The organism is Proteiniborus sp. MB09-C3 (assembly GCF_030263895.1).
Classification (GTDB): Bacteria; Bacillota; Clostridia; order Tissierellales; family Proteiniboraceae; genus Proteiniborus.
On the sequence record NZ_CP127161.1, the window covers coordinates 2247642 to 2305312 of the forward strand.

General features: G+C 31.5%; 63 protein-coding genes (2 of these 63 cut by a window edge). 57 read left to right on the forward strand and 6 right to left on the reverse strand.

Annotated elements, in window-relative coordinates:
- Nucleotides 1–344 carry the 3' portion of a hypothetical protein gene (locus QO263_RS10815; RefSeq protein ID WP_285621119.1) on the forward strand. Its footprint begins 76 nt before the window's first position, so 344 of the gene's 420 nt are visible here — the last part of the coding sequence; its start codon lies beyond the left edge, outside the window; its stop codon occupies nucleotides 342–344.
- A gap of 384 nt (nucleotides 345–728) precedes the next feature.
- Entirely contained in the window at nucleotides 729–1541 is an 813-nt protein-coding gene (locus QO263_RS10820) for an alpha/beta fold hydrolase (protein WP_285621121.1), read from the forward strand.
- Nucleotides 1542–1702: 161 nt separating this feature from the next.
- Here QO263_RS10820 and QO263_RS10825 read toward each other — a convergent pair whose 3' ends face one another.
- Nucleotides 1703–1855, reverse strand: coding sequence for an aspartyl-phosphate phosphatase Spo0E family protein (locus QO263_RS10825; protein ID WP_285621123.1), 153 nt, complete (start codon nucleotides 1853–1855; stop codon nucleotides 1703–1705).
- Between the two features lie 392 nt (nucleotides 1856–2247).
- Nucleotides 2248–2760: a superoxide dismutase family protein gene (locus QO263_RS10830; protein ID WP_285629279.1), complete on the reverse strand. Its 513-nt coding sequence runs from the start codon at nucleotides 2758–2760 to the stop codon at nucleotides 2248–2250.
- 206 nt (nucleotides 2761–2966) lie between these two features.
- On the opposite strand from QO263_RS10830, the gene QO263_RS10835 reads away from it, so the two are divergent.
- The 4 genes from QO263_RS10835 to QO263_RS10850 all read left to right on the forward strand — a co-directional run bounded on the left by QO263_RS10835 (nucleotide 2967) and on the right by QO263_RS10850 (nucleotide 5329).
- Complete coding sequence (locus QO263_RS10835; protein WP_285621125.1) at nucleotides 2967–3242, forward strand: hypothetical protein; 276 nt, start codon at nucleotides 2967–2969, stop codon at nucleotides 3240–3242.
- Nucleotides 3243–3311: 69 nt separating this feature from the next.
- Nucleotides 3312–3713: a bacteriohemerythrin gene (locus QO263_RS10840; RefSeq protein ID WP_285621126.1), complete on the forward strand. Its 402-nt coding sequence runs from the start codon at nucleotides 3312–3314 to the stop codon at nucleotides 3711–3713.
- Between the two features lie 11 nt (nucleotides 3714–3724).
- Complete coding sequence (locus QO263_RS10845) at nucleotides 3725–4075, forward strand: hypothetical protein (protein ID WP_285621128.1); 351 nt, start codon at nucleotides 3725–3727, stop codon at nucleotides 4073–4075.
- 12 nt (nucleotides 4076–4087) lie between these two features.
- Nucleotides 4088–5329: an aminopeptidase P family protein gene (locus QO263_RS10850; protein ID WP_285621130.1), complete on the forward strand. Its 1242-nt coding sequence runs from the start codon at nucleotides 4088–4090 to the stop codon at nucleotides 5327–5329.
- Between the two features lie 39 nt (nucleotides 5330–5368).
- Here the strand turns inward: QO263_RS10850 and QO263_RS10855 are convergent, their stop codons facing one another.
- Complete coding sequence (locus tag QO263_RS10855) at nucleotides 5369–6571, reverse strand: alanyl-tRNA editing protein (protein WP_285621132.1); 1203 nt, start codon at nucleotides 6569–6571, stop codon at nucleotides 5369–5371.
- A 17-nt stretch (nucleotides 6572–6588) separates the two neighbouring features.
- Nucleotides 6589–7611, reverse strand: coding sequence for a hypothetical protein (locus QO263_RS10860; RefSeq protein WP_285621134.1), 1023 nt, complete (start codon nucleotides 7609–7611; stop codon nucleotides 6589–6591).
- 164 nt (nucleotides 7612–7775) lie between these two features.
- Between QO263_RS10860 and QO263_RS10865 the strand changes: the two genes are divergently transcribed.
- Nucleotides 7776–8462 (forward strand): Crp/Fnr family transcriptional regulator, encoded by a 687-nt coding sequence (locus tag QO263_RS10865; RefSeq protein WP_285621138.1) that lies wholly within the window; start codon nucleotides 7776–7778, stop codon nucleotides 8460–8462.
- Between the two features lie 132 nt (nucleotides 8463–8594).
- Nucleotides 8595–9164: a hypothetical protein gene (locus QO263_RS10870; RefSeq protein ID WP_285621140.1), complete on the forward strand. Its 570-nt coding sequence runs from the start codon at nucleotides 8595–8597 to the stop codon at nucleotides 9162–9164.
- Nucleotides 9165–9326: 162 nt separating this feature from the next.
- On the opposite strand, the gene QO263_RS10875 is transcribed toward QO263_RS10870, so the two are convergent.
- A complete protein-coding gene (locus QO263_RS10875; protein WP_285621142.1) occupies nucleotides 9327–9737 on the reverse strand; it encodes a hypothetical protein in 411 nt (136 codons plus the stop codon).
- A gap of 291 nt (nucleotides 9738–10028) precedes the next feature.
- On the opposite strand from QO263_RS10875, the gene QO263_RS10880 reads away from it, so the two are divergent.
- The 15 genes from QO263_RS10880 (at nucleotide 10029) to QO263_RS10950 (ending at nucleotide 25105) form a co-directional block, all read left to right on the forward strand.
- Nucleotides 10029–10217 carry a DUF4177 domain-containing protein gene (locus QO263_RS10880; RefSeq protein ID WP_285621144.1) on the forward strand — a complete coding sequence of 63 codons (189 nt, stop codon included), beginning with the start codon at nucleotides 10029–10031 and terminating at the stop codon, nucleotides 10215–10217.
- A gap of 25 nt (nucleotides 10218–10242) precedes the next feature.
- Nucleotides 10243–11193, forward strand: coding sequence for an AAA family ATPase (locus tag QO263_RS10885; RefSeq protein WP_285621146.1), 951 nt, complete (start codon nucleotides 10243–10245; stop codon nucleotides 11191–11193).
- 22 nt (nucleotides 11194–11215) lie between these two features.
- A complete protein-coding gene (locus QO263_RS10890) occupies nucleotides 11216–12349 on the forward strand; it encodes a DUF58 domain-containing protein (RefSeq protein ID WP_285621148.1) in 1134 nt (377 codons plus the stop codon).
- A gap of 18 nt (nucleotides 12350–12367) precedes the next feature.
- Nucleotides 12368–13744: a DUF4129 domain-containing protein gene (locus QO263_RS10895; RefSeq protein WP_285621150.1), complete on the forward strand. Its 1377-nt coding sequence runs from the start codon at nucleotides 12368–12370 to the stop codon at nucleotides 13742–13744.
- 95 nt (nucleotides 13745–13839) lie between these two features.
- On the forward strand, nucleotides 13840–14643 hold the full coding sequence (locus QO263_RS10900; RefSeq protein ID WP_285621153.1) for an ECF transporter S component: 804 nt from the start codon (nucleotides 13840–13842) through the stop codon (nucleotides 14641–14643).
- A 143-nt stretch (nucleotides 14644–14786) separates the two neighbouring features.
- Nucleotides 14787–15260 (forward strand): IS200/IS605 family transposase, encoded by a 474-nt coding sequence (gene tnpA, locus QO263_RS10905; RefSeq protein ID WP_285621037.1) that lies wholly within the window; start codon nucleotides 14787–14789, stop codon nucleotides 15258–15260.
- A gap of 410 nt (nucleotides 15261–15670) precedes the next feature.
- A complete protein-coding gene (arcA, locus tag QO263_RS10910) occupies nucleotides 15671–16945 on the forward strand; it encodes an arginine deiminase (protein ID WP_285629281.1) in 1275 nt (424 codons plus the stop codon).
- 23 nt (nucleotides 16946–16968) lie between these two features.
- A complete protein-coding gene (gene argF / locus QO263_RS10915; RefSeq protein ID WP_285621155.1) occupies nucleotides 16969–17964 on the forward strand; it encodes an ornithine carbamoyltransferase in 996 nt (331 codons plus the stop codon).
- 117 nt (nucleotides 17965–18081) lie between these two features.
- A complete protein-coding gene (locus QO263_RS10920) occupies nucleotides 18082–20565 on the forward strand; it encodes a DNA internalization-related competence protein ComEC/Rec2 (RefSeq protein ID WP_285621158.1) in 2484 nt (827 codons plus the stop codon).
- Between the two features lie 51 nt (nucleotides 20566–20616).
- Nucleotides 20617–21651, forward strand: coding sequence for a DNA polymerase III subunit delta (gene holA / locus QO263_RS10925; RefSeq protein WP_285621161.1), 1035 nt, complete (start codon nucleotides 20617–20619; stop codon nucleotides 21649–21651).
- A gap of 24 nt (nucleotides 21652–21675) precedes the next feature.
- The gene (locus QO263_RS10930; RefSeq protein WP_285621163.1) at nucleotides 21676–22539 is read left to right on the forward strand and encodes a sensor histidine kinase; all 864 of its coding nucleotides are present in this window, start codon (nucleotides 21676–21678) and stop codon (nucleotides 22537–22539) included.
- Between the two features lie 119 nt (nucleotides 22540–22658).
- On the forward strand, nucleotides 22659–23177 hold the full coding sequence (locus tag QO263_RS10935; RefSeq protein ID WP_285621165.1) for an NfeD family protein: 519 nt from the start codon (nucleotides 22659–22661) through the stop codon (nucleotides 23175–23177).
- Nucleotides 23178–23188: 11 nt separating this feature from the next.
- Nucleotides 23189–24169, forward strand: a complete 981-nt coding sequence (gene floA, locus QO263_RS10940; RefSeq protein ID WP_285621167.1) for a flotillin-like protein FloA — start codon at nucleotides 23189–23191, stop codon at nucleotides 24167–24169.
- Nucleotides 24170–24192: 23 nt separating this feature from the next.
- A complete protein-coding gene (locus QO263_RS10945; RefSeq protein WP_285621170.1) occupies nucleotides 24193–24387 on the forward strand; it encodes a YqfB family membrane protein in 195 nt (64 codons plus the stop codon).
- Nucleotides 24359–25105 (forward strand): LytR/AlgR family response regulator transcription factor, encoded by a 747-nt coding sequence (locus QO263_RS10950; RefSeq protein ID WP_285621172.1) that lies wholly within the window; start codon nucleotides 24359–24361, stop codon nucleotides 25103–25105. Before QO263_RS10945 ends, QO263_RS10950 begins: the two co-directional genes overlap by 29 nt.
- Before the next feature lie 52 nt (nucleotides 25106–25157).
- On the opposite strand, the gene rpsT is transcribed toward QO263_RS10950, so the two are convergent.
- On the reverse strand, nucleotides 25158–25421 hold the full coding sequence (gene rpsT, locus QO263_RS10955) for a 30S ribosomal protein S20 (protein WP_285621173.1): 264 nt from the start codon (nucleotides 25419–25421) through the stop codon (nucleotides 25158–25160).
- 214 nt (nucleotides 25422–25635) lie between these two features.
- Here rpsT and gpr point away from each other — a divergent pair, with 214 nt between their 5' ends.
- The 34 genes from gpr to dnaG all read left to right on the forward strand — a co-directional run.
- Nucleotides 25636–26610 (forward strand): GPR endopeptidase, encoded by a 975-nt coding sequence (gpr, locus tag QO263_RS10960; protein ID WP_285621175.1) that lies wholly within the window; start codon nucleotides 25636–25638, stop codon nucleotides 26608–26610.
- A 219-nt stretch (nucleotides 26611–26829) separates the two neighbouring features.
- Nucleotides 26830–28122 carry a stage II sporulation protein P gene (gene spoIIP, locus QO263_RS10965; protein ID WP_285621178.1) on the forward strand — a complete coding sequence of 431 codons (1293 nt, stop codon included), beginning with the start codon at nucleotides 26830–26832 and terminating at the stop codon, nucleotides 28120–28122.
- A 79-nt stretch (nucleotides 28123–28201) separates the two neighbouring features.
- Entirely contained in the window at nucleotides 28202–28753 is a 552-nt protein-coding gene (lepB, locus tag QO263_RS10970) for a signal peptidase I (RefSeq protein WP_285621182.1), read from the forward strand.
- Nucleotides 28754–28855: 102 nt separating this feature from the next.
- Nucleotides 28856–29137, forward strand: coding sequence for a sporulation-related protein NgaS (locus tag QO263_RS10975; protein WP_285621185.1), 282 nt, complete (start codon nucleotides 28856–28858; stop codon nucleotides 29135–29137).
- A gap of 86 nt (nucleotides 29138–29223) precedes the next feature.
- On the forward strand, nucleotides 29224–31032 hold the full coding sequence (lepA, locus tag QO263_RS10980; RefSeq protein WP_285621187.1) for a translation elongation factor 4: 1809 nt from the start codon (nucleotides 29224–29226) through the stop codon (nucleotides 31030–31032).
- Nucleotides 31033–31092: 60 nt separating this feature from the next.
- A complete protein-coding gene (gene hemW, locus QO263_RS10985) occupies nucleotides 31093–32229 on the forward strand; it encodes a radical SAM family heme chaperone HemW (RefSeq protein WP_285621192.1) in 1137 nt (378 codons plus the stop codon).
- 117 nt (nucleotides 32230–32346) lie between these two features.
- Nucleotides 32347–33381 carry a heat-inducible transcriptional repressor HrcA gene (gene hrcA / locus QO263_RS10990; RefSeq protein ID WP_285621194.1) on the forward strand — a complete coding sequence of 345 codons (1035 nt, stop codon included), beginning with the start codon at nucleotides 32347–32349 and terminating at the stop codon, nucleotides 33379–33381.
- Nucleotides 33382–33466: 85 nt separating this feature from the next.
- Nucleotides 33467–34027 carry a nucleotide exchange factor GrpE gene (gene grpE, locus QO263_RS10995; protein ID WP_285621196.1) on the forward strand — a complete coding sequence of 187 codons (561 nt, stop codon included), beginning with the start codon at nucleotides 33467–33469 and terminating at the stop codon, nucleotides 34025–34027.
- Nucleotides 34028–34054: 27 nt separating this feature from the next.
- Nucleotides 34055–35875: a molecular chaperone DnaK gene (gene dnaK / locus QO263_RS11000; protein ID WP_285621198.1), complete on the forward strand. Its 1821-nt coding sequence runs from the start codon at nucleotides 34055–34057 to the stop codon at nucleotides 35873–35875.
- Between the two features lie 124 nt (nucleotides 35876–35999).
- Nucleotides 36000–37133, forward strand: a complete 1134-nt coding sequence (gene dnaJ / locus QO263_RS11005) for a molecular chaperone DnaJ (RefSeq protein ID WP_285621201.1) — start codon at nucleotides 36000–36002, stop codon at nucleotides 37131–37133.
- Nucleotides 37134–37265: 132 nt separating this feature from the next.
- Nucleotides 37266–38207, forward strand: a complete 942-nt coding sequence (gene prmA, locus QO263_RS11010; protein WP_285621204.1) for a 50S ribosomal protein L11 methyltransferase — start codon at nucleotides 37266–37268, stop codon at nucleotides 38205–38207.
- Nucleotides 38208–38212: 5 nt separating this feature from the next.
- Entirely contained in the window at nucleotides 38213–38959 is a 747-nt protein-coding gene (locus QO263_RS11015; RefSeq protein WP_285621206.1) for a 16S rRNA (uracil(1498)-N(3))-methyltransferase, read from the forward strand.
- On the forward strand, nucleotides 38959–40263 hold the full coding sequence (mtaB, locus tag QO263_RS11020) for a tRNA (N(6)-L-threonylcarbamoyladenosine(37)-C(2))-methylthiotransferase MtaB (protein WP_285621208.1): 1305 nt from the start codon (nucleotides 38959–38961) through the stop codon (nucleotides 40261–40263). The genes QO263_RS11015 and mtaB overlap by 1 nt, the downstream gene beginning before the upstream one ends.
- A gap of 81 nt (nucleotides 40264–40344) precedes the next feature.
- Nucleotides 40345–40689, forward strand: a complete 345-nt coding sequence (locus QO263_RS11025; RefSeq protein ID WP_285621210.1) for a histidine triad nucleotide-binding protein — start codon at nucleotides 40345–40347, stop codon at nucleotides 40687–40689.
- A gap of 113 nt (nucleotides 40690–40802) precedes the next feature.
- Nucleotides 40803–40985 carry a 30S ribosomal protein S21 gene (gene rpsU / locus QO263_RS11030; RefSeq protein WP_285621211.1) on the forward strand — a complete coding sequence of 61 codons (183 nt, stop codon included), beginning with the start codon at nucleotides 40803–40805 and terminating at the stop codon, nucleotides 40983–40985.
- Nucleotides 40986–40998: 13 nt separating this feature from the next.
- The gene (locus QO263_RS11035; RefSeq protein ID WP_285621215.1) at nucleotides 40999–41442 is read left to right on the forward strand and encodes a GatB/YqeY domain-containing protein; all 444 of its coding nucleotides are present in this window, start codon (nucleotides 40999–41001) and stop codon (nucleotides 41440–41442) included.
- Nucleotides 41443–41634: 192 nt separating this feature from the next.
- Complete coding sequence (gene yqfC, locus QO263_RS11040; protein WP_285621217.1) at nucleotides 41635–41910, forward strand: sporulation protein YqfC; 276 nt, start codon at nucleotides 41635–41637, stop codon at nucleotides 41908–41910.
- A 14-nt stretch (nucleotides 41911–41924) separates the two neighbouring features.
- Nucleotides 41925–43109, forward strand: a complete 1185-nt coding sequence (gene yqfD / locus QO263_RS11045; RefSeq protein WP_285621218.1) for a sporulation protein YqfD — start codon at nucleotides 41925–41927, stop codon at nucleotides 43107–43109.
- Between the two features lie 21 nt (nucleotides 43110–43130).
- Nucleotides 43131–44108: a PhoH family protein gene (locus tag QO263_RS11050; RefSeq protein ID WP_285621219.1), complete on the forward strand. Its 978-nt coding sequence runs from the start codon at nucleotides 43131–43133 to the stop codon at nucleotides 44106–44108.
- 22 nt (nucleotides 44109–44130) lie between these two features.
- The gene (locus QO263_RS11055) at nucleotides 44131–46227 is read left to right on the forward strand and encodes an HD family phosphohydrolase (protein ID WP_285621221.1); all 2097 of its coding nucleotides are present in this window, start codon (nucleotides 44131–44133) and stop codon (nucleotides 46225–46227) included.
- A complete protein-coding gene (ybeY, locus tag QO263_RS11060; RefSeq protein ID WP_285621224.1) occupies nucleotides 46228–46683 on the forward strand; it encodes an rRNA maturation RNase YbeY in 456 nt (151 codons plus the stop codon).
- Nucleotides 46684–46702: 19 nt separating this feature from the next.
- Nucleotides 46703–47401: a diacylglycerol kinase gene (locus QO263_RS11065; RefSeq protein WP_285621227.1), complete on the forward strand. Its 699-nt coding sequence runs from the start codon at nucleotides 46703–46705 to the stop codon at nucleotides 47399–47401.
- A gap of 20 nt (nucleotides 47402–47421) precedes the next feature.
- On the forward strand, nucleotides 47422–48681 hold the full coding sequence (locus QO263_RS11070) for a hemolysin family protein (protein ID WP_285621230.1): 1260 nt from the start codon (nucleotides 47422–47424) through the stop codon (nucleotides 48679–48681).
- 30 nt (nucleotides 48682–48711) lie between these two features.
- Entirely contained in the window at nucleotides 48712–49785 is a 1074-nt protein-coding gene (locus QO263_RS11075) for a DUF3048 domain-containing protein (protein WP_285621232.1), read from the forward strand.
- 14 nt (nucleotides 49786–49799) lie between these two features.
- Complete coding sequence (locus QO263_RS11080) at nucleotides 49800–50195, forward strand: cytidine deaminase (RefSeq protein ID WP_285621235.1); 396 nt, start codon at nucleotides 49800–49802, stop codon at nucleotides 50193–50195.
- A 14-nt stretch (nucleotides 50196–50209) separates the two neighbouring features.
- On the forward strand, nucleotides 50210–51100 hold the full coding sequence (gene era, locus QO263_RS11085; RefSeq protein ID WP_502928664.1) for a GTPase Era: 891 nt from the start codon (nucleotides 50210–50212) through the stop codon (nucleotides 51098–51100).
- 113 nt (nucleotides 51101–51213) lie between these two features.
- Complete coding sequence (locus QO263_RS11090; protein WP_285621240.1) at nucleotides 51214–51354, forward strand: YqzL family protein; 141 nt, start codon at nucleotides 51214–51216, stop codon at nucleotides 51352–51354.
- A gap of 25 nt (nucleotides 51355–51379) precedes the next feature.
- Entirely contained in the window at nucleotides 51380–52123 is a 744-nt protein-coding gene (recO, locus tag QO263_RS11095; RefSeq protein ID WP_285621242.1) for a DNA repair protein RecO, read from the forward strand.
- Between the two features lie 13 nt (nucleotides 52124–52136).
- A complete protein-coding gene (locus tag QO263_RS11100) occupies nucleotides 52137–52631 on the forward strand; it encodes a DUF4342 domain-containing protein (protein ID WP_285621245.1) in 495 nt (164 codons plus the stop codon).
- A gap of 266 nt (nucleotides 52632–52897) precedes the next feature.
- A complete protein-coding gene (locus tag QO263_RS11105; protein ID WP_285621247.1) occupies nucleotides 52898–54289 on the forward strand; it encodes a glycine--tRNA ligase in 1392 nt (463 codons plus the stop codon).
- Between the two features lie 212 nt (nucleotides 54290–54501).
- Nucleotides 54502–55134, forward strand: coding sequence for a transcriptional regulator CcpN (ccpN, locus tag QO263_RS11110; protein WP_502928715.1), 633 nt, complete (start codon nucleotides 54502–54504; stop codon nucleotides 55132–55134).
- Between the two features lie 10 nt (nucleotides 55135–55144).
- A complete protein-coding gene (locus QO263_RS11115; protein ID WP_285621252.1) occupies nucleotides 55145–55960 on the forward strand; it encodes a pyruvate, water dikinase regulatory protein in 816 nt (271 codons plus the stop codon).
- Between the two features lie 292 nt (nucleotides 55961–56252).
- Complete coding sequence (locus tag QO263_RS11120; RefSeq protein WP_285621253.1) at nucleotides 56253–57266, forward strand: deoxyguanosinetriphosphate triphosphohydrolase; 1014 nt, start codon at nucleotides 56253–56255, stop codon at nucleotides 57264–57266.
- 146 nt (nucleotides 57267–57412) lie between these two features.
- A protein-coding gene (gene dnaG / locus QO263_RS11125; protein ID WP_285621256.1) for a DNA primase crosses the window boundary here: on the forward strand, nucleotides 57413–57671 show its 5' end (the start). 1574 nt of this gene lie beyond the right edge of the window; only the first 259 of its 1833 coding nucleotides appear in the window; it begins with the start codon at nucleotides 57413–57415; its stop codon lies off the right edge, out of view.

Here is a 57671-nt window from a genome sequence, read left to right on the forward strand (position 1 = left end):
CCATTATTGATCCCTATGGAACTCTGTATGGTGCGCCAATTGAAATATTAAAAAGAGGGCCTTTTACGAATTTTCTAATCCCTGGCTTGTTCTTATTTTTTGTTATTGGTATAGGGCATTTAGTTGCATTTATATTTGTCAGAAATAAATTAAAGTACCATGTTTATATTAGTGGTGGCCTAGGCTGTATACTAATGGCTTGGATAGCGATTCAATGCTATGTTTTGCAATCAATTCAATATTTACACATAATTTTCTTTCTCATAGGTCTAATTGAAAGTTTAATAGCTTTGTCTATGCTTATAAAATTAAGGTTATTTCCTTTTTCAAAAAGTTCTATGTGAGATAATAGTGTATAAGTGGCTTGTAAAGATTACTTCATGAAGTAATCTTTATTATTTTGCCATAATATCATAACTAATCTTATCATAAATGATAATAATTAAATAATAATTTTATCATCAAAATATAGGAGCTAATATAATAAATAAAAAACAAAAATTCACTTTAAATTATCTAGTTCTGATATAAAGTTTGAAAATAAGCTTAATAAGTACATAAGATGTATTAATCACTGACTATTTGTAGCTCATCACTTAAATATTTGGGAAGTAATCTGAATTATTAAAAGAAAATGGAGTGAATATAAAATGAAGATAAATATTAATAAATTGGTGTCTGAGTGAATAATATGTCAATATAGCCATTTAATTATTGGAGGTATATTGATGGGATACTATATTAGAGTAGAACCAAATGTAAAAGTTTATGTAGAGGATCTTAATCAGGAGGGTAACAAGACCATTGTATTTTTACACGGATGGCCTGGAAGTCATAAATTATTTGAATATCAGTTTAATGAACTTCCTAAGAGTGGATACAGATGCATTGGAATAGATCAGAGAGGCTTTGGCCAGTCAGATAAACCATGGAGAGGCTATGATTACAATAGATTAGCTGATGATGTAAGATGTGTAGTTGAGGCACTCAAGCTACATGATTTTATACTAGCAGGTCATTCAACAGGAGGAGCAATTTCTATTAGATATATGTCTAGACATAATGGATTTGGCGTATCTAAACTTGCTCTCTTTGCAGCGGCAGCTCCTAGTCTTATTAAACGTCCTGATTTTCCATATGGCTTAGATAAAGAAGTTGTAATCAAAATTATTGAAGGAACATATTCAGATCGTCCTAAAATGTTGAGAGACTTTGGTGATATATTTTTCTTTCAGTATATAACTGAACCATTTTCTTATTGGTTTTTGCAATTGGGTTTACAAGCTGCAGGATGGTCAACTGCTGCTATTGCAAATACTTGGTTACGTGAAGAACTATTTTATGATTTAAAAACAATAAATGTTCCAACATTGATTATCCATGGTATTCATGACAAGGTTGTTCCGTTTCAATTAGGTGAAGTACAAAATCAATATATTAAAAATTCTAAACTCTTACCATTTCAATATAGCGGTCACGGAGCCTTCTATGACCAACGAGAAAAATTTAATAAAGAACTGATGAATTTTATTGATGAATAAAATTATTGAGAGATGCAATTTGCCAAGGATATAAAAAACAATAAATCATAAAACATCGTATTATTCAGAAGTGAATTTTATGATATACATTGTTATTAAATCCATTAAAAAGTTACAGAGCTGACTCTGTAACTTTTTAATTACTAATATGCAAATAAAAATTACAATTTGTTTCTAATAAATTCATTATATTTAGTAATAGCAGCATTAAGAATTTGACTTGCAGCTATTACATCAGGATCCTGCAGATTACTTCCTTTTTCTTCGATTAATTTCATTAAGTTTTCTCTAAGCTTTTCAATGTCGTTTAACAAATCATTTAACTCAGTTATTTAGATAACCTCCTTTATATAATAGGCTATCTAAATAGTAGATAATTTATACACTAAAATTAGAATTCATGATGAATAAACAAATCGGGGTAGAAACCCCGATTTGTTTGTTAATTCCAAAAACCACAGTTGCAGAATATTAATACTAGTATTAAAAAGAAGAATAGTAGTGAAGCGTCAAGACCACCCCAACCACATTGTTGTTTTTCTACCATAACAATACTACCTCCCATTTCTTTTAACTTAATTAATGATAGGATTTCCTGGTTGTAATATATAATATGAAATTTTTATCAGAGTGTTAATGTTCTTCTATGAACAATATAAAATTACTTGAGCTGCACCTGTATGTTTTGCAGCTCATTTTTTAAATTTTAGAAGTATTTTGGTTGTATAACACCGCAAGCTAGTTTTTTACCTGAATTTCCTGCTGGCTGAGAGCGGTAATCATCTGGATTCTGATGTATTATTATGGATTTTCCAATTACATCCCAAGGTTTAAATCTATTAGTGAAAAACTCCATTTCTGCATAACCATCATTAGAAAACAATACTGGAAAATCACCTGCATGATTTCCATGAGGCTGATTATCAGGATTCCAGTGATTGCCAGCAGATTTAAATGGGTCATTTGGATCGCCTATTTCACATACACCATTTTCATGTATATGAAAACCGTGGGGACCTATAGGCGAATTACCATTTCTAGCAGGTTCGTACTTAGGAAGGCCAGATACCTTAACCTTGACTTTCGTTCCACCGTTTTCTTCTTCAAAAGATACAACACCTTGTATTTGCGGAGCAAAGGGTCCACCACGTATATATGCAACTGCTTTTGTATTATTTCTATATCCATAGTAATAGTCATAGTTTATATAAGGATTCATATATGGATAATACATCATTTCATTATAATACATAATTCTTACTCCTTTCTTTATTTATTTGTATAATATATACTTATGTTTTCACTTATCTTAGGGTGATTTAATATCTTTTAGACCTGTTGAAGGAAAAACAATCTAAATGTTGAATAATAGAAATAGCAAAAATATTTTAATTAAAATATGAATTGTTCCAAGGAGTGTTCTATGTGGTAATTATAGAAATGCTTTATTATGCTACTTTGGTTCTATGCTTTTTTCTTATTCTTGATGTTGTCTTAACCATATTAAATACAAAATTTAAACTAGAATGGAAGATTGCCAAGATTACAAATACAATTTTTCTTGCTCTACTTTTTCTATCTGTAAATAGATTATTAGGAAAACTTCCTAATAATAATCTCTACGATTATCTGCTAGTCATTTTTAATGGTGGTTTATTTATAGTTGGTAGCATCGTTTCTAAAAATATTATGAAAGATTAAATCCAAAATTTGCTTTTATCTATTAAAAGCGTGGTATAATCTAGTAAAGGATTAAAGGAGGAAGGATATATGATTTTTAAGTGGAAAGATAACTTTAGCATTGGAATTGAGGAAATTGACAAACAACATAAAAGATTATTTGAGATTGGAGGGGAAATATATAATTTAGCAATTTTAAAAGATGGACAAGACCATTATGATGAAATTATTAGGCTATTAAATAGCTTAAAGGATTATACAGTATATCACTTTGGATTTGAAGAAAATTTGATGAAAAAGTATAATTACGAGGATATTGAGAAGCATAAAGGGCAGCATGATAAGTTTATCGAAAAATTGAATGAAATAGAGACTCAAGATATAGATTCCAGACAAAAAAAGGTTGTTCTAGATATTTTAGATTTTGTAATCAACTGGATATCTAGTCATATACTAGGGTCAGACTTTAAGTACAAGGATATTATTAAATAAAGGATGAGTTTATGGATTTAAAACAATTTGGCTTTAATTTTGAAAGTGATTTTAATGTAAGGGTATTAAGAGAAGATGATATAGACATTGACCTTATAATTCCTTTAGATAATAAAGCACTAGATTTGTACTTTGATGAAATGCCAAATTATATGGGAAAAAGAATTCAATGTCCTATGATTAAAAATATAATAATAAGATTTAGTAAGCTTAAAGACAATTCATTATGTACAATTCATTTTCTAAGAAGCATTGACTTACATTCATCTGTAATAAATTTTGAAATTGATTACAGACATATAAAGCTTGAAATTAAGGATTTAAAATATTCTGCTACATTAAAAATTTTAAAAAATAAATAGGAGGGTGAATTTATGAATAAGGAACTTTACATAACTACTAGAAAAAAAATAATGGATAATGTGGAAGATAACTCTTTGCTTGTTTTATTTTCTGGTACAGCTCCACATAAATCTGCTGATGCAGATTATGATTTTATTGTAAATAAAAACTTTTTTTACATGGTAGGAATTGAAAGAGAAAAATTTATATTGTTAATTGAAAAAAGAAACAAAAAATTGAAGGAAACGTTATTTATAGATAAAGTAACACCACTGGAGGAAAAATGGACTGGCTTTAGGATGAAAGAAGACGAGGCTAAATCAATATCTGGAATAGAGAGTATTGAACCATTAGGGTATTTTAACGACTATTTAAATAGTATATTGTTTAATAATGACTATTCAAACCTTTACTTAGATTTAGAAAGACGTGGATGGGATTCGGATGAAACCAAAGCATTAAAATTAGCAAAGAACATTAGAGATAAATACCCACATATCAATATAAATAATTCATATAGCATAATAGCAAAATCTAGAATGGTAAAAACAACAGAAGAAATTGAAATGATTAAAAAGGCAATAGATATTACAAATCAAGGGATAAAAAGGATGATGGAAAAATCAAAGCCAGGAATGATGGAATACCAGCTTGAAGCCTATTTTGACTTTGAATTAAAGACACTAGGAGCAAAAAGACATTCATTTAATACAATTGCTGCTTCAGGAGAAAATGCAATCGTATTGCATTATGGAGAAAACAATTGTGAAATGAAGGACGGAGACCTTATCCTATTTGATTTAGGTGCTGAATATAATAATTACTGTGCAGATATCTCTAGAACTTTTCCAGTCAACGGAAGATTTACAGAAAGACAAAAAGAAATATATAATATAGTGCTAAAATCCCAGCTTGAGACAATTAAAGCGGTTAAACCAGGTCTTCCTTTTAAAGAGCTAAATAATGTTACCAAAAAGGTTTTGATTGAAGAGTGTAAAAAGAATGGACTTATTAAAGAAGATGAAGAAATTATTAAGTATTATTATCATGGAGTAAGTCATTACTTAGGACTAGATACTCATGATGTAGGAGGTCGCGAAGTAAATCTAGAGCCAGGAATGGTGCTTACTATAGAGCCAGGATTGTATATTGAAGAGGAAGGAATAGGAATTAGAATAGAGGATAATGTAGTAGTGACAGAAGATGGATGTGAAAATCTATCAAAGGATATTATAAAATCGGTTGAGGAAATAGAAGCTTTTATGAATAAATAAAGAGAAGTTTTCACTTCTCTTTATTTATATATAGATATTTCAAATCCTTTTTTCCAATAGTTCTAGGCTTTTTTCAATAAGAGAAGTAATATTAGCTGTATTTGTCCCTCCACCTTGTACAAGCTCAGGAGTTCCTCCTCCTTTTCCATTAATAATGCTGATCACGGAGTCAAATATTTCTTTCATATTGATGTCAAGGTTTTCTGATCTACCCATTAATATATGACATTTATTTTGGTTTTCTACAATACAAAGTATACAAACAGTATTAGAGTAAGCTAATATGTGTGATATTGCATATTTAGCCATTTTAAGGTCAAAACCATATAATATTTTGTGTACTATTTTCACATTATTTTTCGTATAACTTTCACTAATCAGATCACTAATTTGATATTTTAATAATTCCGTCTTAATATCTGATAATTCTTTCTCCAATAGTTTACAATCATCATATAACTTTTTTACTGCATTATATGTGTCTATATCCTTAGAAGATAGTAGAGTTGAAATATTGTTAATGTGGTAATTTTTTAGCGTATAATCTTTTAAAGCTCTATAACCACATACAAACTCAATTCTGGTATTGCCCTTATACCTTTCCCACTTTCTTATTTTAACTATTCCTACTTCTCCAATATTCCTGACATGGGTTCCAGCACAAGGGGTAATATCAACATTTTCTATCTCCACAATTCTGATATTCTTGTCCACTGTTGGAAGCTTTCTAAGGGGAATAGAAGGGATATCCTTGTTTTCTATAGGATAAGTTTTTACTGGAAAATTACTATATATTATTTCATTGGCAAATCTTTCGATTTTTTCTACGTCATTCTCCGAAAGTGTTGGTATAGCCACATCAATATATACATAATCACGTCCTATGTGCATTCCAATAGTATTTGCATTATATAATTTATAGATGACTGCAGAAAGTAAATGCTGTCCAGTATGCTGCTGCATATGGTCAAAGCGAGTATCCCAATCAATGGCCATATTGACTATATTAGAATGTATGTTATCTTCTAGGACGTGAATGATCTCATCATTTTCCTCGTATACATCAATAACCTTAAAATCATTTATGGTAGCCTTATCCATAGGCTGACCTCCAGATAAATGAGGATATATTATAGTTCTATTTAATGTAATATAGAATTTGCTATTAGAATATTCTTTTTTAATAATTTTTGCTGTAAGTTCCTTCAAATAGGGATTTTCTAGATATATTTTTTCTGTCATGTAATCATCCTTCCTTTTCATAAGGTAGAAAAATCCTTAATTATCATAATGTCGTCATTTTTAATATAAAATATTCTTTTATTCTTATCTATCACTTTATAGTATTTTCCTGTTAAATTCAATAGGTAATCTACAGTTTGAGTTGTATCTTCTAAGATTCCTACCTCGGTATTTTGTGAGATAATTTTGCCTTCAGACATAATAAATGAATTGTAGGGTTCACTCCAAACTAATTTGACATCAAAGCTATTTTGTCCTATCAGTTTATAATCAGAGGAGGCAGAGAAACTAGAAGAGTCTAGGGATTCATACTTTGACAAGGTTTTTGATACATTTATTATAATATTTTCTTTTTCTAAGTTTATGTTATCAACAACACTACTATCTGTGATTTTATACCATTTAGGTTCAGGAGTCTCTGGATCGCTCCATTTTTCGAAATAATATGCTGTGTAATCTATAGATTGGCGAAATACCTCTATAAATTCACCGTCAGTTTCTGAAAATACTCTTACAAAATTATCTATGAAGTATGCTCCGATCATTTCATCAAGAATTTCTTCAGTTACTATAAAAGATTTTTTTGAAGATTCAATTCTAATAGCAGATACATTCTTTATATTGCATAGATCTTTAATAATGTTTGAAAGTATATATCTGTCCTCATATAGACGATATATACCTATTACACCTTGATCCTTAGATAAATTGACAGATATGATTAGGTCCTCTACATTATCATGGATTATATCGAAGGGATATAAATATATATCTATGAATTCTATGTAATTTAACCAATTTTCATATCCTAAATCCTTAAGAACTATTTTTTTAATTGAATTAGTCGATAATTCTTTTATATCACTATTTTCAGAAAAAAAATTATCTACCAATTTTTTACTGAGTATGTTATTAAACACCCCAATTTGATTAAAAACCAAATCATCGGTTACAGATGAGTAGTAAATCTTGAAGGTAAATAAACATGCAATGAATAACACTAATATTATTGGCAACAAATGATTTTTATTTTTTATCATAATTACACCGCCTTATCAAAACACTAGTAATAGCTTTATATAATTACTATTTTTTCAAATATATATTTATTCGAGCAATAATTAAATAATTTATTTATGCTTTGTTTTTTAGTATAATGGGTTAAAGCTAATGGATGAAATAGAAAATATGAATAGGTGATAATATGTCCATAATTGAATATTTAAAAAAGATACCTTTATTTGAAGGCATGAATTATGAAGAATTACAAAAGCTTGAGAAAATAACAAAAGAAAGATCATATAAAAAAGGAAGTACAATCATTATTGAGGGTGAAAAAAGTGAAAATGTATTTATAATTAAAACCGGTAAAGTAAAGATATTTAAAACTAGTAATGATGGAAGAGAAATAATTTTAGATATAAAGGGTAAATCAAAAATATTTGCTGAAGTTACGCTTTTTGATGGTGGGAAAAACCCAGCTACTGTTGTAGCTATTGAGAGTAGTGTTATTTTAAGTATCAGCAATGAGGATTTAGAAAATATAATTAGAGAAAATCCAGATATGGCATTGAATATAATAAAGGTATTAAATAAAAGATTAAAGGATGCTCAATCAAGAATTAAAAACATGGCAATTAATGATACCTATGTTAGGACTGCTCAAGCTCTTCTTAAGCTAATAGATAAATATGGTACGGAGATAGAGGATGGAGCTATGGAATTAACTTTAAATCTTACTAGAGAAGAGCTGGCTGGATTGGTGGGGACATCTAGAGAGACTGTAAGTAGGGCAATAAGTCAATTTAGTAAAGAAAAGGCTATAAAAATAATTGGACGAAGGATAATTATTCTTGATAAAAATAAACTAAGTAAATGGTTGAATCAATAATCCATATATTGGAGTGTTAAATCAACTAGCAGATATATTAGTTTATCTTTATTCTCTTTTTAGCGTATAATGAATATATAGCGTTATTAAACAACCTAGTATTTATAACATAAAAGGAGGTGCTTTCATTATATGCTAAAAGACATAGTTACAGATTTTAAAGAATTCATTGATTTCTTTGCAATGAAGTATAAATACGATAATAGAGGGATTCTGAAAAAATTCAAACTAAGAAGTGGTCTGAATAAGCAACTAAGTGAAGAGGAGTGGTATGAACTATTTATTATTAAATCGGCTTTGAATCATTGTGCAAAGTTTTTACTAATAAAGTATTATGAGGATAATGAGAAAATAGCTAGTAAAATAAATAAAAAAGGCTTAGATAAATGGAGAAATCTAGTATCTAATATAGAGCAACAGTTGGGTATATTATATGAGATTGCAGAAAAAGACTGTGGAAGGATAGATTGTTTAAAATTTGCATTTAATGAAAGTGAATTTGATTTATATAAAATTGATGACGAACTAGCAACTTATATTATTGATAAATCTATTAATTATGATTTAAGTGGATATCCTGATAATATAATATATCAAATATTTACGCCTTTATATTATGATGAAAAAAGAACAAGTATGAATCTACAATTATTTTACAAGCCTGCTAATGCAATAGAATATGTATTATCCCTAAATGCTTAAAAAGAAAACCTTCATGGAAGGAGCACTGAAAAAGTCTTTTTTGTCATACTGAGTCCTAGCAAAGAATCTGTTAAATATTGAAAACATACATCTTTAGCTAAGGTGCAGAGTGACATGTAGAATTCAAACTTTTTCAGTGATCTCCATTTAAAGGTTTTCTTCTTAATAGTCATCCTCATATAAATCATCTTCACCATAATCTTCATCTTCTTCGTATAATTCCTCATCTTCAAAATCTTCATCATAGTCTTCACTTAGGTAGTTTATATAAGTGCTTTCAATGGAATCATCATTTTCGCCACTTTGAATTTTATCAATTTTGTCCCTAATATAGTTACTAATATCGTATAGGGCTTCATTATCAAATATTTCTGCGACTTCATCTAAAACTTCAACTATTACATCTACAATATTAGATAAACCAAATATGAAATCTTCTTCATCCTCAAACTCTTTTTCTGAAGTAATATTAGATATAATATCTAATGCTACTTCAACATTATCGAAGCTACTATAATAAATTTCATCATAGAGCTTGTTTAATTCATTCAATTCGATTTTTAATCTACTCATAAAAAACCTCCTATAAATTTAATAGCTACAAAAAAATGTAAAAATAATAAATTTTTTGTAATACACTTACTTAAAACTTGAAATAATATTAAGGTCTTTTTAAAATAAGTATGAAGGAAAAATTAAATAAATGACAAAATGAACTGCTATTAAATTCTAAATATAATAAATTTTACTCAAAAGAAAGGAAGATTTCAACAATTATCATGATACAAAATACGAGGTAATTCCCTATAAATCATGATTTTTAACAACTTTTCTATGTTATAATACAGTGGGAGGTAGTATTTTATGAAGAAATTTGAGTATAAAATAGAAAATATAAAAGCCTTTGGTGTAACATCATTAGTATTGACGAAAGAGCATGAAAAGAAGTTTAATGCATTAGGAGCAGAAGGATGGGAGCTAGTAAGCTTAAAGTCACTAAACAATCCAAGAAATTTAATTGTGGTGTTCAAAAGGGAAATAATAGAAGGCTAAGTATAATTGAAAATGGGGGAATAGTATGGATACTAATGAAATTAAGGAAATTGCTTTAAGAGTTAAAGACAATATTCAAAAAGTAATAGTAGGGAAAGATGATGTTATTGACCTAATGCTTACTTCTATAATATGCTCGGGTCATGTATTGCTAGAGGATGTACCAGGCTTAGGTAAAACAATGCTGGCAAAATCCTTGGCGAGATCTATAAATTGCGATTTTAAAAGAATACAATTTACTCCTGATTTATTGCCATCAGATATTTTAGGCATTAACTATTACAATCAAAAAACAGGTGAATTTCAATTAAAAGAAGGCCCTATAATGAGCCAAATTGTTTTAGCAGATGAAATCAACAGAGCTACACCACGAACTCAATCCAGCCTATTGGAAGCCATGGAGGAGCATCAAGTTAGCATAGATGGAATAACATACAAACTAAAGGAGCCTTTCTTTGTAATAGCTACTCAGAACCCAATAGAAATTTCAGGTACATTTCCCCTTCCAGAAGCGCAGCTAGATAGATTTTTTATGAAGTTGTCTATGGGATACCCTAAAATTGAAGAAGAGTTTGAGATATTAATAAGATTTAAAGAGAGTAATCCAATAAATGAAATTGAAGCCGTAGTTTCCTCTGATGAGCTTAGGAAGGCTAGAGAGCATTATTCAAATGTTTATGTAGATGATGATATAATAGAGTATATTTTAAAAATAGTTAATGCTACACGTGTAAATGATGAAATAGAGCTTGGAATAAGTCCACGGGGTAGTTTAGCCTTATTTAAAGCTTCACAAGCATATGCAGCTATAAATGGTAGAGATTATGTATTACCAGATGATGTAAAATTTCTTATTAAACCTATTTTTGTCCATAGACTTATATTGAATTCTAATTCACAGATTAAAGGTAGAAATACAGATGATGTGTTAGATCAAATCATTTATAAAATCAATACTCCTGTAGAGAAAATTTGAAGCCATTAGGGGTTGAATTATTATGGGTATAGTTATAACTATATTTTTACTCCTTGTGACTATGTTCTATATTTCAAATAGATGGGAAAACATAGCGTTAAGGAAACTAGAATATAAGAGATATCTTGATAAGGAAAGAGTTTTTGTTGGAGAGCCAGTTAGATTGACAACTGAAATAACAAACGACAAGCTTTTAATACTTCCTTGGATAGAGATAAATGCTGATATTCCTAAAGAAATTGATTTCAAAGATCAAAGAGTAATGGAGTATAATAGCAAAAGTGAAAAAATATATAAAGTAGTAACATCATTGATAAGTTATCAGAGAATTAAAAAACACAATATTATTTATTGTACAAAACGAGGATATTATTCATTTCGAGATATAGAAATGTCAGTAGGAGACTTGTTTGGTTTTGCTACTGCCGTAAAAGAAATTCACTATCCTATGAAGCTCATTGTATATCCAGAAGTCAAACCGCTTAATATGCTAATAATGCCATTTAAGAGTATACAAGGCCAAGTATCAGTTAGACGCTGGATAATCCCAGATAATATAGCTGTAATTGGAGCAAGGGAATATACGCCCTATGATAGCTTTAATACTATTGATTGGAAGGCTACAGCTAGAACAAATAAATTTCATGTGAAAAGGCTTGATTATACAGCCGATCTCTCTGCTATTATATTTTTGAATGTGCAGACTAGCGACATTTACTGGCAGAATGTAAATACTGATTTGATAGAAAAAGGAATAGACGTTGCAGCATCAATTACAGATAGAGCAATTGATGAAAAAGTAGATATAGGATATTCGTCAAATGCGTTTTTCTATGGGGATAAAAACGATATTTTTATTAAGCCTAAAAACGGAAGAAATCAAAAAATGTTTATTTTTGATGCATTAGCAAAAACATCTTATTTACCTGTAGATAGCTTTGATGTGTTTCTAAATGAGAGTATAAGATTTATAGATAAAAATAATGTAATAATACTGATTACAGCTCATATTTCTAGTGATTTAGTAGGAACAATAAAGAAGCTAACAAAAATTGACTATTGTATAAAGCTTATACTACTAGATAATAAAATAAGGATAGAAGGATTGCCTAAAGAAGTAGAAGTTATCTATAGCTATGAATTTAATAATAATTAAAGGCAAGAAGGTGAGCAAATGTGCACTAGGCTTAACAATATATTTAATATAATAATCAAAGGAATATCAGAAACTGCAATAGTCTCTATTTCTGGTATAATTTTTATTTTTCTTTTTGCAGAAGTTGATAGCCATATATTAATCAATAGAATTATGCTCCTATCCTTAGCAAACTATCTATGTGCCTATGCTTTATATTACTATATTTTTAAGGGAATTAATTTAAATAATAAAAAAAAGTACACTTTTATACTTATTGCCATATTTATATCTCTAGTCAGCAGTTACATTACATCAATGGAATTTAAGGTTGTTACTTTTATTATATACTTGATTATATGGTATAAAAGTATAGTGAGCATTACCGATGAGAGAGACTTTCAATCAGCAAAGAAAGTATTTATGGTAAGTCTATTGTTTTATTTGTTTATTATTTTGATATTAAGCTTACTGAATGGAGAAAATGCTACTATACAAAATTTAAAAGTTTTTTTCTCTATATATGTTGGAGCAACTCTGTCTTATTTTGCTACAGCTAATCTCGAAAAGGCCTACAATAAGAAAAATTCAAATTCTCTAAATAAGGCGAAAAATATTAAAATAATTAACCTAATTTCCAATCTGTTAGTCTTGTCATTTTTAGTGTCTACATTAACAGGCTTTTTTGGAATTTTAGAAAAGATAGTATTTAGTAATATAGCTAATTATTTTGGAATTATAATTCAAAAAATCATAGAAATTATACTTTATCCTATAGTCATTCTTACAACGAAGCTTGCAGAGTTAATATTCAGTAGAACTGATTTTTCTATTCTAGAGCAACTGAATAAAGGCAATACTCCTGAAGATATAGAAGAGATAGTCAATGAAACTTTATCTCCAAAATCTCAGGCTATTATAGAAACTGTGTTTAGCATTGCAAAATGGGGAATTGTTATTTTAATCATTTTCATAGTATCCTTTTATATTATAAAGGCTATAAGTAACAGAGCTTTATCAAAAAATGAGGAAGATGATGAAGAAGAAAAGGAATTTATTTTGTCATCAAAGGATATTGAAAGAAGAATGAAAAAATCTCTTAAAAAGCTAGCAAATGTTGTTTCTGCGTTGTTTTCAAAATCAAAATCTAACAGCTTAGAACTTCCTAGGATAAGGCGCATTTATATAGATACAATTTTAACCCTTAAAGAAAAAGGATATGGATTTAAAAAACATTACACCCCAAATGAGTATCTTTCAACTCTAGTGGAATCAAAATATATAAATGCTGGAATTAACGATTTAACTAAGTTTTATAATGATTGTAGATATGGTGGAAAGGAAATAACAGAAGAAGAAATTGAAGAATGCATAAGAATTAAAAGTAATATCTATGAAATCAGCAAAGAAAAATGAATCGATACAATTGCAAAACAACTCCCTTGATAACCGATACACTTGTGCTATAATTAAAGTATCAGAATAATAATTCGGGTTAGGGAGGTATAGGAATGGAAAAATTTAATGTGAAAAGACTTACCTATGGGGGATTGATGACTGCATTAGTATTTGCAACTACAGCTATAATTCCACAAATCCCAATACCATTTACAGAAGGATACATACACACTGGGGACAGCATGATATTTGTTACTTCAATATTATTAGGGTGGAAGTATGGTCTATTTGCAGGTGGTGTAGGTTCAGCCATGGCAGACTTGTTTTTAGGATATGCCCATTGGGCGGTTCCTACTTTAATAATAAAGGGAATCATGGGAGCCATTGTTGGCCTTATGGCACAGGATATAAAAAGCAATAAGGTCAGAACATTTAGAAGTATTGTTGGATATATCATTGGGATAGGATGGGTAGGTCTAGCTATATATTTTAAAATAACATTGTCTAATATATCATATAATCTTCAAAGCTCTGAATTAGCTAGTCTCCTTGTTGAAAAACTTAAGTTAAGTGGAGCTGAGCAATTGCATACATTGATAAATAGCGTTCAATTATCGCTGATAATTGCCATTATAATCATTCCAATATTAATGATTGCATTATCTATTGCCCTTAGAAAAAAAGATAAGGAATTATTCAGTATGAATAGCTTGATGGGAATGACACTAGCAGGTCTTTGGATGGTAGTTGGTTATTATGTGGCAGGCGGTATATTAAAAGGCAATATGATAATCCCTATATTTAGTGTTCCTGCTAATATAATTCAATTTATTGGTGGAGTAGTCATTGCCTTTCCAATCATATTAGCATTAAAAAAAGCAAAGGTAACTAAAAAACTAAGCTCTAGGTTAACCTAGAGCTTAGTTTTTTTGTATCATGAAAACCCCTGGTTCTACCAGGGGTTCCAAAAAGCTTTAGCTATGAGTAGATTTTAAAAACCTCCTTTGTTAAAATTAATTCAGGTTCGCCAACCGAATTAAGAACAAAGGAGGTATCCGAAATGGATAAAAATAGTTTAGCACATACTAAATGGAATTGCAAATATCACATAGTATTTGCACCAAAATATAGAAGACAAGTGATATATGGAAAAATTAAAAATGATATAGGAAAAATTTTAAGGAAGTTGTGTGAACAAAAAGGAGTGGAAATATTAGAAGCGACGGCTTGTACTGATCATATACATATGGTGGTAGCTATACCGCCTAAATATAGTGTGTCAAGTATAATGGGATATTTAAAGGGGAAAAGTTCGCTAATGATATTTGATAGACATGCGAATCTAAAATATAAGTATGGAAATAGACACTTTTGGTGCAGAGGATATTATGTAGACACAGTAGGACGTAATGAAAAAGCGATTAGAGAATATGTAAAAAATCAACTACAAGAAGATATAGCAAATGATCAAATAAGTCTACTAGAATATGTAGACCCGTTTACGGGTGAGCAAGTAAAGAAAGGCAAAAAGTAATGGATTAGCTGCTTTAGCAGCAGCCTGAGAAATAAAGCAGTTGGCGAACCATTCAATGAGCCTTAAGGCTCAAGCGAGTAACATGCCCTTATAGGGCTGAACAAACTACCCGCTGAGCGGGTAGTTTTGATTAAGATTTTTTAATAAGTCAGAAGATTTATAATAAATAGAAAGTTTATTTTTTTTCTTGCATATTTATTTAGAAATTAAAGCAAACTAAAGGAAAACATTTTCCCGGGTATGATGATACCAATAATAGGTATGTAGACTCTCCAAGTCAATCTGCCCAAAACTGAATATATATGCAAATATTGAATATTTATAGGAACTTATAAGCTTGACAAAATTATATATGTATTAATATAATCAACTTAAGTGAGAATAGAGTGATTTACAAAATTACGAAAATTATGCATAACACCTGTATAAAAAGGGGAGATACTATTGTGGAAGACAAGAAAAAAATGCTTAATGTGTATTCGGAAATTGGAAAGTTAGAAGCTGTTTTATTACATCGTCCAGGTAAAGAGCTTGAGAATCTTGTTCCAGATTATCTTGAGAGGTTATTATTTGATGACATTCCTTTTTTAGACTTAGCTAGAAGAGAGCATGATAATTTTGCAGAAATATTACGTGGAAATGGTGTAGAAGTATTATATCTTGAAGAACTTGCTACTGAATCTATAGATAATCCTGACGTAAGAAATGACTTTATAGAAAAGTTTTTAGATGAGGGAAATGTAGTAGGCTTAGGAACAAGAGAAGTCCTTAAAGATTATTTTGAAAGATTTAGCAACAAGGAGTTAATAGATAAACTCATGGCGGGGGTTAGAAAAGATGAAATTCCAAAATTAATTAATAAATCCTTAATGGATTTAACTGACAGTAATTATCCTTTCGTATTGGATCCAATGCCAAACCTTTATTTTACTCGAGATCCCTTTGCAACCATAGGTCATGGAATAACGCTTAACCATATGAAAACAAATGTTAGAAATAGGGAAACTATTTTTGCTAAATACATTTTTGAAAATCATCCTAGATTTAAAAATCCAAACCTACATATATGGTTTAATAGAAAAGAAGCTTTTTCGCTTGAAGGAGGGGATATCCTGGTATTGAGCCCTAAAGTCATAGCAATAGGTATTTCTGCTAGAACGGATGCAGCAGCAATAGAAAGGTTTTCTGAAAGAATTTTATATTCAGATGAAAGCTTCGAAACAATTCTTGCATTTGACATTCCAAAGAAAAGAGCTTTTATGCATCTTGATACTGTATTTACTATGGTTGATCACGGTAAATTTACTATCCATCCTGAAGCTGAAGATAATCTAACCATTTATTCAATTACAAAAAGCAATAGATTCCATGGCGAACTTTATATTGAAAAAGAAGAGCTGCCATTAGAACAAACACTACAAAAATATCTGGAGGTTGACGAAGTTGCCTTAATTCGTTGTGCTGGCGGTAATGCTATAGATGCGGCACGAGAACAATGGAATGATGGTTCCAATACTTTAGCCATAGCACCAGGAGAAGTGATAGTATATGCTAGGAATTATGTGACTAACAGGCTTCTAGAGGACAATGGGATAAAGACTCATGTAATGTCCTGCTCAGAGCTTTCAAGAGGTCGAGGTGGTCCAAGATGTATGAGTATGCCTTTAATTAGAGGAAGTTTATAATTAAAATATAAGGGGGAATTAAAATGGCATTCAACTTAAAAGGGAAACATTTCTTAACATTAAGGGATTTTTCAACAAAGGAAATAGAATATCTAATCGATTTATCTGCTGATCTAAAGAAACTAAAATACGCAGGAATAAAACCAAGAAATTTAGAAGGGAAAAATATTGCACTAATATTTGAGAAACCTTCTACTAGAACTAGATGTGCCTTTACTGTAGCTGCAGTAGATGAAGGAGCACATGCAGAGTATTTAGGAAAGGGAGATATTCAGTTAGGTAAAAAAGAGTCAGTTGCAGATACTGCAAGAGTTTTAGGAAGAATGTTTGATGGAATAGAGTTTAGAGGCTTCAAACATGAGACAGTAGAAGAATTAGCAAAATATTCAGGAGTACCTGTTTGGAATGGACTTACTGATAAATACCACCCTACACAAATTTTAGCAGATTTCTTAACCATAAAAGAGCATAAAGGGTATCTAAAAGGCATTAAATTTGCGTATGTTGGAGACGGAAGAAATAATATGGCAAATTCTCTTATGATAGGTGGAGCTAAAATGGGAATGGACATGAGGATAGTATCTCCAAAAGAGTTATTCCCAGAGGAAGAAATCGTAAATGCTGCTAGAGAAATTGCAAAAGATACAGGAGCAACAATAACTATTACAGATTCTGTTGATGATGGCGTAAAGGCTGTGGATGTAATCTATACAGACGTGTGGGTATCTATGGGTGAAGAGGAGCACTTTGAAGAAAGAATCAGGCTCTTAAAGGCATATCAGGTTAATATGGATATGCTAAAAAAAGCTGATGAAAATGTATTATTCTTACACTGTTTGCCAGCATTTCATGATTTAAAAACCTCCGTTGGTGAAGAAATATATCAGAAATATGGTCTGACAGCAATGGAAGTTACAGATGAGGTTTTTGAGAGTAGACATTCAGTAGTATTCGACGAAGCAGAAAACAGGGTACATACAATCAAAGCTGTAATGGTAGCTACTCTAGGAAATCAATAATAGAATTAAAGGGCCTGAATATAGACTGGGCCCTATTTTTTTAAATATTTGCAGACAATATTATGCTATAATATATAAAAATGACAATATAACTACAGCATTGGAGATAGGGTGTTTATGAAAAGACTGTTTTTAATCTTAGTTATTCCGTTTATTATAGGAATATGCATATCATACAATATAGATATACATATGAATATGGCGCTTATCTATATTACCTTTCTCATTCTCGGATTAATAGCTTCGTATGTTTTTGGCAGAGGCTATGCTTTAGTTTTGTCTATTTTATTCATTTTTCTTGGAGTGGTAATTACTGCAAATAGCTTAAAAAGTAATTTGACTAATTTTGTTGACAAAGAACTAGTATTAGAAGGATTTATAGAAAGCAGGACTATATCTAGTGAAGATAAAAGTACATATGTTGTAAAGGTAAATAGAGTTTTATATGATAATAAGCTTTATAAAGTAGAAGAAAAAATACTGCTCAATTATTATGATAAACAAATTCTAGACATTAGAGATGAAGTAAGAGTTAAAGGGACTCTTGTATTACCTAGAGAAAATACAAATCCAGGATTGTTTAACTATAAACTATACTTGCAGACAAAAAATATCCATACAATCTTAAATTCAGATAGCACATTTATAAATACTATATCTCAGGGTCAAACAAGTCAAGTACAAGCCTTAAGGTTAAAATTTCAGAGAAATATCAGCAATATTTTGAATAGAACGCTAAGTGAGAAAAACAGTAAACTTATGAGCTCAATAATATTAGGAGACAGTAGTCTCTTAGATGATGAAACTGGGGCAAGATTTAGAGAGTTAGGATTATCACATATATTAGCTGTATCGGGTTTACATATAGGAATAATATATTTATTTATATCTAAGACATTAAGATTCCTAGGCATAGATAAAAGAATTTCTATTGTTACCGCTCTAATAATAATCTGGGGCTATGCATTTTTAATTGGATTCCCGGCATCTGTATTAAGAGCCTCTGTAATGTTTAGCTTATTATCTCTATCTATCTTAGTTTATAGACGGTATGATTCCATAAATACATTGTCGCTTGCTGCTTTACTTTTATTATTTATTAGACCATTATGGATATTTGATGTAGGATATCAATTATCCTTCATTGCAACTGCCTCTATTATCATGTTTACTCCAAGGATTAACTGGCTCTTGTCAATATATAGTAAAAGGGCTGCAAGGCTTTTATCCTCATTAATTGCAGTACAAATAGGCTTATTTCCAGTTCTAGCATATCATTTTAACTCATATGCAGTGCTTTCTCTAATATCAAATCTTGTACTAATACCTATATTTTCTTTTTCCTTAATATTATGTTTTATACTAATCCTAGTATCTTTAGTATATATAAATGCAGCATTGATTCTAGGTTTCTTATTAAATACAATTTTAAACTTTGCAGACATGATAATAGATATGTTTTACAGGCTTTCTTTTGTTAACATATATTTGCCTTCTTTAGGGATTGGGTATATTCTTTTATACTATTTTCTATTGCTTATCAGTTTGAGGATTATAAAGATAGATTTCTTTAAGCCTAGGATTAATAAGCTTATCTTCAACTATATGGCGATTGTTATTTTAATAGGATTCTTTATTGCTTTTACATACAATGAAACAACATTAGAGTTCATAGATGTTGGACAAGGGGATAGCTGCTTAATATCTACCAAGGATAAAGTAATTCTTGTAGACACTGGAGGAAATACATTTGGAAATTTTGATGTGGGTGAAAGAATAGTACTTCCTTATTTGCTTAAGAAAGGCATAAGCAGATTGGATGCAGTATTTATAAGTCATTTTCATGAGGATCATGCCGAAGGTCTAATTCCATTAATTAAAAATATTAAAATAGATAATATTTTTATTGGATATGAAAATGATAAAAGTACTTTATTTAAAGAAATCATATATAATGCTAATAAATATAATATCAAAGTCAGTACAATATCGGAAGGTGATTTAATATATGTGGATGATAATAATTTGCTTAAGGTGCTAAATCCTTCTTATAATGTATCAACTGAAAATATTGACAATGAAAACAATCTTTCTCTTGTTTTTATTCTAGAATCTTATGGTAATAATATCCTTTTTACTGGTGATATTGAACAAGATACTGAACATAAAATAGTTAATAGTATTGATCTTAAAGGAGTAGACATTATAAAGGTTCCTCATCACGGAAGCCGCACTTCTTCGACTTCAGAGCTATTAAATAAAATAAAGCCATCATATGCAGCAATTCAAGTAGGTAAAAATAACTTTGGCCATCCAAATAATGAAGTGATGGAAAGATATAAGCAAATTGGTGCAACCATATATAGAAATGATGAAAATGGTTTAATAACTTTTAAGGTGGGTGTAGATAGCATAGAAATATATACATATATTAAGGACAAACCTTCATTTAATGATATAATAATGAAGTACAGATACAATTTATTATTATTGATTATTTATATGGCCATTTCCTTTTATTTATGTGCTATCTATGTTTATTGCTATTATACACCAGAGGAAATACAATTGAAATGCTATAGCTGTATTTATAGAATATAAATATCTAGATAATAGTTTTTCATAAAACGATTGATAAAGGAGTGCATTTATATGGACTACAAAGATATGCTAAAAGATATTAAAAACAATGAATTAAAAAGAGTTTATCTCCTATATGGAAACGAAATGTACTTAAAAGATTATATAATATCTGATATCAAAAAGAAATATATTGATAAAGCATTTGAATCCTTGAATATGATATATATTGACGGGAAAGAAACGTCTACAGATTCAATAATAAATGCCTGTGAGACACTACCGTTCATGTCTGATAAAAAGATAGTCATCGTTGAGGACCTCCCATTGTTTACTTCTAAGAAGGAAACCAGCAATTTAGACGAAGAAGAACTATGTAGATATTTAGAAAAATTAAATGCTTCTTCATGTTTAATATTTATATCTAATGAGGCCAAAATTGACAACAGAAAAAAAGTAGTTAAGATAATTAAACAAAGTGGGGAAATAGTACAGCTTTTGAAGCTGAAGGATATGGACTTAATCAAATGGACTCAGAGTATTTTTTCAAGGAATGATAAAAAAATATCAAGTACTGATATTCAATATTTTCTTCATCAAGCTGGATATTATGATGCAAGTAACAATCGTACATTATATGACCTAGAGAATGAAATTAACAAGATATGCAGTTATTTAGGAGAACGAGAAACTGTAGAAAAAGAAGATGTAAAAAAAGGAGTAATTAAATCACTTCAAAATAATGTTTTTGCTCTTGTAGATGCATTGGGACAGAAAAAAGCTGATGAGGCTTTATCTATATTTAACGATATGATATTAGAGAATGAACCTATTCAATTAATATTTCACATGATAATCAGGCAGCTTAGAATGTTGATGCTTACAAAACTCTATGAAGAAAAAGGCTATAGTCAGGGGGATATTTCGCAAAAAATTAATGTGCCCACATTTGTAGTAAAAAAACTGGTATCTCAAACTAGAAACTATTCTTCAAGCAATCTCTACATGATTCTGGAAAAGGCACTTGATGTTGATAGAGCTATAAAAACAGGTAAGATGGAATGGAAGCTAGCAGTTGAAATGTTTATAGCTGAGATTAGCAACTAAAAATAGAGTAAGAAAGGAAATATCATGAAGAGGAATTTTAATATTTACACAAAGAAAGCCATAGATATAATATTTGTTATTAATTTATCTCAAGTAGTATTATTAACTACTGTAGTGATTGTTTATCTATCAAGAGATAATTTAAGCTTTTTTCCTATAACTGGTTTTGATATACTTCTATTTGGATTAATAGCTATTTCATTGATTAATAGTTATCTAGTTATGAGGGATATAAGATTCGTAAATGATTTAAGTCTGCAAAATGTTATGAAGAGTAAATCCTTAGAGGATATAACAGGGCTAAATAATACTTTGCGTGCTCAGCGTCATGATTTTTTAAATCATCTACAAGTTGTTTACAGTCTAATTGAATTAAATGAATATACAGAGGCCTCAAATTATATTGAGACAGTATATAAAGACATTAAAAAAGTAAATAAGATACTGAAAACTGCTAATACAGCTATAAATGCATTATTGCAGGCTAAACTCGTAGACTGTGAAAACAAGAATATTCTAGTGGATTTAAATATTGATACAAGACTTGACAGGCTATCAGTTCCTAGCTGGGAAATGTGCAGGGTCCTTGGAAATTTAATTGATAATGGCATTGATGCAGTGAAAGAGCTGAGAGAAAAAGGATTTATTAATATTGAAATAGGGGAGAAGGATTCTAACTATATTTTTGCTATCAAAAATAATGGAAAGCAGATACCAAAAGAAATGAGTGAAAAAATCTTTGAGCCAGGATATACAACTAAAGAAAATAGAGGCGAAGGAATGGGCCTAGCAATAACTAAGGAAATAACACAAAAATATAATGGAAGGATTCTTGTAGACAGCGATCAAAGTGCGACAACCTTCAAGGTTTATATTCCAATAGAATAATAACCACTTAAAGCGACAGATGGGACTAATAAATGTATTGTTTATAAAGTATGTATTTATATAGAGAGAGTATAGATGTAATATAAGGTTACCAAATATTTGTGAAAAGGGGTGAAAAAATGGTCATAGCAGAATTGATTCAAAGCATAGGCCTATTATCTGTGGTATTCTTTGGAATAGGCTTTTTACTTGTAATCATAGAAATTTTTGTTCCAGGCTTTGGGGTTCCAGGTATACTAGGTATTATCTTTTTGATTGCGGGAGTTATAGTAACTGCTAAGACATTAGTACATGCATTAATACTGATACTATTAATTCTTGCCATATTGGGAGTTCTTACATCTCTGCTTTTAAGATCTGCTAGCAAAGGAAGACTCTCTAAAAAAATTGTATTGTCTACTTCAATTAATAAAGATGAAGGTTATATAGGCACAAGTGATATGCAATTCTTTTTAAATAAAACAGGTACTGCACTAACTATTTTAAGACCATCAGGCACAGTTGATTTTGATGGAGTAAAACTTGATGTGGTTTCAGAAGGTGATTTTATTCAAAGAGGCACAGAGGTTAAAGTTATCAGAGTTGAAGGAAGGAAAATAGTAGTAAGACAGGTTAAGAAACCTGAAAATATTATATAGGGGGAGATAGAATGCCAACAATCGCTTTAATTCTAATTATTGCTGTTATTATTGTAGTATTAGCATTATTCTTTAGCTTAGTTCCTGTAGGGCTTTGGATATCAGCAATTGCTGCAAATGTAAAGGTTAGTATATTTACTTTAGTAGGTATGAAACTAAGGAGAGTAAGTCCTCATAGAGTCGTGAGAACCTTGGTAAAGAGCAGAAAAGCAGGACTTAATCTTACGAGTGATCAGCTGGAAGCTCACTTTCTTGCAGGTGGTAATATTGACAGTGTGGTAAATGCACTAATAGCTGCTGAAAGGGCTAATATACCTTTAGAATTCGAAAGGGCTACTGCAATTGATTTAGCAGGTAGAGATGTCTTTGAGGCGGTACAAATGACTGTAAAACCAAAGGTTATAGAAACACCTAATATAGCAGCTATTGCTAAGAATGGTATAGAGCTTATAGTAAAGGCAAGAGTTACAGTTAGAACAAGTATAGATAAATTAATTGGTGGAGCAGGAGAAGAAACTATAATTGCACGTGTTGGTGAGGGTATTGTAACTACAGTTGGTTCAGTTTCTACGCATGAAGAGGTATTGGAAAATCCAGACCTAATATCTAAAACGGTGTTAGAGAAGGGTTTAGATGCGGGTACGGCTTTTGAAATATTATCTATAGATATTGCAGATGTTGATGTTGGAAGAAATGTTGGAGCAAAATTGCAGATGGATCAAGCCGAAGCGGATAAGCACATTGCTCAGGCAAAAGCAGAAGTTAGGAGAGCAATGGCAGTAGCACAAGAACAGGAAATGGTGGCTTCGGTACAAGAAATGAGAGCAAAGGTTGTGGAGGCAGAAGCCGAGATACCAAGGGCTATGGCAAAGGCATTAGTTGAAGGAAAAATGGGTGTCATGGATTATTATAACATGAGAAATATAATGGCAGATACTGATATGAGAGAATCGATATCTAATATTGGTAAAGCGGAAAAGTCAGAAATTTAATGTTTTGATAGGAGTTGATTTTATTGAATAATGATAAGCCTTATGGAACTAGAGATAGAGCAGATAAATGTACTTTAAATACAGAACAAAAATACTCCTTTAATTTAACACAGAAAAGCCTATTAGATGGAATAATAATGTCTGAAATTCTGGGAGAACCAAAAGCAAAAAAAGGATTGGTGTTATACAATGTGCATAAGAGTACTAATAGCAGATGATGAAAGCGGCATGAGGCTTGTTCTAAGAAAGGTAATAGAAAGAATAGAGGGTTTCCAAGTTGTTGGAGAAGCAGAAGATGGCAGTTCAGCTCTTTCCTTAGTGGAAGAGCTGAACCCTGAAGTAGTATTCTTGGATATAGAGATGCCAAATTTAGATGGAATTGAATGTGCCAAGCTTATATCTGATATAGATCCTAAAAAAATGATAGTTTTTGCAACTGCTCATCCTAGCTATATGCCAGATGCCTTTGAAGTATATGCCTTCGATTATATTACAAAGCCTTTTAAAGTAGATAGGATTATAAAAACCTTAAATAGAATAAAGGAGATTTCATCTGAAGAAAACAATAAAGGTCAAGAAGACATAGTATATCAGCAATCTGTAGCTGAAAAGCTAATAATTAAAAATAAGGATGGCATTAATTTTATAGATATAGACAGCATAATACTTATACAAAGAGAAGGGAAAAGCACAGTAATATACACTTCAGATAATAAGTACACTACCTCTGATGGGCTAAATGATATAGAGGGCCGCTTAGGAAAGATAAACTTTTTTAGATGTCATAAGTCATATCTAATAAATATATCCAAAATAGTAAAAATATCTCCATATGGAAGATGGACATATGTGGTTCATTTTAAAGACATAAAAAATGATGCATTAATAACTCATAAAAAATACGAAGAGTTAAAAATATTATTCAATCTTTCATAGGTGCCAAAAAATCAAAATACTTCGGGCTTAGCCCGAAGTTGTTTTTTTATTATTATACAGCTTCGTTTAATCTTTTAGTTAAACGACTTACTTTTCTAGCTGCAGCATTTTTGTGAATAGTGTTTTTAGCAGCTGCTCTATTTAACTTCTTCTCTACTAATTTAAGTAAAGATTTAGCTGAATCTAAGTCTCCGTTCTCAACAGCTTTATTGAACTTAGTAATATATGTTTTAATTTCAGATTTTCTGGACTTATTTAAAGCAGTTTTAACATTAATAACTTCAATTCTCTTCTTTGCAGATTTAATATTTGCCAACAGGTTCACCCCCTTCGAAAGCCTTAACAAAAGTAATTTTATCATGAAGAAAAGTAAAATGCAAGAAAAATATGCTATTTCTTTTATGTCCAAATTATATATAAATTATTCAGTATTGGAGAAAGTATAAATACAGTTCACTAGTGCAACTATATATTATATATAATTAGAAACAAATAATCAACAAAAATAATAAAGTTTTGGAGGTGAAAAAATGTTTCAAGCAAGAACTGATTTAGCCATTGAAGCTAGGGAAATATATGAACAAAAAAATAAGGGCCATATAAAAGATATAGAGTTAGATAAAGAGGAGAAGGACAATTATAGTGTCACTAGAGTCAAAATTTTAAATGCATATGGTGAAAAAAGACTTGGAAAGTCAGTTGGAACCTATATCACTATTGATGTACCAGCTTTAAAAAATGCTGATCAAGACTTAAAGGATGAAATCAGTCAGGCAATGGCAAAGGAGCTTAAAGCATTAATTAAACCAAATAAGCATACTAAATCATTAGTTGTGGGATTGGGCAACTGGAATATAACGCCAGATGCATTAGGACCAAAGGTTATTGACAAAGTATATGTCACTAGACATCTTTTCAAAGCCTATAATAAAACAGAAGATGAGGATATGACAAGCGTGTCAGCTATTTCACCGGGTGTTATGGGAATAACAGGCATAGAAACTAGCGAAACAATCAAAGGAATAGTGGAAAAAACTAAACCAGATATTGTTATTGCAGTAGATGCTCTAGCTTCTAGAAAGATGGAAAGAGTTAGTACAACTATTCAAATAACTGATGCAGGCATAAGTCCAGGTTCAGGAATAGGAAATGAAAGGAAGGCCTTGAATAAAGAGACCTTAGGTGTTCCAGTATATGCCATAGGTATACCTACAGTAGTTGATGCAGCTACAATGGTAAATGACACAATGGAATTAATAATTGAATCATTGAAAAATCAAGCTGATAAAGGCACAGAATTTTACTCCATGCTAGAAGAAATGGAATCTCAAGACAAGTATCAATTAATAAAAGAGGTTTTAACTCCTTATATGCCTAATGTTGTAGTGACACCAAAGGAAATAGATGAACTAATAAGTAATTTATCTCTAATAGTTGCAAACGGAATAAATATAGCCTTACATCATGGAATTGATTTAAAAGACGTAAATAGATATATAAATTAACTAGCCAGATTAAATTAATTTAGATTTGCTGACTCTGACATAGGGAGTTACATCGAAACAAAAGATTTCTGTAACTCCACTGTACCTGAAGTAGGGAAAATATATTTCTGCTGCATTTTTATGATAATAATGGAGTTTCTTGTTTCTTACAGTATTCATAATAACCGACTATATGGAATATAATTTCATATAATATTTTTACTTAAGGAGTTGTTAAATATGGTAAGAAACCAGAGCTTTAATAAGGGAATTACATATGTGATAATAGCCATATTATGTTTAGCAAATTTATTTCTTGGCGCAAAGGTGATTGGAAAATTAGCTGATATTAAAAAATCATCAATTTCTGACGAGGAAAATATGAATGTAGAAAAAGTAATATCAGTATTTAATGTGGAAAGCTCTAACATAAAGGAAAGCTCTGTATCCGTATCAGAGACAGAAAAAGTAAATGATACTCATATGGAAAAGACTGAAATAGATAAGGATATAGAAAATAATATATTCTTAAAGATATTGCTTAATTCAAATGCTTATATGAAAATAGCATATGAAATGGAAAATAAAGGATTGGAAATGAAATCATCTCAAGAAAGCTTTTTTAGTAGACTAGCAGTTCTATTAAAGCCCGATTTCTATATAAAACCTCATCTCCCAGCTATAGTAAATGCTTTTAATGAAACATACTCATGGGAATCCAAAAAAACAGGAGCAGATGAAAGTCCAGATTTAGATGGGTACATCGTTCTTAGCGATATAATATTTGTGGAAGACCCAGAGGAAAGAAAAGAGCTTGACCAAGAGCTTGAGCTTATGGGGAAAAAACATGAAGATAAACTATATATTGAACCACCAAAGAGTGTAAGTCTGGATCATGAAAATCCATATATTCTAATATATCATACCCATGGAACAGAAGCTTATTTACCAATTAATACAGACAGATTTCATACTGAAAAGAGAGAGTATAATGTTCTAGCTGTAGGAGAAACCATAGCGAAAGTCCTTGAAGAAAAGGGCCATAAATTAAAATGGGTGGATGTCTATCATGATATACCTTCTTATAACGATTCATATACCAATTCCTTATCTACAGTGAAGGAGGAACTAAATAAAAATAAGAGCATAAAAGTAATATTGGACATTCATAGAGATGGAATAGAGACTACAGTACCAGCTGCTCTAAGCAAGGCAGAGAAAGCTGCAAGGGTAACTATTGACGGCAAAAGTGTAGCAACATTTTCCTTAGTCATAGGTCCCAATAATCCGAATAAAGAGCATCTTATTAAGTTTGCGAATTATATTAGACATACTTCAGAGAGTATGTATCCAGGATTGTTTAAAGGCATCATTATAAAACCGACTGGAAAGTTTAATCAATACGTAAGCGATTACTGTGCATTAATAGAAGTAGGAAGTAATTTAAATACAATTGATGAGGCCAAAGAATCTGCTAAATGCATAGGTGAAATTTTACATAAGGTTTTAGAAGACATTGAAAAACAAGAATAAATTTTAATATAAAACTATTTTTTTATATGAATAAATGTTATAATTGTTCTTAGGAATTTTTCCTAAGGAGGTAAAAAGCATGGAGCAGGAGCAAAAGAATAATATTAGAAAAGAAATATTTGAATGGATGAAAAGCATAGCCTTTGCAGTAGTAATAGCAATATTAATAAAAACTTTTTTATTCAATACAACTTATGTCCTTGGATACTCTATGTATCCAACATTACACGAACGAGACAGGCTATTTACAAATAAAATAGTATATAAAATAAGCCAACCAAAGCGAGGAGATATTGTAGTGCTTAAGGCTCCAGATGATCCAGATAAGGACTATATTAAAAGAGTTATAGGCGTAGAAGGAGATACAGTTGATATAATTGACGGAAAGGTTTATGTAAATGGCGAGCAATATAAAGAGTACTATGTGTCCGAAGATGCATATACCTATAGCTATGAGAATAGTTCATGGAAAGTAGAAAAAGGATATTTGTTTGTTTTAGGGGACAACAGAAACAAGGGTGCCAGCAAGGATAGCAGATATCTAGGGCCTATTTCAATAGATGCCATTAAAGGAAAAGCAACATATAGATATTTTCCTTTTGATGATAGATTTGGCTCACTTTATAAATAGGAATAAAAAACCAAATAGTTGCTAATAATATATGTGGTGATTATTTTGGAAAGCAGAGTTGAAAGGTACAGAAATAATAGAATTAATAGAAGGCAAAAAAAAATGAAGATAATCGTTTTTATTTTCATTGTCATGTTTTTCATTGCAGGATTAAATGTAGTGGATAGAGCTGTTAGAGATATGATGCATATTCATGATAAACAGCTTTATTTTTTTGGCTATGATGATGAATTCTACAGGCTTCATTTACTTGGCAGGGATTATACAGTTGAAAAAAAAGGAATAGATGATAGAATAGATAATGCAAAAGTGATTATTGAGGATTTTGCTAAACTAGCTAACAATTATTTGGAAAAAATACTGACAAAAATAAAGACCAGGTAAAATAATAAATCTGGTCTTTTATCAGTTATGAACCTATGTTATAATTGAAAAAGATATTTTTTCCGTGTGAATGAGGAGGATAGTGTATGGAAGATAGACAAAAGAGAGTTAGAAATTTTTCAATAATAGCCCATATTGACCATGGTAAATCAACATTGGCAGATAGATTAATCGAAAAAACAGGTCTACTTACTTTGAGGGAGATGCAAGACCAACTCCTTGACAATATGGATTTGGAAAGAGAAAGAGGAATAACAATTAAATTACAAACAATAAGGCTTGTATATAAGGCAAAGGATGGAAACGAATATATATTAAATCTAATAGATACTCCGGGCCATGTTGACTTCAATTATGAAGTTTCCAGAAGCTTAGCAGCATGTGAAGGAGCTATACTTGTAGTTGATGCTGCTCAGGGAATAGAAGCTCAGACATTAGCTAATGTTTATCTTGCATTGGATCAGAATCTAGAAATAGTTCCTGTTATAAATAAAATAGATTTACCTAGTGCAAGGCCTGATGAAATAAAGAAGGAAATAGAAGATGTAATAGGGCTTGATTGTGAGGATGCTCCACTTATATCAGCAAAGGACGGATTAAATATTGAGGATGTTCTTGAAAGCATTGTAAAGAATGTGCCAGCTCCAGAGGGGGACAAAGAGGCTCCTTTAAAGGCGCTTATTTTTGATTCCTATTATGATAGCTATAAAGGTGTTATAGCTATGATAAGAGTAATGGATGGGACAATGAAGCCTGGCACGGAAATAAAGATGATGGCAACCAATAAAATATTTGAGGTTACAGAGGTCGGAATATTTGCACCAAAGCATACTCCAGTAAAAGAACTAGTAGCAGGTGATGTTGGCTATGTTGCTGCTAGTATAAAAAACGTAAAGGATGCTAGAGTAGGAGATACTATTACAGAAGCTGCTAGACCTACGGAAAAGCCCCTTTCAGGCTATAAAAAAGTGACTCCAATGGTTTATTGTGGTATATATCCAGCTGAGGGAGAAGATTATAATGGTGTTAGAGATGCATTAGAAAAGCTACAGGTAAATGATGCAGCATTAGTATTTGAGCCTGAAACATCTGTTGCACTAGGATTTGGTTTCAGATGTGGTTTCCTAGGTTTACTGCATATGGAAATCATACAAGAAAGGCTAGAGAGAGAATTTGACCTGAATATGGTGACTACAGCACCCAGTGTTATTTATAAGGTGAAAAAGGAAAATGGAGAAATGCTAGAGCTTCAGAATCCTACAAACCTTCCGGATGCTACTGAAATAGAATATATGGAGGAGCCTATAGTGGATGTAACTATAATGACTCCAACGGATTATGTAGGTGCAATTATGGAGTTGTGTCAGAATAGGCGTGGAATATTCAAGAATATGGAGTACTTGGAGCAAACTAGGGTAGTTATGCATTATGAGCTGCCACTTAATGAGGTTATTTATGATTTTTTTGATGCCTTAAAATCCAAGACAAGAGGATATGCTTCCCTTGATTATGATTTAAAGGGATATAAGCAATCAGAATTAGTAAAGCTTGATATTTTAATAAATGGAGAACTAGTTGATGCCTTTTCGATTATTGCTCATAAGGATAAAGCATATGAAAGAGGAAGAATGATTGCAGAAAAGCTTAAGGATGTTATACCAAGACATCAGTTTGCAGTTCCTATTCAAGCCTCAATAGGCTCAAAAATAATTGCTAGAGAAACCGTAAAAGCTCTTAGAAAAGACGTATTGGCCAAGTGTTACGGTGGAGATATTTCTAGAAAGAAGAAATTATTAGAGAAGCAAAAAGAAGGAAAGAAGAGAATGAGGCAGATTGGCAATGTAGAAGTGCCACAAGAGGCGTTTTTAGCTGTGTTAAAATATGATGAAAAATAATTGTCAGCTGAAGCTAAGGAAAAAATCCTTAGCTTTTAAATATATAGGGGAGTGTTTTTAATGAAGGACATAGGAATCTATATTCATATTCCATTTTGCAAAAGCAAATGCTATTATTGTGATTTTTGTTCATTTCCCAGGATGTTGGATAGCGCAGAAAAATATGTTTCTTATATCAAAAAGGAAATAGATTTATATGAAGAGGACCTAAAAGAATATAATGTAAATACTATTTTTTTAGGTGGCGGTACGCCTACAGTAATAGATGGAAAATATATTTATGAAATAATTGATTACATTTATAAAAAAACAAATGCGAATCAAGTAAAAGAAATCACAATTGAAGCAAATCCTAAAACACTAGATGAAGAAAAACTTGAGATGTATAAAAAAGCAGGTATAAATAGAATTAGCATTGGTGTTCAATCTATGAATGATATGATGCTGAAGAAAATTGGGAGAATACATACAGTAGAGGACTTTACAAATACCTATAATCTTATTAGAAAATATGAATTCAACAATGTAAGCTTTGATATCATGTTTAATCTTCCAGAACAAACTCTAGAGGACTCTATTAGGACATTGAAGCTAGCTATCCAATTAGAACCAGAACATATATCATATTATAGTTTGAAAATAGAAGAGGGGACTCCATTTAACAATAAATATATTAATAAACAGCTTATTCTTCCTGATGAGGATGTAGAAAGAGAAATGTACCACGAAGGAATAGAATTATTAAAGAAAAAAGGCTACCATCATTACGAGATATCTAACTTTGCAAAAAAAGGGTATGAAAGCAAACATAATTTAATTTACTGGAAATGTGAACCTTATATAGGCTTAGGTCTATCTGCTCATTCATATTTTAAAAATTATAGATATGGTAATACAGAAGATATGAATATTTATTTTGAACAAATATCTAATAAAAATCTAGCTACAGTAGAGAAGGAATTAATAGACAAAGATATGGAGATAGCAGAGTATCTTATATTAGGTCTTAGATTAATTGAAGGGGTTAATAGCAATAAATTTAAAGAAAAGTTCAATATTAATATAAAAGATATCTATGGAAAAACTATAAATAAATTTATTAACGAAGGCTTATTAGAGGAGGACAGGGATAATATAAGACTTACAAAAGGGGGTTTAGACTTAAGCAATATTGTGTTTATGGAAATTCTACCTTAAGAAAAATAAAACATAAAAAAGGTATTGACAATTTAATGTAACAGTGATAATTTAAAATCATGAAGATTAGCACTCAATGAATAAGAGTGCTAATAATTAAATGGGATGTGATAATGTATGATGCTTGATGATAGAAAACTTAAGATTTTACAGGCAATTATACAAAGCTATATAAATAGTGCAGAGCCTATAGGCTCTAGAACTATATCAAAAAAATTTGATTTAGGGGTTAGTTCTGCAACCATAAGAAATGAAATGTCAGATCTAGAAGAGCTTGGGTACTTGGTTCAACCACATACATCTGCAGGTAGGATACCTTCAGATAAAGGCTATAGATTATACGTAAATAGATTGTTGCAGACAAGAAGCTTAGATTTTATTTTAAGACATGATTTGAAAAGTAAGCTCATAGAGGAAATAGGAGAAGTCGATCAGCTTATATATAATGCTGCTAGAATTCTTTCGCAGGTGACAAACTACACTTCTCTTGCCATTGCTCCACAGATCAAAAAAAGTCAACTTAAACATATTCAACTAGTTCCTATAGACGATACTAAGGTATTGGTAGTTATTATAACAAATTCAGGTATAGTTAAAAATACTGTTTTAAGGACTGACTCTAGCATTTCCCATGACCATTTAAATATAATATCAAATTTTTTAAATGACAAATTGAAAGGTTGTAATATTGGTGAAATTGATTCTGAAATACTAGATAAGCTTGTGAAAGAAATGTATGAATTTAAAAAATCAATTTTAGATATTATTCCAATTATGATGCATGTATTAGATGATACAACTGAGGTAGGAGTTTTTTTAGATGGCGTAACTAAAATATTTAACTTCCCTGAATATAATGACCTTGATAAGGCTAGGGATTTCATTTCCTTTGTTGAAAACAAGCCTAATATTCTAGAAATGATGCTAGGCGGAGAACAAAATGACGTTGAAATCACAATTGGCAATGAGAATACCTATGATGAAATAAAAAACTGTAGTGTTATAACTGCTACCTATAGCTTAAATGGAAAAACCATAGGCAAAATTGGTGTAATAGGACCTACACGTATGGATTATTCCAATGTGATAAATGTGGTTAGATCATTATCATTGGATTTAAACGAAATATTAAAGAAATATTTTATAGAATAAGGTGTAGGATTTTTGTCTTGCACCTAGAAAAATGTTATTTTAAAAATAATGTAAAAAATATTGTTCTTTGAATGGAGGACTGGAAATGGAGAAAAAAGCGAAAGAAGATTTTGTTGAGCCTAATTTAGAAAATGAATGTATTGACAGTACTATTGAAGAAATGGAAAATGATAAAGAGATGAATATGGAAGAACTTTTAGAGAAATATAATAATAAAATATCAGAATGTGAAGAACTTTCAAATAGGTATGTTAGGCTTCAAGCTGATTTCAACAATTTTAAAAAGAGAACAGAAAAAGAAAAAGAAAGCATATATCAATATGCAGCACAAGAACTTATCACATCATTGCTTCCTGTCATGGACAACTTCGACAGGGCACTAAAGGTAGACACTGAAGAATCTACTGTAGATAATTTATACAAAGGGGTGGAGATGGTCTATAAGCAATTAATAGAATCTCTTCAAGCCAATGGTTTAGAAGAAATAAATGCAGTTGGTGAAAAGTTTGATCCAAACTATCATCATGCAGTTGCTCAAGAAGAAAATGATGATTATGATGCTGATGTAGTGACAGAAGTGTTTTTAAAAGGCTACAAAGTAAAAGACAAAGTTATAAGACCTAGTATGGTTAAGGTTTCAAAATAATTAAGTACTACATAAGGAGGAATAAATATGTCAAAAATTATTGGAATTGACTTAGGAACAACAAACTCTTGTGTGGCAGTAATGGAAGGTGGAGAGCCAGTTGTTATTGCAAATGTTGAAGGAAATAGAACTACTCCATCCATAGTTGCCTTTACAAAAGAAGGTGAGAGGCTCGTTGGGGAAACGGCAAAAAGACAAGCAGTTACAAACCCTGATAGAACAATTGCCTCAATTAAAAGATATATGGGAAAAGACCATAATACTTTAATAGATGGAAAACAACATTCTCCTCAAGATATATCAGCCATGATACTTCAAAAGCTGAAAACAGATGCTGAAAATTACCTAGGAGAAACAATTACAGATGCAGTTATTACTGTTCCAGCATATTTTTCAGATAGTCAAAGACAAGCAACTAAAGATGCTGGTAGAATTGCAGGATTAAATGTTAGAAGAATAATAAATGAGCCTACTGCTGCATCCTTAGCCTATGGCTTAGATAAAGATGAAGAACATCATAAAATAATGGTATTTGACTTAGGTGGAGGAACGTTCGACGTTTCAATACTTGAGCTAGGAGATGGAGTTTTTGAGGTTATATCCACTAGTGGGGACAATCATCTTGGTGGAGATGATTTTGACCAAGTAATCATTGATTACATGGCTGAGCAGTTCAAAAAAGAAAATGGCGTAGATTTGAGAAATGATAAAATGTCTCTTCAAAGATTAAAAGAGGCTGCAGAAAAAGCCAAAAAAGAGCTTTCTAGTGTTATGACTACTAATATAAATCTACCATTTATAACTGCTACACAATCAGGACCATTACATTTAACTATGGATTTAACAAGAGCTAAATTTGATGAACTTACTGCTCATCTTGTAGAGAGATCTATGGTACCAGCTAGAAAGGCTATCAATGATTCGGGTTTGTCTTCAGCAGAAATAGATAAAGTTATTCTTGTTGGAGGTTCTACAAGAATACCTGCCGTACAACAAGCAGTAAAAAACTTAACTGGAAAAGAACCACATAAGGGTGTTAATCCAGATGAAGTAGTTGCTTTAGGAGCAGCAATTCAGGCGGGAGTTCTTAGCGGAGAAGTTAAGGATTTATTATTACTTGATGTAACGCCATTATCATTAGGTATAGAAACTCTAGGTGGAGTATTCACCAAACTTATAGAGAGGAATACTACTATACCTACAAAGAAAAGCCAAGTATTTTCTACAGCGGCTGACAGCCAAACTGCGGTTGATATACATGTACTTCAAGGTGAAAGACAGATGGCTAGTGGAAATATCACTTTAGGAAGATTCCAATTAACAGGAATTCCACCAGCACCAAGAGGAATACCACAAATAGAAGTTACCTTTGATATCGATGCTAATGGTATAGTAAATGTATCAGCGAAGGATTTAGGCACAGGAAAAGAGCAGAAGATAACTATTACTGCTTCAACTAACTTATCAGAAGAAGAGATTCAAAAGAAGGTTAAAGAAGCTGAACAATTTGCTGAAGAAGATAAAAAGAATAAAGAAGATATAGAGATTAGAAACAATGCTGATTCATTAGTATATCAAACAGAGAAAACACTTAAAGAGCTTGAAGGAAAACTAGATGGAAATGAAAAAGAAAAAGTGCAAGGAAAGCTAGACGAATTGAAGAAAGCTCTTGAAGGAACAGACACAGACAATATTAAGAAAAAGACAGAGGAGCTTACAACTGAGTTCCATGCATTATCTCAAAAGCTATATGAACAGGCCTCACAACAAGGAGCACCACATCAAGAAAGCAATCAAGATGACAATGTTGTAGATGCTGACTATGAAGTAGTAGACGATGACAAATAACATATAAAGCTAAGTCCTTTGGGATTTAGCTTTTATATTGGCTATTGACATATCATATTAAATAAATTAAACTAATAATCGTTTATAATTATAGAGCAATACCTTATTAGAAGGTGGTGAAACATTGAGTAAGAGAGATTATTATGAAGTGTTAGGAGTTAGCAAAGAGGCCACGGAGCAGGATATAAAAAAAGCTTTTAGGCAATTAGCTAAAAAATATCATCCTGACCTAAATCCTGATAATGAAGAAGCAGAACAAAAATTTAAAGAAATTAATGAAGCATATGAGGTCTTAAATGATCCTGACAAAAAAGCTAGATATGATAGATTTGGACATGAAGGAGTAAATGGACAAGGTGGAGGTTTTGGTCAAGGTTTTGAAGGCTTTGGCGGGTTTGGAGATATATTCGAAGATATTTTTGATATGTTTGGAGGTGGCTTTTCTGGTAGCAGCAGAAAAAATTCACCTAGAAAAGGCTCAGATATAAAATATAGACTAGATATTGAATTTGAAGAAGCTGCCTTTGGAATTGATAAAGAAATTGAGTTCATGAGAACTGATGACTGTTCAAAATGCAGTGGTACAGGAGCAGAACCTGGAACTAGCAAAACTAAATGTCCAAAATGTAATGGTACTGGAGAGGTAAAGTATGCTCAGACTACTCCTTTTGGTCAGTTCGTGAGAGTAGGAACCTGCGATAAATGTAACGGCTTAGGAGAAATAATTGATAAGCCTTGTAGCAAATGTTCTGGAACAGGAAAGGAAAGAAAAACAAGAAGAATCAATATAAAGATACCGGCTGGTGTAGATACTGGTTCTGTTATTCCGCTTAGAGGCGAAGGAGAAGCTGGTGAAAAAGGAGGCCCTCGTGGAGATTTATATATTTATATAAATGTAAAGCCTCATGAAATATTTAAGCGAGAGGGGAATGACATTTACTGTGAAATACCTATTTCTTTTGTGCAGGCTTCACTTGGTAGTGAAATTGAGTTTCCTTCCCTTGATGAAAAAATCAAGCATATTATTCCAGGGGGAACCCAAACAGATACTGTGTTTAAATTTAAGGGTAAGGGTATCCCTAATGTAAGAGGGTACGGAAGAGGAGATCAATATGTTAAGGTTGTTGTTCAAGTTCCAACAAAATTAAGTGATAAGCAAAGGGAAATACTAAAGCAATTTGCAGTAGAAAGTGGAGAAAAAGTCTACGAGCATAAAAAAGGCTTCTTTGATAAGGTTAAGGATGCTTTTACAGGATAATAATCACTCCATTTCGATGGAGTGATTATTTAATATACCCCTTTAAACCTCTGTGTTTTTTCAAGCATATGGGGTATAATATTTTAGAAAAGTAGTTTTGGTAGAATACTATTTATGGGAGATGTGAATGATATGAAATGGATCGAAGTACAAGTAAAAACCACAGCTGAGGCGGTAGAAACTGTTTCAAGCATATTATATGACGTTGGAGCAGGAGGTTTATCTATTGAAGATCCGAATGATATCATTTTGTATGCCAAAAGTGATGAGTGCTGGGATTATATTGAACCTAGCTTATTAGGGCAGCAATATGAAGGAGTAATAGTAAAGGCGTATTTTCCAGAAAGTGAAGACTTAATAGATAAGATTGAATTAATAAAGCAAAATGTTGAAAAAATTCCTCAATATAATTTGGACAAAGGTCTTGGGGAGGTTACTACATCAGAGGTTTATGAGAAAGATTGGGCAGAGGCATGGAAGAAATATTACAAGCCTAAAAAAATAGGAGACAGAATAGTCATAAAACCTTCTTGGGAGGAATATGAGAAAGAGGATAATGATATAGTATTAGAGCTTGACCCAGGCATGGCATTTGGTACTGGAACTCATGAAACCACTATGTTATGTATTAGGCAACTAGAAAAATACATAAGTTCAGGACAGACTGTTTTTGATGTAGGATGTGGAAGTGGGATATTATCCATAGCGGCAGCAAAACTTGGCGCAAAAAGAGTCGTAGCTGTAGATTTAGATGAACTAGCTATCAAAGTAACAAATGAAAATGCTAAAATAAATCATGTTGATGATACTATAGATGTCAGACATGGAAATTTACTAGATGTAGTTAGTGAAACTTCAGATATTATTGTAGCGAATATCATTGCTGAGATTATTGTAATTTTAACTAAGGATATAAAAAAATTCTTGAAAAAAGATGGAATATTCATTACATCTGGAATAATACATGAAAAAATAGATATGGTTAAAGAAGCTATTATGGCAGAAGGACTAAGCATAATAGACACAATAATTCTGGGTGAGTGGGCTAGCGTAGTAGCTAAGTTGGGAGAATAAACAGTATGCATAGATTTTTCGTTGATAAAGAGAATATACGGGATAATAAAGTGGCTATAATAGGCGAGGATGTAAAACATATAAGAAATGTCTTAAGATTAAAAGAAGAAGACATTATATCCATATGTGATAAACAGGGAATGGATTATATTGCAGAGATTATAGATTTATCTAAGGAAAAAGTAGTCTGTGATATTATAGAGACTAAAATATCAAACTCAGAGCCTCCAATTGAAGTGATATTATATCAAGGAATCGCTAAGTCTACTAAAATGGATTTGATTATACAAAAATCTACGGAGGTAGGAGTAGCTAAGATAGTTCCCGTTATAACAGATAGAACTATAGTAAAGATTCAAGATAGAAAAAAAGAAGAAAATAAGCTGGAAAGATGGAATAAGATAACAGAGGAGGCAGCAAAGCAAAGCAAGAGAGGCATAATTCCAGAGGTTTGCCAGATACTTTCCTTTAATGAGATGTTAGAAACCTTGAAAAATAATGGTATTATAATAGTTCCTTATGAAAATGAAGAAAACATAGGAATTAAAGAAATATTAAGAGGCGCAGCTAATAAGAAAATAAATATTGTAATTGGACCAGAGGGTGGATTTGAAGAAGAGGAAATTGAATTGCTAAAAGCTATTGGTGCTCATATAGTTTCTCTTGGTCCTAGAATACTGAGAACAGAAACTGCAGGACTTGTCACATCTGCAATAGTATTATACGAACTCGGAGATTTAGGGGTGATTTAATGAATAAAGTTGCTTTTCATACTCTTGGATGTAAAGTAAATCAATACGAAACAGAGGCAATGGCTGAGCTTTTTGAAAAAAATGGATATGAAATAGTAAATGAAGATGAGATTGCAGATGTTTATGTAATAAATACTTGTACTATAACCAATCTTGGAGATAGAAAATCAAGGCAATTTATTCGTCGTGCTAAGAATAAAAATTCCGAGGCTGTAATTGCTGTCGTAGGCTGCTACGCTCAGACTGCCCCAGAAGAAATAATGAGTATAGGTGAAGTTGATATAGTTATTGGTACAAAGGATAGGAATAGAATTGTAGAACTAAGCAAGCAGGTAAGAGAAAACAGAGAAAAAATCAATATTGTAACTGATATTATGAAGCAGCATGAATTTGAAGAGATGAAAATTGAGAGCATTGAAGGAAAAACAAGAGCCTTTTTAAAAATACAAGAGGGCTGTAATCAGTATTGTTCATACTGTATAATACCCTATGCACGCGGACCAATAAGAAGTAGAAAATTAGATGATATATTATATGAGGTAAAAAAGCTTTCGGAAAATGGATTTAAAGAGGTTGTATTAACTGGTATACATGTAGCTTCATATGGTAAAGATATGGGAGAAATAAGGCTGATAGACGTTATAGAAAGGGTACATGAAGTTCCTGGCATAGAAAGAATTAGGCTAAGCTCTATAGAACCAACAATTATGACAAAAGATTTTTTAGATAGATTAATAAAGCTTCCAAAGGTATGTGACCATTTTCATCTTTCATTGCAAAGTGGAAGCAATTCAGTCTTAGAAAGAATGAATAGAAAATATACAACGGAAGAATATAAAGAAATAGTAGAGTTAATAAGAGAATATATGCCTAATGTAGGTATAACTACAGATATTATTGTAGGCTTTCCAGGAGAGACAGAGGATGAATTTGTGGAAACATGCAAATTCGTTGATGATATCGGTTTTTCTAGGATTCATGTTTTTCCTTATTCACCTAGAAAAGGTACACCTGCTGCAAAATATAGAAATCAAATTTCAGGTGATATAAAGCATCAGAGGAGCAAATATCTTATAAGAATAGGTGAGAAAAACACCAATAAATTTAATAATAAATTTATTGGAACTATGCTAAATGTATTATTTGAAGAACAGTCAAAGCAAAACTTAGAATTCATAGAAGGTTATACAACAAATTATATAAGAGTTTTATCTAAAGGTAATGATTCATTAGAAGGTGAAATATTGCCTGTAAAGCTTGACAAAGTACAAGGAGAAAATTTGATTGGAAAAATACTTTCCTAAGAAGGATTTTTTTATAGACTTGTTGAATAATATATAGATAAATTCATTTCATATCATAATATATTTAAGGAGGTGAATCGGGTGTCTGAGTGTATTTTTTGTAAAATAATAAATGGTGACATACCTGCAAATAAGGTATATGAAGATGATAAGGTAATTGCTTTTAATGATTTAAACCCGCAATCTCCTACCCATGTCTTGATAATACCAAAAAAGCATATACCCTCAGTAAACTATATAGATGAGAACAACTCCGATATAATTAGTCATATATTTGTTGCAATAAATAAAATCGCAAAAGAAAAAGGCTTAGATAATCAAGGCTATAGAATTGTAAATAACTGTGGAGAACTTGGTGGTCAGACAGTAGAGCATATGCATTTTCATTTATTAGGAGGTAGGCAATTACAATGGCCACCGGGCTAAAAATAGAGTTGCATAATTCTGATATTTAATGTATAATAATCTAGTGCCGAATTCCACTTACTGCATATAGTATAGTAAAGACCTGTTGTAGTGGTTGAGGGGAGGGAGAACGAATGTCAGAAATCAAAGTCGGGGAAAACGAATCATTAGATAATGCTCTAAAGAGATTTAAAAGACAATGTGCTAGATCTGGTGTATTAGCAGAAGTTAGAAAAAGAGAGCATTATGAAAAACCAAGCGTAAGACGTAAGAAAAAATCTGAGGCTGCAAGAAGAAAGAACTCAAGAACAAGATAAGAGGTGAAACATGATGTCCCTTAAAGATAGATTAATGGAAGATTTAAAGGTTTCTATGAAAAGTGGGGATAAAATCAGAAAAAATGTTGTCACAATGGTAAGGGCAGCTGTTAAGCAAAGAGAAGTTGATGAAAGAATAGAATTAAATGATGAAGCTATTATTGACGTTATCTCAAAACAGGTAAAACAAAAAAGAGATGCTATTGAAGACTTTAAAAAAGGTCAAAGGCAGGATTTAGTGGAGTTAACGGAAAATGAAATTGACATACTGTTAGATTACTTACCGCAACAGCTGACTGAATCCGAACTTGATGAAATAGTTAGAGCAGCTATTCAAGAGGTTGGAGCTAATTCAGTTAGAGATATGGGCAAGATAATGTCAAATGTAATGCCTAAAATAAAGGGCAGAGCAGATGGTAGCATGGTAAATAATATAGTAAAACAATATTTGAAATAGATGAAAACCTGAACATTTTTTGTTCAGGTTTTTCTTAATGTGTTTACCAATCATAGTATGTATTAAGTATTTAGGAAAATTGATGAAGGTATGCTTAAGTGGCATGCTTTTTTTTATTGGCTGAAGGATTTAAACCTCATAAGAATACTAATATTAGAAGGTGCATAGATTTATATATGGGGGAGGATTACTGTGAAAAAAAAGATGAATGAAATAAAATCAAACTTCTCAGAAATACTTGAACTTCCAAAGGATATTATGCTAGATTTACCTAAGGTTACTTTAATAGGAAATCTGCAATTATATATTGAAAACCATAAAGGTATTATTGAATATGGAAGCTTAAGGATTAGGGTAAATACAAATGCTGGAATTTTGAGAATATTGGGAAAAAACATGGTGATAAAGACAATAGTAACTGAGGAAATAATCATTGTTGGAGAAATAGAATCAGTAGAATTTACATAATAGGGGGTGAAGCAGTGCTAGTTATTCGCATATGGAATTATTTTCGTGGATATGTTATTATAAAAATTGAAGGACTTACTCTTGAAAAGTTTATTAATCTGGCAATATCTAAAAACATTATTTTATGGGATATAATAAGAATTGACTACACTACTTTGAAGGCAAAAGTCAGTGTTGCAGGTTTTAAAGAGTTAAGAGATGTTGTACAAAAAGTAGGATGTAGGGTGAGTGTTGTAGAAAAAAAAGGATATCCTTTTTTTATCAATAAATTTAAGTACAGGAAGATGCTTGCTTTAGGCTCAGTAATATCAATTTCCTTAGTTATTTTTTTTACGTCTTTTATTTGGAGAATTGATATTGTTGGGAATGAAAGAATAAAAGATGAAGAAATAACCAATGTTTTATTATCCATGAATGTTAAGGAAGGAATAAGAAAAAGTGCTGCAAAAAAGCTAGATATCAGCAATGGACTATTGTTGAATATTCAAGACTTATCATTTGCTAATGTGGAAATACGCGGAACAAAAATGATTATAGAAGTTAAGGAAAGAGCTTTGTCTCAGGTGGATATAAAAGAAGATACGCCTTGTAACATAGTTGCTTCAAAAAAAGCAGTTATTGAGAAGATAGTAGTGAAAAATGGAAAAGCATTAGTTGAGAAGGGAGATGTTGTAAAGGAAGGTCAGGTTTTAATAACTGGAATTGTGAAAGATGAAAACCTAGCATCGCCACTTTTCGTTCACTCTGAGGGAATTGTATTTGCAAGAACTAAATACACTGAAATAATAGAAGAACCAATAATTAAGTTTATTGATGAGGAAACAGGCAAAACTTTTACCACAAGAGAAATTGTAATTGGAAGCAAAAGGATTCAGCTTATGAATGGAGAAATACCTTTTGAGAACTATGTAGAAGAAAAAAAAGTTAAAGAAATTGGAGATTTAGGAATCATAAAATTACCAATAATAACAATTCAACACATATATAAGGAAGTAGAAAGGACAAAAATAAAACAGGATGTTGATGCACTGAAGCAAATTACAGCAGTGCAAGGAACACAGCAGTTAATGGAAAAAATCCCAAAGGAATCAAATGTAATTTCAAAAGATGTTAGATATAGTATAGAAGATAATCTATTAATCACAGAGATAATCGTTGAGGTAAGCGAGGATATAGGTGTTAAAGAAAAAATAAACTAATGGTAAGCAGGAGGACTAATATTGGAAAGAGAGACACAAGAAAGAAGAGTAAGCATAAATAAAAATGATTGTGCTTCAGAGCTCTTCGGAAGCTTTGATGAGAATATAAAATTAATTGAGAGAGAACTTAATGTTGATATTGTTTCTAGGGAAGGAGAAATTAGAATAATAGGTGACGAGCCTAAAATTTCCTTTGCTGAAAAGCTAATAAATAGTCTTATTGAAATAATTAAGAAGCAAGGAAGATTAACTAAGCAGGAAATCACATATGCTATTCAACTTGTTTTAGAAGGACAGGAAGATACTTTAAAAGAGTTATTAGATCAGATAGTTTGCATTACCGCATCTGGAAAAACTATTAAACCTAAAACCATTGGACAAAAGATATACGTAAATTCAATTAAAGATAATGATATTGTATTTGGTATAGGGCCAGCAGGTACAGGAAAGACTTATTTGGCTATGGCAATGGCCGTATCTGCATTTAAAAACAAAGAAGTAAATAGGATAATTTTGACTAGACCTGCTGTCGAAGCAGGAGAAAGCTTAGGGTTTCTTCCAGGTGATTTACAAGAAAAGGTAGATCCCTATCTAAGACCATTATATGATGCATTGTATGACATACTTGGCCCAGAAACTTATGCAAAATACATGGAAAGAGGATTAATCGAAGTTGCTCCATTGGCTTATATGAGAGGAAGAACACTGGACTCTTCATTTGTCATTCTCGATGAAGCTCAAAATACAACTAATGAACAAATGAAAATGTTTCTTACAAGATTAGGATTTGGTTCAAAGGCTATAATAACAGGTGATATAACACAGATTGATTTACCTAAAGGAAAAAGCTCTGGACTAAAGCAAGTTACAAATATACTAAAGAATATTAAAGGAATTGATTTCGTATATTTAACAAAAAAGGATGTTATAAGACATCAGCTTGTGCAACGAATTATTGAAGCTTATGATAAATATGAGGATAATGGAGAGACTTGTTAATAAATGAACAAGGAGGGGTTTTATGGTTTCAAATAAGAAAAAGGAGGACAAACCACCTAAAAATCATATATTGGCTTTCTTTAGTAAAACCATAATAAAGCAAATACTGCTTGCTTTGGTGTTTACTGTACTCATGTATTTCATTGTCGGCAGCAGTATGGCACCAGAAAGGATAACTGTTAAAGTAGGAGACCTAGCCCCAGAAGATATTAGAGCTACTAAAGAAATGGTTGATGAGATAACAACTGAGCAACAAAAAGAAGAGGCTATGAAAAGAGTTGAGCCAAGATATAGGGTGGAGACTTCAGTTCAGGTCAAGATTAAAAATGATATTAACAGTTTTTTTATTACATTAAAAGAAGTTAGAAGTTTAGAAGAAGAAACTTATGCCGATAAGATGGAGATCCTTCAAAAAGGGTCCAACATCGAGCTAGACCAAAATGAATATGGTATTGCCTTGACAATATCTGATGAAATTTTAGCAACTCTTGAGAACAATGTACAGGATATGGTAAGCCAAGTTATGGGTATGGGGATAAAAGAAGAAGAACTAGAATATGAGAAACAAAGTATATCAAGAAACTTTGAAGAATTGGAGCATCTTTCAGATAACGCTAAAAATTTAGGAATAAGTATTATTGAAAAAACTATTCAACCAAATAGATTTTTAGATGTAGAAACTACTTTACAAAAAAGAAAAGAGGCTGCTGATCAGGTTGCACCTGCAATTATTAAAGAAGGTCAAATAATTGTAGAGAAGAAACAGCCTATTGATGAAAGAATCTATTCGCTAGTGAAAAAGACGGGATTATTAAAGGAGACAGAGGGTCCAGATTATAAACTTATTCTAGGAACAATAATAATTATTTTGATACTAGAAGGACTAATCGTGTCATATTTATATATTTTTGAAAGACGGGTTTTCCGTGATGTAAAGCTATTACTAGTATTAGCCATAATAATCCTAGCAACTACAGCTATATCTAAAAGCATGTATAGAATATCGGAATATCTGATGCCAATTTCATTAGCCACAATGCTTATTTCTATTTTGATTAACCCGAAACTAGCTATACTAGTGAACATGGTTACTTCGATTTTCATTGGAACTATAACTGCTAATGATATAAATACCATCATTATTCTTCTTATAGGAGGTACTGTAGGAACATTTGCTATAATAAATACCCATCAGAGATATAATATAGTATTGACAGGGCTAATTGTGAGTGTAGTTAACATATTTACTATTTGTGCATTTGGTTTTATTCATGGTGTAGAATTAAGAGAGATATTATTCACCAGTATGTATGGTGCTATAAATGGATTGTTTAGTGCTGTATTGACTATAGGCTCTTTGCCACTATGGGAAAGTCTGTTTGACATATTAACTCCTCTAAAGCTTTTAGAGCTATCTAATCCAAATCAGCCTTTATTGAAAAGATTACTTGTTGAGACTCCTGGTACTTATCATCATAGCATAATAGTTGGTAATCTTAGTGAGGCTGCTGCTGAGGAAGTAGAGGGCAATCCTTTAATAGCAAGAGTTGGAGCTTATTATCATGATGTTGGAAAGCTTAAAAGGCCTTTCTTTTTTAAAGAAAATCAGTATAATGGAGAAAATCCTCATGATAAGATTAATCCTAGCCTAAGTACCTTGATTATTACTAATCACACAAAGGATGGGGATGAACTGGCTAAAAAGTATAAGCTTCCAAGTGCTATAAGAGACATAATTATCCAACATCATGGTCAAACACTAGTTGCTTATTTTTATCATAAGGCTTTAAACAGCGAAAATGGAGATACAGTAAAGGCTGAAAGTTTCAGGTATGCTGGGCCTAAGCCACAAACTAAAGAGGCTGCAATAGTAATGTTGGCTGATTCTGTAGAAGCGGCAGCGAGAGCTATGCCTGAACCATCAAAGGGTAAAATTGAAGGATTAGTTAGACAGATAATAAAGGATAAATTAAATGATGGACAGCTTGATGAATGTGGATTGACTTTAAAGGATCTAAATGCTATTGCAAATGCTTTTGTAAGGGTATTACTGGGGATATTCCACGAAAGGATTGAGTATCCAAAGCTTGACTTAGCTGAGTTGAAGGGAGATAGTTAAATGGAAGCAGTAATTGATAATTCTCAAGAAAAAGTATATATAGATGATTCTATTAATGAATTGATTGAAAAGGTAGTATTAGAATGTTTACAGCAGGAGGGCAAAAGTACTGACTATGAAGTCAGTATCACATTTGTAGATGATGAAGAAATTAGAGAGCTTAACAGAGAATATCGTGATGTAGATAAATCCACCGATGTTCTATCTTTTCCCTTAGATGAAAATGAATTTGATATACCTGGAGATACTCTTCTTGGGGATATAGTGATTTCGGCGGAGACTGCAAAAAGACAGTCCGAGGAATATGGACATTCATTAGAAAGAGAAATTGCATATCTTACAGCTCACAGTATGTTCCATTTAATGGGATATGATCATATGAATGAAACTGATAAGCATGTTATGAGGGATAAAGAAAAGAAAGTTATGATGTCTTTAGGTATTTTTAGAAATTAATTTAGATAGGTGTTGCCATGTGAAAGTAAGAAAGTTAATTGACAGCTTTAACTATGCAGTATCAGGGATTATTTATACCCTTAAGACTCAAAGAAATATGAGGATTCACTATGCTGCTGCTATTCTAGTACTTTTTTTAAGCCTTTTTTTGAACTTTACTAGAATAGAGCTACTATTATTGTTCTTTACAATATCCTTAGTTATAATTGCAGAGATGATTAATACAGCAATAGAAAAAACTATAGATATGTATACTAAAGACTATCATCCTCTTGCTGAAATAGCAAAGAATGTGGCAGCAGGTTCTGTACTAATTGCTGCCATTAATGCTATAATTGTAGCATATCTACTTTTCTTTGATAGGATCAATCCACTTGCAGAAAAGATGATATTCAAAATAGGAAATTCTAATATACATATGACATTTATAAGTATTATATTAGTTATAATACTGACTATTGTAATAAAAGCAAAGACTAATACTGGTACACCTTTTAAAGGCGGTACTATAAGTGGACATTCATCAATAGCTTTTTCTGCTGCAACTGCTATATTGTTCATATCCAAAAACTTTTTTTTAGGGTCATTAGGCTTTCTTATAGCTTTCTTAGTAGCAGAAAGTCGCATAGAAAATAAAATACATACTTTTATTGAAGTATTTGCTGGTGCATTATTAGGAATACTAATCACTGTACTTATTTTTAAGTTCATTGGTTAGATGGAGGGACGAGATCTGGTATGTATATGCGGATTATATTAGTGTTTGTGTTGTTGCTTTTCTCTGCGTTTTTCTCTAGCTCTGAGACTGCTATTACCTCTATTCCTATATCTAAAATACGTCAGCTTAAAGAAGAGGATGAAGAATCTTCAGAAATATTGAAAAGCATGAAGAGAAAAACAAATGACATTATTGCCTCCATACTTATTGGCAATAATATAGTAAATACTGCAGCGACAGCGGTATTAACTGAGCTAATCGTAGAAAACTTTGTTTCAAAGAACTCAACCTTAATTGCTACTATTATCATGACTATATTGATATTAGTTATCGGAGAAATAACTCCTAAATCCTTTGCTGCACAAAATCCTGTTAAAGTAGCTGTAAAGGTTGCAAAACCCTTAGAACTTCTAGCAACAATTTTTAAGCCTATTCTCTTTATATTAACTAATATTACTAATGGGATAATTAAGCTTCTAGGTGGAGAGGTGGTAACTAATACTCCCTTCGTAACTGAAGAAGAAATTAGATCCTTAGTAGATGTAGGTGAAGAAGAAGGTACTATAAGGCATCAGGAAAAAGAAATGATCGAGGGAATATTTGAAATCAATGATATTGATGTTACTGAGGTTATGGTACCTAGGATTGATATCGTGGCTATTTCGGAGGATTCTAATTTGAGAGAAGCTCTAAATATCGTAATTACATATGGTCATTCAAGAATCCCTGTATACAAAGATACAATTGACAATATAGTAGGTATTTTATATGCAAAGGATATATTGCCTTTTGCTTCCTTAAATGATCAAAGATTTGATGAAAAAAAAGTAACGGAAATTATGAGACTTGCTTATTATGTTCCTGAAACAAAAAATGTAAATCAATTGTTAAAGGAATTACAACAGCAAAAGGTGCACATGGCAATTGTGCTAGACGAATATGGTGGAACAGAAGGGCTTGTTACAATAGAGGATATATTAGAAGAGATAGTGGGAGACATACTAGATGAATATGACAATGAAGTTGATTTAATAGAGAAAATAAATGATAATGAGTTTTTAGTAAAAGCAGATATTTCTCTAGAAGAAATCAATGAAATTTTTGAAACCAATCTGCCGGAAGAGGACTTTGATTCCTTAGGAGGATTTGTATTTAGCACTTTAGGCAGAGTTCCTGTACAGGGAGATATAGTTGTCTATGAAAATTTACAGATGACAGTAGTGGAATTAGATAATAGAAGAATAGTTACTATTGAAGTAAGAAAAAAGGAAGAGCTATAAATAAGCTGCTTCACATAAGGGGGAAAAATTATGACTAAAAAAACATCTATTACAATTATTTTATTATTATTGCTAGTACTTATAAGTGCAACTGCCTGTAGAAATAAAGATAAAAACACTAATAATATGGATCCAATAATAGAAGAGGATATTGATAAAGACCAAGAAGGAGAAGAAAACACCAAAGAAGATGAATCAGGTGTATTATCAGATGGAATTCCTTCACCTTTAAGTGGTATATATGGGGAAGAGGAGAAGGTAAATAGGAGACCGGTAGCAGTAATGTTTGATAATGATCCTAAGGCTAGATGGCAGGCAGGACTTAGTCAAGCAGAGGTAGTATATGAGTTTTTAGTAGAGCCTCCTTATACAAGATATATGGGTATTTTTTTGTTGAATGAGCCTGAAGTCATTGGTCCTGTAAGAAGTGCAAGACCATATTTCATAGCTACTTTATTAGAATATGATCCTTTATATGTTAGGGTTGGAGGAAGTGAACAAGCAAAGGAAGATGTAAAAAAACATAAAGTGGCAGATATTGATGGATTATATAGTGGAGTTTTTTGGAGAAACACTAAAATAGGCAAAAAAGCTCCTAATAATACTTATACAAGTATGGAAGGCATCCGAAAGGAACAAAAAAGGCTTAATTATAAGGAGACAGGAGACTATAAGGGATTTCTTTTTAATGATAAGGATTTAGATATAGAAGGTAAGGAAGCAAAGGAAATTTTGATTAAGTACTATTCAAGCAATACCACTAAATATGAATATGATGCTGAAAATAAGGTATATAAAAGATATAAGGATAAAAAACTGCATATAGATGAGACTGATGAAAAACTTGTATTAGCAAAAAATATTTTTATATTAGAAGCCAACACTAAAATAATAGATGGCGAAGGAAGAATGGAAATACAAGTAATAGGTCAAGGAAAAGGATACTATATAACTAATGGTAAATATATAAATATAACCTGGAAAAAGGCTTCTATCAATGATAAAATAATTTTCCTAGATGAAAAAGGAAATGAGATTAAATTGAATCCAGGAATCACGTGGATACAGTTTACTAAGCCAGATCCAGATGTAGATATTATTTAATGGGGTGATTTTTAGTGAATGTTAAGGAATTAATAAGTAAAGCCTTGGAGGCTAGAGAAAAGGCATATGTGCCTTATTCAGACTTTAAAGTAGGAGCTGCATTACTTTCAAAAAGTGGCAATATTTATACAGGCTGCAATATTGAATCTGCTTCCTATACCCCAACGATTTGTGCCGAAAGAACTGCCATTTCAAAAGCGGTTTCTGAGGGGGATAGAGAAATAGAAGCCATAGCAGTAGTAGGGAATCCTCAAGATTATACTTATCCTTGTGGTGTATGTAGACAAGTAATTAGGGAATTTGGCAAAGATGCAACATTGATAATTGCAAAAAACGAGGAAGAATATAAGGTTTATAAACTAGAAGAATTGCTGCCATTTAGTTTTGGGCCTGAAGATCTTGACAAATAGTAAACGGGAGTGAAATGATGAAATATAAATCAGGATTTGTAACTATAATCGGAAGACCAAATGTAGGAAAATCTACACTTTTAAATTATATCATAGGCGAAAAAATGGCAATAGTCTCAGATAAGCCTCAAACTACCAGAAATAGAATTCAATGTATCTATACAGGTGATAATTTTCAAATTATTTTTATTGATACGCCTGGCATACACAAGCCTAAAAACAAGCTTGGGGAATATATGGTAAATGTATCAAAAGAAACATTATCTGAGGTTGATACTATACTATGGCTTGTAGATGAGAGTCTTGAAATGGGGCCAGGAGATAAATTTATATTTGAAGAATTAAAAGACATTAAAACAGATAAAATATTAGTAATTAACAAAATTGATAAATTGAAACCTGAAGAGATAGAAGCAATTAAAAAAAATTACGCAGAGCTAGGCATTTTTAAAGAAATCATTCCATTATCTGCAATTAAAGGAAAGGGTGTAGATTCTTTAATAAAGGCAATATTAAAGCAGCTGCCTGAAGGCCCACAATTCTTTCCTGCTGATATGATTACTGACCAGCCTGAAAGACAAATTGTTGCAGAGATTATAAGAGAAAAGGCTCTTAATTATCTTGACGAGGAAGTTCCTCATGGAATTGCAGTAGGCATAGAGTCAATGAGGCAAAGAGAAGGTAAGGATATTATAGATGTTAATGCTGTAATTTATTGTGAAAGGGAATCTCACAAGGGAATTATTATTGGGAAAAATGGAAGAAAACTAAAGGGCATTGGTAAAAGTGCAAGACAAGATATAGAAGCTTTATTAGGAAGTCAAATATATCTTGAGCTTTGGGTAAAGGTGGAGAAGAACTGGAGAGAAAAAGAAAAACTGATTAAATATTTCGGATATAAATAATTTAAAGGAAGCACATTTTGTTCATTTTAACTTTAATAGCACAATTTGTATTGAATTAAAAAAATATATAGTAACAAACTAGTATATACATTATCATTTTAGGAGGGCAAAATATGTTAATGAATAAAATGTGGAAAATATTTGAGAGTACTGGAAATGTAGATGCATATTTATATTATAGAGAATGTTACAATTCATTAAATAAAGAGAAAAGTGGAGTATTAAACATTACTAAAGAGGAGAAAAGAGCTTAATAGGTGTCAGACCTGAGGTGAATAAATGGTATTAGAGACGGAAGGATTAGTGCTAAGACAGACAAAATATGATGAGTGGGATAAAATACTTACTATATTCACAAGAAATAACGGAAAGGTTCAAGCTATTGCAAAAGGTGCAAGACGGCCTAAAGGAAGTTTGGTAGCAGGCACGCAAGTTTTTAGCTGTAGTGATTTTTTATTGTATCGGGGAAGAAATCTGTATCAAGTCAATCAAGCAGATATGATAGAGTCCTTTTTTTCGCTTAGAGATGACTTATATAAGCTTGCATATGCTACATATATTATTGAATTAGTTGATGCAGGAGCTGTAGAAGAACTTGCAAATGTAAAGCTTTTTGACCTGTCAATTAAAACGCTTAGAGTTCTTTCAAAGCTAAATAAAGATTATAAAAAGCTTCTTGCAGCATTTGAATTAAAATATATAAGTTTTATTGGGTTTAGGCCTCATTTAAGAAGCTGTGTGGTTTGTAATAGCGAATTAGGCAGCAGAGCAAAATTTAGCAGTGAACAGGGTGGCACTATATGCGAAAACTGTTCATCTGGTTATTACGGGCATGTAGTAAGCAAAGAAGTAATTAGAAAGATTGAGGAACTACTCTATATTCCTTTAGATAATATGGATGATCTATCTATATCCTTAAAGGAAATAGATATTATAGAAAAGTTAATATCAGGCTATATAATGAATCACATAGAAAAAAGGAATTTTAAATCATTAGAATTTTTAAAGAGCTTAGAAGAATGAAAGGAGGAGTAAAATGGAAATTACTTTAGAGAATATTGACAAGATAAGAGAAAGAACAGGTATAAGCTACAAAGAGGCAAAGGAAGTATTAGAGAAGCACAATGGAGATGTATTAGAAGCATTAATCGATATTGAGGATAACAAAAACACCTGGACTGACAATTTATCTAATAAGGGAGAAGCAATAGTAGAGAGCCTTAAGGAAATTCTTAGGAAAGGCAATGTGACAAAGATAGTAGTTAAAAAGGATGGAGAGACTATTGTAAACTTACCAGTTACCGCTGGAGCTATAGGAGTTATACTGGCATTGCCATTAACTGCATTAGGTCTTACTGCAGCAGTAATCTCGAAATGCAGTATAGAGATTACTAGGGAAGATGGAGAAATAATAAATATAAATGAAATGGCAGAAAAAACAGTAGATAAAGTAAAAAAAGGATTTAAAAAAGAAGATAGATTTAACGCCACTTCAAAAGACACATCAGATGATAAAGAAACAGAAGACTAGTATTGACAATATAAAATGTTTTTGCTAGAATGTGAATTAAAAATATAAAACTGTTGCAATGATAAAGAAATTTACTAAGAATAATTATTAAAGAGAGTCAGGTATGGTGAAAAACTGATATAATTACTTAGTTAATGGAGCTTTAGAGCAATGTCTACTAAGTGGATATCCATAAGGGTATCAAGTAGGGTGGAACCGCGGAAGTAACCTTTCGTCCCTATCGGGATGTGGTTACTTTTTTTATTTCTAAAAAGGAGGAATTGAAAATGGAGAACAAAAAAACTATGGAGAAAATAGTGTCTCTTGCTAAGTCTAGAGGCTTTATATTTCCGGGATCTGAAATCTATGGCGGATTAGCAAACACTTGGGATTATGGCCCTCTAGGGGTAGAACTAAAAAATAATGTAAAAAAAGCTTGGTGGAAAAAGTTTGTGCAAGAGTCTACATATAATGTAGGGCTTGATTCTGCAATCTTAATGAATCCTCAAGTGTGGGTTGCTTCAGGACATGTTGGAGGCTTTAGTGACCCATTGATGGATTGTAAGAAATGTAAGGCTAGATTTAGAGCAGATAAGCTTATAGAGGACCATATTATTAAATCAGGGAAAGAACAGGTTAATGTTGATGGATGGTCTAATGAAGCAATGGAGAATTATATAAAGGATAACGATATAAAATGTCCTGAATGCGGTGCTTTTGATTACACATCAATTAGACAATTTAATCTTATGTTTAAGACCTTTCAAGGTGTAACTGAAGACTCAAAATCAGAGATATATCTAAGACCTGAAACAGCTCAAGGTATTTTTGTCAATTTTAAAAATATAGCTAGAACCTCCAGAAAAAAAATACCTTTTGGCATAGGACAAATAGGAAAGTCTTTTAGAAATGAAATAACACCAGGTAATTTTATTTTTAGAACTAGGGAGTTCGAACAGATGGAACTTGAGTTTTTCTGTAAACCTGGTGAGGATTTAGAATGGTTTAATTACTGGAGAGAATTCTGTAAGGACTGGTTACTTAGCTTAAATATGTCTGAAAAGAATATGAGACTTAGGGATCATGAAAAAGAGGAGCTTTCCCACTATAGCAAGGCAACAACGGATATAGAGTATCTATTTCCATTTGGCTGGGGAGAACTATGGGGTATTGCAGATAGAACCGACTTCGATCTTAAACAACATATTAATGTATCTGGACAGGAATTAAGCTATATAGATCCTGTTACAAATGAAAAGTATATCCCATACTGTATCGAGCCTTCAGTTGGAGTAGAGAGAGTTTTATTAGCTCTTTTTATAGAAGCATATAATGAAGAAGTACTAGAAGATGGAAGCGAAAGATTAGTATTAAGATTACATCCAGCACTTTCTCCTTTTAAAGCAGCAGTCCTTCCACTTACGAAAAAATTAAGTGAACCAGCACTTGAACTATATAATAGGCTTTTAAAGAAGTTTATGGTTGATTATGATGAGGCTGGCAGTATAGGAAAGAGATACAGAAGACATGATGAAATAGGCACTCCTCTATGTATCACATTTGATTTTGATTCGCTTGAAGATAACTGTGTAACCATAAGAGATAGAGATACAATGGAGCAACAAAGAGTTAATATAGAGGATTTAGAAAGATTGCTAGAAGAAAAACTAGAGTTTTAACAATAATATACACACGTTACTTTTAGATCCTTCGCCTAAGGGACAGGATGACATAATAGTAGCTTTAAATAATGTTTAGAGCTTTTTTTAGTCAACCTGAGTAGAACGAAGGGTCTATTATTTTCAATGCTTGCCATGTACCTATGGATTTATTTAGTTAATTCTGATAAAATAGCTTTAGAATATACCCAAGAACTAAAGGGGTGATTGATATACAGCTTTCAGAAAGACAGGAAAAGATAATAGATATAGTCAAGGCTAGTCAACCAATAACTAGTGAAGAAATAGCTAAAAAACTAAAGTTTACTAGAGCTACTATAAGACCAGATTTGGCCATATTGACAATGTCAGGGATACTTGATGCAAGGCCAAAAGTGGGTTATTTCTATAGTGGGAAGGAAGCCTTTAGCTTTTTCTCAGAACAGATAAAAAGTATGAGTGTATCAGATATTAAATCGGTACCTATAATAGTTGATGAGCAGACTACAGTATATGATGCCATAGTTACTTTATTTCTTGAAGATGTAGGTTCAGTTTATGTTACATCAGACGGATTATTAACAGGTGTAGTATCCAGAAAAGACTTTCTAAAAAATGCAATTGGAGGAATGGATTTAAATAAAATTCCTTTAGGGGTTATTATGTCAAGAATGCCAAATATAATAACCCTTTCACCTGAAGAAAGCGTATTAGATGCAGCAACTAAAATTATTGAGCATCAGGTTGATAGCTTACCAATAGTTGAAGAGATTAAATTAAACAATAAAAGTGGGTATAAAATAATTGGAAGGGTTTCTAAAACCAATATTGTAAGAGTATTCGTAGACTTGTGCAATAATAGTTAGGAGGGTAAAAATGGGTAACAATACCATAATATACGTATTATCTGACTCTATAGGTGAAACTGGTGAACAAGTCGCAAAGGCAGCTATTAGTCAGTTTAACTCAGGAAAATACGAGACGAGAAGATTTCCATTTGTTACAGATGAAGAACAAATATTAGAAATTTTTCAGGAAGCAAAACATGAAAAGTGTATAATAGTATTTACTATTGTAATAGAAAGATTGAGGGCTTTTATATTAGAAAAAGCAAAGGAGTATAATATTCAGGCCGTTGACCTTTTAACTCCAGTACTAGATTCTCTTAGGAATATTGTTGGTATGGAACCAAAGAGAGAGGCAGGAATAATAAGAAAATTAGACGAGCAGTATTTTAGAAAGGTAGAAGCTATAGAATTTGCAGTAAAATATGATGATGGAAAGGATACAAGGGGCATAAAGAAGGCTGATATTGTACTAATAGGTATTTCTAGAACTTCTAAAACACCTCTTAGTATGTATTTGGCACATAAAAACCTAAAAGTTGCCAATGTTCCATTAGTGCCAGAGGTACCACCACCAGATGAATTATTTGAACAAGATCCAAAAAAAATAATTGGATTGACAGCCAATCCAATTAAACTAAATGAAATCAGGCAAGAAAGATTAAGAGCTTTGGGACTAAGCAACAATGCTAACTATGCAAGCATGGATAGGATTAAGTCTGAGCTAGAGTATTCAGATAAAATCATGAAAAGACTAGGATGTCCTGTTATAGATGTATCGACTAAGGCTGTTGAAGAAACAGCGGGAATAATATTAGAGATGAAAAAACTAAAAAGTGATATATAGAAAAAATAAAATGAGTACTACATTAATATGCGGTACTCATTTTTTATCACTCACCATGTTTTAGGTTTATGACAGGGTGTCTCTTAGGACCGAATTTATGTGAGCACTAACGAGCAAATAAATTTGTGCTTCGAGACTGTTTTAGAATATCATACAAATATAAAAATATATTAAAACTTTATAAAGTTTTAATTCGTTAAAGGATTATGAATATATTTGTGGTATATATATAATAAAATTATCATTATTGGTTACAATCAAGATACTAAATATTTCGAGAAGGGGCATATTTATGTATTTTAGGTTAGAAGCGGAGAAAATGGAAGGTATTGTTCTATCAAAGTATGCAGCTCTAAGTAAGAACTCAAAAGGAAGGATAACAAAAGAAGAAAAATGTACTATTAGAACTGACTTTCAAAGAGATAGAGATAGGATTATTCATTCAAAAGCTTTTAGAAGACTAAAACATAAAACACAGGTTTTTATTGCACCTGAAGGTGATCACTATAGAACTAGACTAACACATACATTGGAAGTAGCTCAAATTTCTAGAACTATAGCAAGGGCATTACGATTAAATGAAGATTTAACTGAAGCCATAGCATTAGGTCATGATTTAGGGCATACTCCCTTTGGACATACAGGAGAAAATGTATTAGATGAGATCCATCAAAATGGCTTTAAGCATAATGTTCAAAGCCTTAGAGTAGTAGATTTGCTTGAGAGCTCAAGAGAATCAAAGGGTTTAAATCTAACCTATGAGGTAAGGGATGGAATTTTAAATCATACAGGGGATTCAATAGCTATGACTTTAGAAGGGCAAATAATCAAATTTGCTGACAGAATTGCCTATATTAATCATGACATAGATGACTCATTAAGAGCAAGCATTATTTCAGAAGACATGCTGCCTAAGGATTGCATAAAAGTATTAGGATTAAAGCATGGAGAAAGAATAAACACAATGATAAGAGATGTTATACTAAACAGCCATAACAGCAACAGAATTGGCATGAGTGAAGAAGTTAAATTTTATACAGATAAATTAAGGGATTTCATGTTTGAAAACGTCTATTTAAATAAAAAAGCAAAAGGTGAAGAGGAGAAGGCAAAGAGAATAATAAAATTATTGTATGAGTATTATATGGAAAATTTTGATGAATTGCCTAAAGAGCACAAAAATTTCTATAAGGATTTAGATTGCAGTCGAGAGGATATAATATGTGACTATATTGCAGGGATGACGGATAGATACGTTATAAATAAATATAAGCAAATCTTTATACCTAAATCATGGAATAAATAATAAAAAGAAGGATATTAGAGAAATATGTCGAATATAAATCTAGATATTTTTGATTTGTTTAAGAATGAGAATAGAATATAAAATGACTAAATTATTTAGAAGGAAAATGAAATTTTATGACGAATAGTAAAACAAAGGTGGTTTAAATGCCTTATATTTTTAATGAAGATATTATAAGAGAAATTAGAGAAAGTAACGACATAGTAGATGTTATTTCGGAGTATGTTACGCTTAAACGTACTGGTTCAAATTTTGTTGGACTATGCCCATTTCACAATGAAAAGACTCCTTCATTTTCTGTATCTCCTTCTAAACAGATGTATCACTGTTTTGGATGTGGCGAAGGTGGAGATGCTATTTCTTTTATTATGAAATATGCAAACTTAGATTTTGTAGAAGCACTTA

What these genes read in the sequence shown, in the direction of transcription:
- QO263_RS10975 (WP_285621185.1), top strand. Translation starts at nt 28,856, where the DNA reads ATGAAGATAATCGTTTTTATTTTCATTGTCATGTTTTTCATTGCAGGA.
- QO263_RS10850 (WP_285621130.1), top strand. Translation starts at nt 4,088, where the DNA reads ATGAATAAGGAACTTTACATAACTACTAGAAAAAAAATAATGGATAAT.
- QO263_RS11055 (WP_285621221.1), top strand. Translation starts at nt 44,131, where the DNA reads ATGGTTTCAAATAAGAAAAAGGAGGACAAACCACCTAAAAATCATATA.
- era (WP_502928664.1), top strand. Translation starts at nt 50,210, where the DNA reads ATGATGAAATATAAATCAGGATTTGTAACTATAATCGGAAGACCAAAT.
- tnpA (WP_285621037.1), top strand. Translation starts at nt 14,787, where the DNA reads ATGGATAAAAATAGTTTAGCACATACTAAATGGAATTGCAAATATCAC.
- QO263_RS10935 (WP_285621165.1), top strand. Translation starts at nt 22,659, where the DNA reads ATGGTCATAGCAGAATTGATTCAAAGCATAGGCCTATTATCTGTGGTA.
- recO (WP_285621242.1), top strand. Translation starts at nt 51,380, where the DNA reads ATGGTATTAGAGACGGAAGGATTAGTGCTAAGACAGACAAAATATGAT.
- QO263_RS10895 (WP_285621150.1), top strand. Translation starts at nt 12,368, where the DNA reads ATGTGCACTAGGCTTAACAATATATTTAATATAATAATCAAAGGAATA.
- QO263_RS11035 (WP_285621215.1), top strand. Translation starts at nt 40,999, where the DNA reads ATGTCCCTTAAAGATAGATTAATGGAAGATTTAAAGGTTTCTATGAAA.
- QO263_RS10820 (WP_285621121.1), top strand. Translation starts at nt 729, where the DNA reads ATGGGATACTATATTAGAGTAGAACCAAATGTAAAAGTTTATGTAGAG.
- QO263_RS11100 (WP_285621245.1), top strand. Translation starts at nt 52,137, where the DNA reads ATGGAAATTACTTTAGAGAATATTGACAAGATAAGAGAAAGAACAGGT.
- QO263_RS11090 (WP_285621240.1), top strand. Translation starts at nt 51,214, where the DNA reads ATGTTAATGAATAAAATGTGGAAAATATTTGAGAGTACTGGAAATGTA.
- QO263_RS10865 (WP_285621138.1), top strand. Translation starts at nt 7,776, where the DNA reads ATGTCCATAATTGAATATTTAAAAAAGATACCTTTATTTGAAGGCATG.
- QO263_RS10930 (WP_285621163.1), top strand. Translation starts at nt 21,676, where the DNA reads ATGAAGAGGAATTTTAATATTTACACAAAGAAAGCCATAGATATAATA.
- ybeY (WP_285621224.1), top strand. Translation starts at nt 46,228, where the DNA reads ATGGAAGCAGTAATTGATAATTCTCAAGAAAAAGTATATATAGATGAT.
- floA (WP_285621167.1), top strand. Translation starts at nt 23,189, where the DNA reads ATGCCAACAATCGCTTTAATTCTAATTATTGCTGTTATTATTGTAGTA.
- QO263_RS11120 (WP_285621253.1), top strand. Translation starts at nt 56,253, where the DNA reads ATGTATTTTAGGTTAGAAGCGGAGAAAATGGAAGGTATTGTTCTATCA.
- spoIIP (WP_285621178.1), top strand. Translation starts at nt 26,830, where the DNA reads ATGGTAAGAAACCAGAGCTTTAATAAGGGAATTACATATGTGATAATA.
- prmA (WP_285621204.1), top strand. Translation starts at nt 37,266, where the DNA reads ATGAAATGGATCGAAGTACAAGTAAAAACCACAGCTGAGGCGGTAGAA.
- lepB (WP_285621182.1), top strand. Translation starts at nt 28,202, where the DNA reads ATGGAGCAGGAGCAAAAGAATAATATTAGAAAAGAAATATTTGAATGG.
- QO263_RS10875 (WP_285621142.1), bottom strand. Translation starts at nt 9,737, where the DNA reads ATGAGTAGATTAAAAATCGAATTGAATGAATTAAACAAGCTCTATGAT.
- QO263_RS10880 (WP_285621144.1), top strand. Translation starts at nt 10,029, where the DNA reads ATGAAGAAATTTGAGTATAAAATAGAAAATATAAAAGCCTTTGGTGTA.
- QO263_RS10845 (WP_285621128.1), top strand. Translation starts at nt 3,725, where the DNA reads ATGGATTTAAAACAATTTGGCTTTAATTTTGAAAGTGATTTTAATGTA.
- holA (WP_285621161.1), top strand. Translation starts at nt 20,617, where the DNA reads ATGGACTACAAAGATATGCTAAAAGATATTAAAAACAATGAATTAAAA.
- argF (WP_285621155.1), top strand. Translation starts at nt 16,969, where the DNA reads ATGGCATTCAACTTAAAAGGGAAACATTTCTTAACATTAAGGGATTTT.
- grpE (WP_285621196.1), top strand. Translation starts at nt 33,467, where the DNA reads ATGGAGAAAAAAGCGAAAGAAGATTTTGTTGAGCCTAATTTAGAAAAT.
- QO263_RS10950 (WP_285621172.1), top strand. Translation starts at nt 24,359, where the DNA reads ATGTGCATAAGAGTACTAATAGCAGATGATGAAAGCGGCATGAGGCTT.
- gpr (WP_285621175.1), top strand. Translation starts at nt 25,636, where the DNA reads ATGTTTCAAGCAAGAACTGATTTAGCCATTGAAGCTAGGGAAATATAT.
- QO263_RS10900 (WP_285621153.1), top strand. Translation starts at nt 13,840, where the DNA reads ATGGAAAAATTTAATGTGAAAAGACTTACCTATGGGGGATTGATGACT.
- QO263_RS11105 (WP_285621247.1), top strand. Translation starts at nt 52,898, where the DNA reads ATGGAGAACAAAAAAACTATGGAGAAAATAGTGTCTCTTGCTAAGTCT.
- dnaK (WP_285621198.1), top strand. Translation starts at nt 34,055, where the DNA reads ATGTCAAAAATTATTGGAATTGACTTAGGAACAACAAACTCTTGTGTG.
- QO263_RS11075 (WP_285621232.1), top strand. Translation starts at nt 48,712, where the DNA reads ATGACTAAAAAAACATCTATTACAATTATTTTATTATTATTGCTAGTA.
- arcA (WP_285629281.1), top strand. Translation starts at nt 15,671, where the DNA reads ATGCATAACACCTGTATAAAAAGGGGAGATACTATTGTGGAAGACAAG.
- QO263_RS10855 (WP_285621132.1), bottom strand. Translation starts at nt 6,571, where the DNA reads ATGACAGAAAAAATATATCTAGAAAATCCCTATTTGAAGGAACTTACA.
- QO263_RS11115 (WP_285621252.1), top strand. Translation starts at nt 55,145, where the DNA reads ATGGGTAACAATACCATAATATACGTATTATCTGACTCTATAGGTGAA.
- rpsU (WP_285621211.1), top strand. Translation starts at nt 40,803, where the DNA reads ATGTCAGAAATCAAAGTCGGGGAAAACGAATCATTAGATAATGCTCTA.
- QO263_RS11015 (WP_285621206.1), top strand. Translation starts at nt 38,213, where the DNA reads ATGCATAGATTTTTCGTTGATAAAGAGAATATACGGGATAATAAAGTG.
- QO263_RS10870 (WP_285621140.1), top strand. Translation starts at nt 8,595, where the DNA reads ATGCTAAAAGACATAGTTACAGATTTTAAAGAATTCATTGATTTCTTT.
- QO263_RS10830 (WP_285629279.1), bottom strand. Translation starts at nt 2,760, where the DNA reads ATGAATCCTTATATAAACTATGACTATTACTATGGATATAGAAATAAT.
- QO263_RS10840 (WP_285621126.1), top strand. Translation starts at nt 3,312, where the DNA reads ATGATTTTTAAGTGGAAAGATAACTTTAGCATTGGAATTGAGGAAATT.
- lepA (WP_285621187.1), top strand. Translation starts at nt 29,224, where the DNA reads ATGGAAGATAGACAAAAGAGAGTTAGAAATTTTTCAATAATAGCCCAT.
- QO263_RS10920 (WP_285621158.1), top strand. Translation starts at nt 18,082, where the DNA reads ATGAAAAGACTGTTTTTAATCTTAGTTATTCCGTTTATTATAGGAATA.
- mtaB (WP_285621208.1), top strand. Translation starts at nt 38,959, where the DNA reads ATGAATAAAGTTGCTTTTCATACTCTTGGATGTAAAGTAAATCAATAC.
- QO263_RS10890 (WP_285621148.1), top strand. Translation starts at nt 11,216, where the DNA reads ATGGGTATAGTTATAACTATATTTTTACTCCTTGTGACTATGTTCTAT.
- hrcA (WP_285621194.1), top strand. Translation starts at nt 32,347, where the DNA reads ATGATGCTTGATGATAGAAAACTTAAGATTTTACAGGCAATTATACAA.
- QO263_RS10885 (WP_285621146.1), top strand. Translation starts at nt 10,243, where the DNA reads ATGGATACTAATGAAATTAAGGAAATTGCTTTAAGAGTTAAAGACAAT.
- QO263_RS11070 (WP_285621230.1), top strand. Translation starts at nt 47,422, where the DNA reads ATGTATATGCGGATTATATTAGTGTTTGTGTTGTTGCTTTTCTCTGCG.
- hemW (WP_285621192.1), top strand. Translation starts at nt 31,093, where the DNA reads ATGAAGGACATAGGAATCTATATTCATATTCCATTTTGCAAAAGCAAA.
- QO263_RS10860 (WP_285621134.1), bottom strand. Translation starts at nt 7,611, where the DNA reads ATGATAAAAAATAAAAATCATTTGTTGCCAATAATATTAGTGTTATTC.